Source organism: Enterobacter cloacae complex sp.6700776, from assembly GCF_048284255.1.
Lineage (GTDB): Bacteria > Pseudomonadota > Gammaproteobacteria > Enterobacterales > Enterobacteriaceae > Enterobacter > Enterobacter intestinihominis.
Map to the genome: position 1 here is coordinate 57672 of NZ_JBLVYK010000012.1, position 55588 is coordinate 113259.

Sequence of the window (55588 nt, forward strand, 5' to 3'; positions counted from 1 at the left end):
GCGCGGCCATACGGGATTCCATCTCGCGGACGTCTTTGCTGGAAACGCCCAGCTCGCGCGCCACCATTTCCACTTCATCCTGATTGAACCAGCCCAGACGCTGCTTGGTTTTACGCAGGTTGAAGAACAGTTTGCGCTGCGCTTTCGTCGTAGCGACTTTCACAATACGCCAGTTACGCAGGACGTATTCGTGAATTTCCGCTTTGATCCAGTGCACGGCGAAGGAGACGAGTCGCACACCCACTTCCGGGTTGAAGCGACGTACCGCCTTCATCAGGCCAATGTTACCTTCCTGAATCAGGTCCGCCTGCGGCAGGCCGTAGCCCGCATAATTACGAGCAACGTGAACAACAAAGCGCAGGTGAGACAGGATCAGCGTTTTAGCTGCTTCCAGATCGCCCTGGTAATGCAGCTTTTCAGCAAGCTCCTTTTCTTCCTCAGCCGTTAACATCGGCCAGGTGTTCGCAGCCCGGATGTAAGATTCCAGGTTACCAACAGGGGCTAAAGCTAAAGTTTGCATTTCTTTGGTCATTCATTCCTCTCAATGTTTCTTCTGGTCCAGGTTGTCCCCGTCAGGCAACAACCATGCCAAAGCGTTTGAGCAACGAGATTAGCATTCACTCTTTTATCAGACAGTGATTTTATCCACAAGTTCCAGGTGCAACAGTGAATAAATTACGCACAAAATGTGACATGAAGTTGATTACAGGGGAAGAGACAACAGGGACGCTTTCCCTGCAAGCGAACATCTCGGTGCAGGGAAAGATTATATCACGCTTTTATTAGTCGGGAGTAAAGTGGCGTAAATGTTGAACCGTTGCCAGCCATGCCGCCACCCAGCCGATCATGGAGCAGACCAGCAGCAACAGCAGGCACTCATCGAACCCTAAGCCACTGATATCAAACTTCGTTCCGAAAACCTGCGCCACCTCGGTGACGGCAGAGGACAGCCGCATCACCAAAATTTCTGACAAAATCAATGAAAGAAATGCACCAGAAAAACCTAATAACGCGCCGCCATAGAGGAACGGGCGGAGGATGAAACCATCCGTTGCGCCAATCAGTTTCTGCACGTTGATGGTATCGCGACGGGCGAAGATGCTCAGGCGCACGCTGTTACCGATGACGAGGAACACCGCCGCCACCATCAGCACGCCGATCATCGCCGATACGCGCCCCACCAGCCCGGTCAGGGCGGCAAGACGGGCAAACCAGCTGTCGTCCATGCGCACTTCATCAATCCCATTGATGCGGGTAATGCGGTCGCGCAGGGTGTTGAGCGAATCGGTGCCCTGGAAATCGAGCTTCGGGATCACCACCGCCACGGCGGGCAGCGGGTTCTCTTCCAGCATATCCAGCGCGCCGCCGAACCCGGACCAGTTGCGGAATTCGCCCAGCGCTTCATCGCGGGAAAGATAGTTCACCTTCTCCACGCCCTGCTCGGCCTGAATCTGCCCCACTACCTGAGCCGCCGCGTTATCGTCGAGGGCTTTATCCAGATAAACGGTAATCTGCGGCGACGGATAGTACTGGGACGCCGCCTGGTTCACGTTTTTGTAAACCATGTAGCAGACGCTCGGCAGCGTCAGGGAGATGGCAATCACCATCACCGTCAGGAACGTCGCCAGCGGTTTGCTTTTTAGATCCTGCAACGCGCCCTGGAAGGCGTAGCGCACCTGTTCGTTGAAGACGTTGGTTTTACGGGAGTTCGGTTTCGGTGTCGCTTTGGCACGCTTAGGCGCATGGCGATTGCCGTCTCCGCCGCCCTGAGGCTTGCGGAAACGGTCAAACCGGTTGCTGAACTGCCGTATCTGGTTCATTGCATCACGCTTATTCACCGTGGCCTCCGTGCAAATGCCCGTCGCTCAGGGTCAGCATGCGGTACGAACGGCGTGAGATAAGCCCCATGTCGTGCGTCGCCATCAGTACCGTGACCCCCACGCGGTTAAATTCCTCAAACAGACGCAGGATCCCTTCAGAGAGGGCATCGTCCAGGTTACCGGTCGGTTCATCCGCCAGCAAGACGGCAGGCTTGTTCACCACCGCACGGGCGATGCCCACGCGCTGCTGCTCACCGCCGGAGAGCTGGATCGGGAAGTTCTTCGCTTTGTCCAGCAGCCCGACCTTATCCAGCGCCGCCGAAACGCGACGGCGGATATCATCGTAACTGGCGCCGGCAATAATCAGCGGGATCGCGACGTTATCGAAAACCGTGCGATCCATCAGCAGGTGGTGATCCTGGAAAATCATGCCAATCTGACGACGCAGGAACGGCACTTCACGGTTCTTAAGACGGCTAATTTCATGGCCGCTGAACCAGATTTTCCCGGCACTTGGCCGCTCGATCCCACAGATCAGCTTGAGCAGGGTACTTTTCCCCGCGCCGGAATGGCCGGTCAGGAATGCCATCTCGCCTGGCTGGAGGTGGAATGTAACCCCCTGCAGCGCTTGTCTCCCGCCGAGATAGGCCTTGCTGACGTGTTCAAAGCGAATCATTGTTAGTCCTCTCGGGCAAATAGTGCCTCAATAAAGTCGTCCGCTTTAAACGGACGTAAATCCTCAATACGCTCGCCCACACCGATATAACGGATAGGAATGCCGAACTGGTCGGCCACGGAGAAGATCACCCCGCCTTTCGCGGTGCCGTCCAGCTTGGTCAGCGTGATCCCGGTCAGTCCTACCGCTTCATTGAACAGCTTCGCCTGGCTGATGGCGTTCTGTCCGGTGCTGGCGTCGATAGTCAGCATAATTTCATGCGGTGCATCTTCGTCCAGCTTCTTCATGACGCGAACGATTTTCTTCAGCTCTTCCATCAGGTGCGATTTGTTCTGCAAACGCCCTGCGGTATCTGCAATCAGCACGTCCACGTTACGCGACTTCGCCGCCTGGATGGCATCGAAAATCACGGACGCGGAATCCGCGCCGGTGTGCTGGGCAATGACCGGAATATTGTTGCGCTGGCCCCACACCTGGAGCTGTTCCACCGCTGCCGCACGGAAGGTATCGCCCGCCGCCAGCATCACCGATTTGCCCTGCTGCTCAAACTGGCGCGCCAGCTTGCCGATGGTGGTGGTTTTACCCACGCCGTTGACGCCAACCATCAGAATAACAAAGGGCATTTTGCCTTCAATATTAAGCGGTTCGTCAACTTTTGCGAGAATTTCACCCATCTCGTCTTTCAGCAGGCCGTACAGCGCCTCGGCGTCACGCAGCTGTTTGCGGTTCGCCCCTTCGGTCAGGTTGGCGATGATTTTCCGGGTGGTTTCCACGCCCACGTCCGCAATCAGCAGTTGCTCTTCCAGCTCCTCAAACAGATCGTCGTCGATCTTCTTGCCGCGGAACAGACTGATAAATCCGGAACCTAAGTTTTCTTTGGTTTTGAGCAGGCTGCGCTTCAGGCGCGCGAAGAAACCTTCTTTGGTCGGTTTTTCCTGCTCCTGAACGATCTCTTCTTCGGCCTGCTCTTCCACCGGCACGACGATGACCGCTTCTTCAGCCGCTTCCGCCGCCAGCGCCTGGGCCTCCAGCTCTTCGTCGGTCAGCTCAGGCTCAAGGGCCGCTTCTTCTTCCACCGCCTCAACAATTTCAACGGTTTCCGCTTCGGCCTGCCACTCTTCGGCAGAAACCTCTTCAGCTTTCACCTCTTCCGGCAGCGCTTCGTGTTCGATAGCGGCCTGCGGCGCTTCGGTAAGGGTTTCAACGATAACCGGCTCTGGTTTTTCGCTCTCCTGAACCTGTTCGGTAACCTCAACCACCTCTTCGGCAAAGGATTCAATCTCTTCTTTGCTGTGGGCTGGCTCTTCCGCTTCGACAACCGCAGCGGTTTCGACAGGCGTTTCAGGCTGTGACTGCTCTTCTACAACCTGCTGTTCTTCGGTTTTCTGTTCTGTTTCTTGCTCTTTTTCACCGAAACCCAACCAGGAAAAGAAGCCACGTTTTTTTTGTTTTGCCATCTGCGACTACACTCCTCGCGGCGCTATATACAGGGAAGCTAAAAAAATGATGAAATAGTCTAACACTTTACTTAATTGACATCACCGCCCGCAATCGCAGGGCATTGTTAACAGAGCTTTCCTGAGATGAAGAAACCCACCCGCGCCCCGGCCGGACAAATTCGCATTATCGGCGGTCAGTGGCGAGGCCGGAAATTACCGGTGCCGGACAGCCCCGGTTTACGCCCTACCACGGACCGCGTTCGCGAGACGCTGTTTAACTGGCTCGCCCCGTCAATGGTAGACGCCCATTGCCTGGACTGCTTCGCCGGAAGCGGTGCATTAGGGCTGGAAGCGCTGTCGCGCTATGCTGCGAGCGCCACGCTGCTGGAGATGGAGCGCGGCGTCGCGCAGACGTTGCAGCAAAATTTGGCTACGCTGAAAGCAACCAACGCCAAAGTGGTGAATACCAACACGCTGAGCTTCCTCGCGCAACAGGGGACGCCGTTCAACGTGGTGTTTGTTGACCCGCCGTTCCGTAAAGGGCTGCTGGAAGAGACACTATCCCTGCTGGAGCAAAATGGCTGGTTGGCGGACGACGCGCTGATTTACGTTGAAAGCGAAGTGGAAAATGGTCTGCCGCCCGTTCCCGTTCACTGGGATCTGCACCGCGAGAAGGTCGCCGGCCAGGTGGCTTATCGTCTATATCACCGTCAGGCACAAGGAGGATCCGATGCCAGTACTGATTAACGTAGGGCGCTTGCTGATGCTGGGCGTCTGGGCTTTTTTGATTTTGAATCTGGTGCACCCGTTCCCGCGTCCGCTGAATATCTTCATTAACGTGGCGCTGATTTTTACCGCGTTTATGCATGCCTTACAGATGGTGATGCTGAAAAACGGACTGCCGAAAGATAGCCCACCGATGACCGGCTGGCAGCAGCTGCGGGTGTTTATTTTCGGCGTATTTGAGCTGCTGGTGTGGATGAAGAAGTTTAAGGCGCAGGTGAAGAAGTAACCCCCTCACCCTAACCCTCTCCCCGAAGGGGAGAGGGGACGCTTACACCCTCTCCCCTTCGGGGAGAGGGCCGGGGTGAGGGGAAAATTACTGCTCCGGTTCAAACCCTTCAAACCGCGACCCTTTGTAGCTCAGCGTGCCTTTCTCCCCCACCGTCAGCTGGTGGTACTGCTGCGCCTCCAGTCGGAAGGTCATCTCCAGCCCGCCGGTTTCCGGCTTAAAGCTCGCTTCATAGCGCATCGTTGTGCCCGCAGGCGTCACCTGCTGCTGGCGGGATCGGCGGTCATTAAGCGGTTTCTCGCGCTTGTTCGTCACCACCACGCGCTTTTGCATCAGCGGTGCGGCATCGTTGTCGGCCTTCTCACGGCGCTGCTGCACGAAGCGAAACGAGGCGGCAATGACGATAATCGCCAGCACGACAATAAAAAACAGCGGCATCTTGCTCATTGAAAAATCCCATCAGATTATGCGGAATTCAGGATACCTCGCCTGCCCCGGCATTGCCAAACGCCCGCTCGCGTCACTACACTGGATCAGAAACTGATCATTCAGCCTCAACAGTTACAGGGAGTTAATATGCTTTGGTCATTTATCGCTGTCTGTTTTTCCGCATGGCTTTACGTCGATGCGTCTTACCGTGGCCCAGCCTGGCAGCGCTGGTTGTTTAAACCCGTCACGCTATTGCTCCTGCTGTTGCTTGCCTGGCAGGCACCGATGTTTAACGCCATCAGCTATCTTGTCCTCGCGGGGCTGTGTGCGTCCCTGATTGGCGATGCCTTAACCCTGCTGCCGCGCCAGCGTCTGCTGTACGCCGTGGGGGCATTCTTCCTGTCGCATCTGCTCTATACCATCTACTTTGCCAGCCAGATGACGCTCTCCATCTTCTGGCCGCTGCCGCTGGTGCTGCTGGTGATTGGCGCCCTGCTGATCGCGGTGATCTGGTCGCGTCTGGAAGAGATGCGTCTGCCGGTGTGTACGTTTATCGCCATGACGCTGGTGATGGTGTGGCTGGCGGGCGAGCTGTGGTTCTTCCGTCCGACAGCGCCTGCGATGTCCGCGTTCTTCGGTGCCGTACTGTTGCTGTTGGGTAACATCGTCTGGCTGGGCAGCCACTATCGCCGCCGCTTCCGTGCGGATAATGCGATTTCTGCCGCCTGTTACTTTGCCGGACACTTCCTGATTGTGCGTTCACTGTATATCTAAATAACGCTTGACTCTGGAGTCGACTCCAGAGTGTATGCTGCGGTTAATGAGAAAATTATCATTACCGGAGACTGCCATGTCGACTCCAGAAATACCTAAAAAAGTTCCCAAATTCTCGGCACTTAAGCTCAGCCCGGTTCCGCCAAAAGAGGACTGCTGCTGCGAGGGCGCATGCGAAACGCAAACTCAAACGCTGCCTGAAAGCGGCAATCACTACAGCTGGGTCGTCAACGGCATGGACTGCGCGGCCTGCGCCCGCAAAGTGAAAAACGCGGTGAAGCAGGTGCCGGGCGTGAGCCACGTTCAGGTGCTGTTCGCTACCGAAAAGCTGCTGGTCAGCGCCGAAAACGACGTCAGCAGACAGGTTGAAGCCGCCGTCAGCAAAGCGGGTTATACCCTGCGCAGCGAAACGGCGCCCGCAGAAAAAACGTCCCCGCTAAAAGAAAACCTGCCCCTTATCACCCTCATCATGATGATGGCCCTGAGCTGGGGGCTGGAGCAGATCAACCACCCGTTCGGCAACCTGGCGTTTATCGCCACCACGCTGGTTGGCCTGTTCCCGATTGCCCGTCAGGCGCTGCGTCTGATGAGAAGCGGCAGCTGGTTTGCCATCGAAACGCTGATGAGCGTGGCGGCTATCGGGGCGCTGTTTATTGGCGCGACGGCGGAAGCGGCGATGGTGCTGCTGCTGTTCTTAATTGGCGAACGCCTTGAGGGCTGGGCGGCGAGCCGGGCGCGTAAAGGGGTGAGCGCGCTGATGGCGCTAAAGCCGGAAACCGCCACGCGGGTTATTGATGGTCAGCGTGAAACGGTCGCCATCAACACCCTGCGACCGGGTGACGTGATTGAAGTGCCCGCAGGCGGACGTCTGCCAGCCGATGGGGCCCTCGTTACCGCCACCGCAAGTTTTGACGAAAGTGCCCTGACCGGGGAATCCATCCCGGTAGCGCGCGCGGCGGGTGAAAAGGTGCCTGCGGGCGCCACCAGCGTCGACCGACTGGTGCAGTTGACGGTCCTTTCCGAACCGGGCGACAGCGCCATCGACCGCATCCTCAGACTGATTGAAGAGGCCGAGGAGCGCCGCGCGCCGGTAGAACGCTTTATCGATCGCTTCAGCCGGATTTACACCCCCGCCATCATGCTGGTGGCGCTGCTGGTCACCGTCGTCCCGCCGCTGTTCTTCGGCGCACCGTGGGAGGGCTGGATTTACAAAGGGCTGACGCTGCTGCTGATCGGCTGTCCGTGTGCGCTGGTGATCTCCACCCCGGCGGCGATTACCTCCGGGCTGGCGGCGGCGGCACGTCGCGGGGCGCTGATTAAGGGCGGCGCGGCGCTGGAGCAACTGAGTCAGGTCCAGCACATCGCCTTCGATAAAACCGGCACGCTGACCGTCGGCAAGCCGCAGGTGACCGGCGTGTATCCGCAGGACATCAGTGAAGACGCCCTGCTGACGCTGGCCGCTGCCGTGGAGCAGGGCTCCACCCACCCTCTGGCGCAGGCGATTGTGCGTGAAGCGAAGGGCCGCGGGCTGAACATCCCTCCGGCAACGGCCCAGCGAGCGCTGGTCGGGTCAGGGATTGAAGCTGTGGTCGAAGGCAAAAAAGTGCTGATCGCCGCGGCGGACGCGCGCTCTACTCCACAGGTTGAGGCGCTGGAGCAGGCCGGGCAGACGGTCGTTACCGTGATGCAGGACGGTGTGTCGATGGGCATGCTGGCGCTGCGCGACACCCTGCGTGACGATGCGAAAGAGGCCGTCGACGCACTGCACAGGCTGGGAGTACAGGGCGTGATCCTGACCGGCGATAATCCGCGCGCGGCGGCGGCGATTGCAGGCGAGCTGGGGCTGGAGTTTAAGGCCGGATTGTTGCCTGCGGATAAAGTCAGCGCGGTAACCGGGCTGAACAGCAACGCCCCGCTGGCGATGGTCGGGGACGGAATAAACGATGCCCCGGCAATGAAAGCTTCCAGCATCGGCATTGCGATGGGCAGCGGCACCGACGTGGCACTGGAGACCGCCGACGCGGCGCTGACGCACAACCGCCTGACCGGGCTGGCGCAGATGATAGAACTTGCGCGGGCAACGCGCGCCAATATTCGGCAGAACATCGCCATTGCGCTGGGTCTGAAGGGGATTTTCCTGGTCACCACGCTGCTCGGCATGACCGGACTGTGGCTGGCGGTACTGGCGGATACGGGGGCGACGGTGCTGGTTACGGCGAACGCGTTGCGGCTGTTGCGTCAAAGGTAAAAGTGAAACGGCAACCGGGTTGCCGTTTCTCGTGTTTGCCCCCTCTCCCCGCGGGAGAGGGCCGGGGTGAGGGCATCAGGCCGCACGCGTCACTGCATCCCTAACAGCCCCGGCAACCACAATGAAATCGCCGGAATGTACGTCACCATCCCCAGCACGACCAGCAACATACCGTAAAACGGCAGCATCGCCCGCACCACGTGTTCGATCTTCTGCTTACTCACCGCGCTCGCCACGAACAGCACCGACCCGACCGGCGGCGTGATCAGCCCAATCCCCAGGTTAACCATCATGATCATCCCAAAATGCACCGGGTCGATACCCAGTGCATTGGTCACCGGCAGCAGCACCGGCGTCAGGATCAGGATGATAGGCGCCATGTCCATCAGCGTGCCAATCAGCAGCAGCATGATGTTGAGGTACATGAGGATCACGTACTTGTTATCGGAGAGCGATGTGAAGAATTCGGTGATGCGCATCGGCAGTTGCATGTAGGTCATCACCGCCCCAAACGCCGCGGCAAAGCCGATTAAAATCATCACGATGGTGACGGTTTTCACCGTGCGGCACATCAGCTTCGGCAGTTCGCTCCACTTGTAGTCGCGGTAGATAAACATGGTGACGAAGAACGCCCACAAGCAGGCCACGGCGGCAGATTCGGTGGCGGTAAAAATCCCGGACAAGATCCCGCCGAGGATAATCACCACCGTCATCAGCCCCCACAGGGCATCGAGCATAATTTTCAGCGCCTGCCTGAACGGGATTTTGTCCCCCTTCGGGTAGCCGCGCTTGCGGGCGAAGCACAGGCAGAGCACCATCAGGCTCACGCCCAGCAGCAGGCCCGGCAGCACGCCCGCGATAAACAGCGTGGCGATGGAGACCGTTCCCCCCGCCGCCAGGGAGTAAATCACCGAGTTGTGGCTGGGCGGGATCAGAATCGCCTGCACCGACCCGCTGGCCGTCACCGCCGCCGCGTATTCGCGCGGATAACCCTTCTTCTCCATCTCCGGGATCATCACGCTGCCGATAGACGCCGTATCCGCCACCGACGAGCCGGAAATCGCGCCGAAGAACGTCGAGGCGACAATGTTCACCAGCGACAGCCCACCGCGGATAAAGCCGACGAACACGTAGGCGAAATTCACCAGCCGTCGGGCAATGCCCCCTTCCGCCATGATCGCCCCGGCAAGAATGAAGAACGGGATTGCCAGCAGGGTAAATTTATTGACCCCGCTGGTGATCTGGATCATCAGCGCCTCCAGCGGCAGGTCAATCCACAGCGCGCCCGCCACGGCGCTTAAGCCGACGGCGAAGGCCACAGGCATCCCCAGCGCCAGCAAAATGGCGAGGGTGAATAACAAAACAAAAGCATCCATTGTTCACCCCTTAACTGTGATTGCCGATCAGCACGACCGGACGGTTTTCCTGCGAGCCAAACAGCAGGCGTTCAAGCACAAACAGGATCAATATGGCCGACCCGACAGGCAGAGGCAGATAGCTTTCGCCGGAGGTCAGGAGCGGAAACTCCGCCACCGGCTGCTCCCACAGCTCGACGCACAGCCAGTAGCTGTACCAGCACATCAGGCCAGAAATCAGCAGCATCAGCAGATCCACTACCCGCGCGCACAGCCTTTGCAGCGACGCGGGCAGGCGGTCGGTAAGCATGTTGACCGCTATATGCGACCCGGCGCGGTAGCTCACCGCCGCGCCGATGAAGGTAAACGTCACCATGCAGATAATGGCGATCGGTTCCGGCCAGGATTCGCCGCGATTGAGCACGTAGCGTGAGAAGATGCCGATGGGGATGACAATCGTCATCACCAGCAGCGAGAGACCCGCCACCGCCATGGCGAGCAGGTACAGACGATCCATCCACTTCAGGTAGAGTTCGGACATACGTACTCCGGATTACTGAACGTCAGCGATGGCTTTCATCAGATCCTGATGCTTGTCGCCATACTGCGCGCGCACCGGCTCAGTGGCTTTGATGAACACCGTTTTGTCGATATCGTGGAACTTCACGCCGCCGGCCTTCATTTTCGCCAGCGCCTGGTCGTTATACGCATTCCACAGCTTGCGCTGCTCGAACTGCGCTTCGCGGGCCAGCGTCAGGATCTTTTGCTGTTCGTCAGCGCTGAGCTTGTCCCATTTCACTTTGGAGTAGAGCAGCATTTCCGGAGTGATAAAGTGGCCGCTCAGCGTGTAGTTTTTGGCGATCGGCATGTAGTTGTGGGCGATAAAGGTTGGCGGGTTGTTCTCCGCGCCATCGATCACCCCGGTCTGCATGCCGCTGTAAACCTCGCTGACGCCCATCGCCACCGAGTTCGCCCCCATCGCTTTCAGCGTGGCCAGCGCCACCGGGCTACCCTGAACGCGGATCTTCTTCCCTTTCAGGTCTTCCGGTTTAACGATTGGCTCTTTGGTGATCAGGTTGCGGGTGCCGGAATCCATCCAGCCGAGGAAGACCAGGCGCGATTTCGGGTTGGCGGTCAGCTTGTCGCCAATCTGCTTGCCGATATCCCCGTCGATCACCTTGTGCATGTGGTCTTCATCGCGGAATACGTAGGGCAGCGTAAACACTTCGATATCCGGCAGGATGGCGGCAACCGGCGCCATAGAGACGCGGATCATGTCTATCGCCCCCATCTGCGCCTGCTCAATCATCTGCTTTTCATCCCCCAGCACGCCGCCGGGGAAGACCTTAATCTCCAGCTTGCCATCGGTTTGTTGTTTGAGTTTTTCACCCATCTGCTGAACCGCCACCACGTTCGGGTAGCCTTCAGGATGCACATCGGCGGCTTTGATGGTCTGGGCAGAAACGGTGCAGGCAAAAGCAGACAGGCACAGAGCAGCCAGTAACGGCTTGAGGGTCGTTTTCATTGAGTCAACTCCAGGGTAGTGAAATAAGCGTTAAAACGATGTTTTAGTTTTTGACGTTTAAAAATTAGACTACGGCTGGAAAAAGGAGGGTGAAGCGCCTCACAAAAAGCGCGAAATTTTGAAACGATGGTTCGAAATTGTGATGAGTACTTGTCGGGTGGCGGCTGCGCCTTACCCGACCTACTACACCCGTAGGCCCGTGCAAGCGAAGCGCCGCCGGGCGTCAGGCCGCACTTACCCCTTACGAATCAAATACCGGTACGGCAAGGTCTCGGTTTGCTGCGCCACCAGCTCATGTTCCATAAAGGTACAAAAGCCGGGGATATCACGGGTGGTAGCCGGGTCATCGGCGACGATCAGCAGCGTTTCGCCGCTCTGCATGTTACGGACGGTCTTACGCACCATCATTACCGGCTCCGGGCAACGGAGGCCCTGAGCATCAAGCGTGTGGTCTGGGCTGGAAAACAGGTCGGTCATGTTCTTCTCGTTCAGGTAAAAACGGCTGTAGTTTACGCCCCGCTATCGCCAATGCAAACCAGGTTAACGATTGCGTGAAAATTAGCCATTGCAAAGTGTCGTCAAAGCAGTATCATGCGGCGGCTTTATTGGGTTCCCTCACCCCAAATATTAATCAAAAAGGTACAATATGAACTCCTTTACACAATCGCAGCGCGTCAAGGCGTTGTTCTGGCTTTCGCTATTTCATCTGCTGGTGATCATCTCCAGTAACTATCTGGTACAGCTCCCCATCTCCATTTTTGGTTTCCATACCACCTGGGGCGCGTTCAGTTTCCCGTTTATTTTCCTTGCGACGGATTTAACCGTGCGTATTTTTGGCGCACCGCTGGCGCGGCGGATTATTTTTGCGGTGATGATCCCGGCACTGTTTGTCTCCTACGCCATCTCCTCGCTGTTTTACATGGGCAGCTGGCAGGGCTTCGAAGCGCTGACGCACTTCAACCTGTTCGTCGCGCGTATTGCCGCCGCCAGCTTTATGGCCTATGCCCTGGGGCAGATCCTCGATGTCCACGTGTTTAACCGCCTGCGTCAGAACCATCGCTGGTGGATGGCACCAACGGCTTCCACGCTGTTCGGTAACGTGAGCGATACGCTGGCCTTCTTCTTCATTGCCTTCTGGCGCAGCCCGGACGCCTTCATGGCAGAACACTGGATGGAAATCGCTCTGGTGGACTACGCCTTTAAGGTGCTTATCAGCCTGGTCTTCTTCCTGCCGATGTACGGCGTGCTGTTGAATATGCTGCTGAAAAGACTGGCAGATAAATCTGAAATCTCCGCATTGCAGGCAGGTTAAGGGTTCGCTTTATCAGTTGTGATAAGATGAACGAATGAGCCGCTATGGCCGTTTATCGAAAGGAAGAAGTCAATGCGCAATCTGGTTAAATATGTCGGGATTGGCCTGCTGGTTGTTGGCCTTGCAGCCTGTGATAACAGCGACACCAAAACGCCTGCTCAGGGCGCGTCAGCAGAAAGCAACGCCACCGGTCAGCCGGTGAGCCTGATGGATGGCAAACTCAGTTTCTCTCTGCCCGCGGACATGACCGATCAGAGCGGTAAGCTGGGCACCCAGGCGAACAACATGCACGTCTACTCCGATGCCACCGGGCAAAAAGCAGTCATTGTGATTGTCGGTGACGATACCAGCGAAGATCTGGGTGTGCTGTCCAAACGTCTGGAAGATCAGCAGCGCAGCCGCGACCCGCAGCTTCAGGTGGTGACCAATAAGTCTATCGAGCTGAAAGGCCACACGCTGCAACAGCTGGACAGCATCATCTCCGCCAAAGGCCAGACCGCTTACTCCTCCGTGGTTCTCGGCAAGGTAGATAATAAACTGCTGACCATGCAGATCACTCTGCCTGCAGATAATCAGCAAAAAGCGCAGGCAACCGCTGAAAACATCATTAACACCCTCGTGATCCAGTAATCGTTCACCAGGATGACGTGGCCTCCGTCGCTTGCGCCGGGGGCCATTTTTTTTCCATGACTTTAAGACTAACGCTCCAGACGAAGCGAATCCGGCGCACTACAATTAGCAAGCCCCCCGGAAAAAGGAATTCTTATGACTGCCAGCCCGCCCGACAAAGCCGGACTTCATATTTTATTAAAACTCGCCTGCCTGGTGGTTATCCTTGCGGGTATCCATGCGGCGGCGGATATCATTGTTCAGCTTCTGCTGGCGCTGTTTTTCGCCATCGTCCTCAACCCGCTGGTGACGTGGTTTTTACGCCGGGGCATCAGCCGCCCGGTCGCGATTACCATTGTGGTGATGGTGATGCTGGTTGTCCTGACGGCGCTGTTCGGCGTGCTCGCCGCCTCGCTGAGCGAATTTTCCACCATGCTGCCGCAGTACAATAAAGAGCTGACGCGCAAGCTGGTCGATCTCCAGCGCATGTTGCCGTTCGTTAATCTGCATATCTCACCGGAACGGATGCTGCGCCGGATGGATTCCGAGAAGGTGATGACCTACGCCACCACGTTGATGACCGGGCTTTCCGGGGCAATGGCCAGCATTCTGCTGCTGGTGATGACGGTGGTGTTTATGCTGTTCGAAGTGCGCCACGTGCCGTATAAGCTGCGTTTTGCCCTGAACAATCCGCAGATCCACATTGCCGGCTTGCATCGCGCGCTGAAGGGTGTGTCCAAATATCTGGCGCTGAAAACGCTGTTAAGCCTGTGGACCGGCGTGATCGTCTGGCTGGGGCTGGTGCTGCTGGACGTGCAGTTCGCGCTGATGTGGGGCGTGCTGGCGTTTTTACTGAACTACGTGCCCAATATCGGCGCGGTGCTTTCTGCCGTTCCGCCGATGATCCAGGCGTTCCTGTTTAACGGTTTTTATGAGTGCATGCTGGTAGGAGCGCTGTTCCTCGTCGTGCATATGGTGCTGGGCAATATTCTCGAACCGCGCATGATGGGTCACCGTCTGGGCATGTCGACGATGGTGGTGTTTTTATCGTTACTGATCTGGGGATGGCTGCTGGGACCGGTGGGCATGCTGCTCTCCGTGCCGCTCACCAGCGTCTGTAAAATCTGGATGGAAACCACGAAAGGAGGCAGTAAACTCGCCATTCTGCTGGGTCCGGGTCGGCCAAAAAGCCGTTTGCCGGGATAACCGGGTGGAAAGGGTTAAAAGTGACGTTTATTCGCCAGCGCGACGACAACATTGTACGATGTGCGCAGCAAATCGCGCTGGCGAAGAAAAAGTCACAGAAACAGGTTTATCGCGGACGCGCGTAGATGAAATTTACACTTACCCTTATCGACTGGCAGGCAAGAGCGCCAGGACTCAGCGATGCCGACGAATGGCAGGCATGGTCACGCCGGTCTGACGCCATCGATCCTGATGCACCGCTGGCGAAACTGACCGATCTGCCGATGATGACCGCCCGCCGCCTGAATTCAGGCAGCAAGCTGGCCGTTGATCTTGGCCTGATGATGCTGCGCAAACACCGCATCGACGCCGTCGTCTACAGCAGCCGTCACGGGGAGCTGGAACGCAATTTTCGTATTCTCCAGGCCCTGGCGGCAGATCAGCCCGTTTCCCCCACCGATTTTGCCATGTCGGTACACAACTCGGCGGTCGGCAATCTCACTATCGCCGCGCGTCAGCCGGTTGTCTCTTCGTCGGTTTCCGCCGGTATGGATACCTTCCAGCAGAGCTTATGCGAGGTGCTGAGCCTGCTGCATGCGGGCTACTCACGCGTGTTATTGGTAGATTTCGACGGTCTGCTGCCGGAGTTTTATCACGCCGGGCTGCCGCCGCAGATGCCCGTCTGGCCCTACGCGCTGGCGCTGGTAATTGAGGCCGGAAATACGCTCAGCTGTGAAACGCACGCCAACCGCAGGCCTGAAGAGCCGGCGCTGCCGCAAAGCCTGCAGTTCCTGCGCCATTACCTGCGGGACGAGCGCCAGTTTACCCTGCCGGGCGAGCGCCTGCTGTGGCAATGGACGCGCCAATGAGAGGGTTACGTTCCCGCCTCGATCGGGTATGGCGCATGCTGATGACCGGATTGTGCTTCGCCCTGTTCGGCCTCGGCGGGCTGACGCTGTCGCTGGTGTGGTTTAACCTGCTGCTGATTTTCCAGCGCGACCGCACCCAACGTCGCCGCCTGGCACGCCGCACTATTTCTGCCAGTTTTCGCCTGTTCCTCGCGGTGGTACGCGGTGCAGGGGTACTGGATTACCGTTTCAACAACCTGGACGTTTTGCGCGCCGAGCGGGGCTGTCTGGTGATTGCGAACCATCCCTCGCTGCTGGACTACGTTCTGCTGGCGTCGGTGATGAACGAAACCGACTGTCTGGTGAAAAGCGCGTTGCTGCGTAACCCGTTCGTCAGCGGCGTGATCCGCGCGGCGGACTATCTGATTAACAGCGAAGCCGACACGCTGCTTGCCGCAAGCCAGCAGCGTCTGGCCCAGGGCGACACCCTGCTTATCTTCCCTGAAGGCACCCGCACCCGGGTGGGGGAAGCCATTACCCTGCAACGTGGGGCGGCGAATATCGCCGTTCGCTGCAACAGCGCCGTGCGCGTGGTGGTGATCCACTGTAGCGAACGGATGCTGGATAAACAGAGCAGCTGGTATAACGTGCCCCCCAACAAACCTGTTTTCACCGTGGATGTTCGCGAACGCATCAACATTCATGATTTTTATGATGCGAGTCAGCACGAACCCGCGCTGGCAGCAAGGCAGTTAAACCGGCATATGCAGCATCAGTTAACAACCGGTCTTCAATCTTTGTCAGGAACGAAAGATGCAAGCTCTCTATCTTGAAATTAAGAATCTCATTATCTCTACGCTGAATCTGGAAGAACTTACCCCAGAGGATATTGATACAGACGCCGCGCTCTTTGGCGACGGCCTCGGTCTGGACTCAATCGACGCCCTTGAGCTGGGGCTGGCGGTAAAAAATCAGTACGGCGTAGTGCTTTCTGCCGAAAGTGACGAGATGCGTCAGCACTTCTATTCCGTTGCCACGCTCGCGGCTTTTATTCATCAACAACGCGCCTGAGAATGACCGCTATGACAGAACAACAAACGATTTATCAGGAAGTCTCTGCGCTTCTTATTACGCTGTTTGAAGTCGCCCCGGAGGATATTACCCCTGAGGCACGGCTTTACGAGGATCTGGATCTCGACAGCATTGATGCCGTCGATATGGTAGTGCACCTGCAAAAGAAAACGGGCCATAAAATCAAGCCCGAAACCTTCAAAGCGGTGCGCACGGTGCAGGACGTCGTGGACGTTGTGGAACAGCTTCAGCGCGACGCGTAACGTGCGTTCGATTCCAGTTCTTCCCGCCCTGACGGGGCTGATGCTGCTGGCATGGCCGTTTTTGATCGGCTTTGGGCTGGCAAATAATAGCCTGCACGGGATACTGCCCGTGATGGCGCTGGTGCTGCTGTTACGCGTCTGCCAGGCCCGTCGGCAGGGCGGTCCCCTGCGTTATCTTTTCGTGAGCGTGGCGCTGGCTGGCATAGCGCTTTGCGCGGCGAGCTACGTCCTGCACGCGCACCAGTGGGTGCTGTTTTATCCGGTGGTGGTGAATCTGGTGATGCTGGCGGTGTTTGGCGGTTCGCTGTGGACGGCAATGCCTGTCGTTGAACGGCTGGCGCGCCTGCGTGAACCGGATCTCTCCCCCGTCGGGGTACGTTACACGCGCCGGGTTACCCAGGTCTGGTGCGGCTTTTTTATTATTAACGGGGCGATCGCGCTGTTTACCGTATTACACGCCGATATCCGTCTGTGGACGCTGTGGAACGGGATGATTGCCTATCTCCTGATGGGCACGCTGATGGCCGGCGAGTGGCTGGTGCGACAACGGGTGATGAAAAACGATGCTTAACCCTCTCCCGCTTAGCCAGTGGCTCAGTGCCCCCCGCCCTGACGACACCCCTGTCGCCTGGCAGGACAACCATCTCTGGACGCTTGGCGATCTGCGCCACGATGTCACTCAGCTGGTCGACACGCTGCGTGATGAAGAAGGCGAGCGCTGGGCGCTGTGCATCGAAAACGGCTATCTGTTTATTGTCGCGCTGCTGGCGACGCTGCATGCGGGTAAAACGCCGGTCCTCCCCGGGCACAGCCGGGCGGCACAGCTTAACGAACAGCGGGCGCTGTTCAGCGGCGTCCTGAGCGACACCACGCTCGATTTTCAGGGGCGACAGCTGCGGGTGGCTTCCCTTCAGCGGGCAGGCCATCCCTTTTCACCGCTGCCTGCCATCGATGAGATGCGCACGATCGAGCTTTACACCTCCGGCTCGACCGGCACGCCGCAGCGGGTGAGTAAGCCGGTGGTCAGCCTGGATCGTGAGGCTCGTCTGCTGGCGGAACATTTTGGCGATCGTCTGGCAGGCTGTCACGTCGTCGCTTCCGTGGTGCTGCACCACCTGTATGGCCTGACGTTTCGTGTCGTCTTACCCATGGCGCTCGGCCTGCCGCTGCACGCCAGCCTGCTCAACTATGCCGAGCAGCTCTCTGCCCTTCCCGACAATAAACGCTATCTTTTCATCAGCAGTCCGGCGTTTCTCAAGCGGCTGGACGCGTCACTGACGCCGCCCCCCGTCAGCCTGCTCTTCTCCGCTGGCGGCGCGCTGCCCTGGCAGGAGGTCGCCGCGGTTCAGGCCTGGCTCAACGTCTGGCCGGATGAAATATATGGCAGCACAGAAACGGGGGTTATGGCCTGGCGCTACCGTCAGGAGGAAAGCATCCGCTGGCAGCCTTTCCCCGGCGTGACGTTTCACGGCGATCGCGTGACGTCTCCGCTGATCCCCGAGGCGGAGGGGGTCCTGCTGGATGATATCCTGCACTTCACGGCTGACGGGCAGTTCAGCCTCGTCGGGCGCCGCGGTCGGGTGGTCAAAATTGAAGATAAGCGCATTTCGCTCGATGACATTGAGCGCCGCCTGCTGGCGCTGGACGGCATCCGCGAAGCCGCCGCGCTGACGGTGACGCGCGGCGGGCGCCAGGGTATTGGCGTATTGCTGGTGCTGAATGAAGCGGTGCGTCAGCAACACGAACAGAGCAAAAAAGCGCAGGAGCTCGCCTGGCGTCGCGCCCTTCGCCCCTGGCTTGAACCGGTTGCCGTGCCGCGCTACTGGCGGATCGTTGATGAAATTCCGGTCAACAGCATGAACAAGCGCGTAACTGCGCAGCTACAGGAGTTGTTTCATGAAAATCCCTGAAATCGAACGCCGCGAGCCTGGACCCGGGTATCTGGAGATAACCCTTTATCTTGATCCTGACCTGCTCTGGTTTAAGGGACATTTCGCCGTACAGCCGCTGCTGCCGGGCGTAGCCCAGCTCGACCGGGTGATGCATTACGCCGCCGCGCTGGCGCCGGGCTACCGTTTTCACAGTATTCAGAACGTAAAGTTCGCCGCCCCGCTGTTGCCGGAGAACACGGTCACGCTGCTCCTTGCCTGGCAGCCCGAACGCCAGATGCTGACCTTTAGCTACCAGCGCCATGCGGGTAACGAGCGTCACACCGCCAGCAGCGGGAAGATTCGCTTATGTCAGTAACCTTCCGTCCCTGCGTCCTGATCCCGTGCTACAACCACGGGGCGATGATGGCTTCGGTGCTGGCGCGCCTGGCGCCTTTCGATCTGCCCTGTCTGGTGGTGGACGACGGCAGCGATGAAACCACGCGCCGCACGCTTGAAGCGCTGGCGGCGGATCGTCCGCAGGTCACGCTGCTGCGCCTCGCCGAAAACAGCGGCAAAGGCGCGGCGGTGATGCAGGGGCTGAAAGCCTGTGCCGATCGCGGCTTCACCCACGCCGTTCAGGTGGACGCTGACGGCCAGCACGCTATTGAAGACATCCCCAAACTGCTGGCGCTGGCCGAACGCCATCCCGATGCGCTCATTTCCGGTCAGCCCGTTTATGATGACTCGATCCCCCGTTCGCGCCTGTACGGGCGCTGGATAACACACGTCTGGGTCTGGATTGAAACCCTCTCCCTGCAACTGAAAGACAGCATGTGCGGGTTTCGCGTTTACCCGATAGCGCCGGTAATGCGCCTGGCGGCGGGCACGCCGCTCGGCAGGCGGATGGATTTTGATACTGAAGTGATGGTGCGCCTCTACTGGCAGGGCAACACCAGCTATTTTCTGCCCACCCGCGTGACCTATCCGCCGGACGGGGTATCCCATTTCGATGCCCTGAAAGACAACGTGCGCATCTCGTTGATGCATACCCGTCTGTTTCTCGGCATGCTGCCGCGCATTCCTTCCCTGCTGATGCGTCGCCGCTCGCAGCACTGGGCGCAGCAGCAGGAGGTGAAAGGATTATGGGGCATGCGCCTGATGCTGCGCGTCTGGCAGTTGCTGGGGCGAAAGGCGTTTACCATCCTGCTGTGGCCGGTTACGGCCGTCTACTGGCTGACCGCCCGCGCTGCGCGTCAGGCGTCGCAGCAGTGGCTGACGCGGGTTAAAACGGTGATGGCACAGCGGCAAATGCCGCAACCCGCACGGCTTAACAGTTTTTCCCACTTCCTGCGCTTCGGTCATGCCATGCTGAACAAAGTGGCCAGCTGGCGCGGCGAAATGAAGCTTCATCGCGATCTGGTCTTTGCGCCAGGCGCGCAGGAGGCGCTGGGTCTTGACGATCCTCAGGGCAAACTGCTGCTCGCGTCGCATCTTGGCGATGTGGAAGCCTGCCGGGCGCTGGCCCAGCGCGAAGGGGCGAAAACCATCAACGCGCTGGTCTTTAGCGACAATGCTCAGCGTTTTAAACAGGTGATGGAGGAGATGGCGCCGCAGGCGGGCATTCACCTGATGCCGGTCACCGACATTGGCCCGGAGACCGCCATCCTCATTAAAGAGAAGCTGGATCGCGGCGAATGGGTGGCGATCGTGGGCGATCGGATCTCCGTCACCCCGCAGCGCGGCGGCAGCTGGCGGGTGATATGGAGCGAATTTATGGGCCAGCCCGCGCCGTTCCCGCAGGGACCGTTTATCCTGGCGTCCCTATTGCGCTGCCCGGTGGTGCTGATTTTTGCCCTCTGCCAGCAGGGAAAGCTGACCCTGCACTGCGAGCCGTTTGCCGACCCGCTGCTGCTGCCGCGCGGCGAACGCCAGCAGGCGCTACAGCAGACCGTCGATCGCTATGCGCAGCGGCTGGAGCATTACGCGCTCTTGTCGCCTCTCGACTGGTTTAATTTTTTCGATTTCTGGCAGCTGCCAGAGGTCAACGAGAAGGAGTAAAGGGTGCTGACCGATCCCCGCTTTACGGCTGAAGTTGAAATCACCGTTCCGTTCCACGACGTCGATATGATGGGCGTGGTGTGGCACGGCAACTATTTCCGCTATTTTGAGATTGCCCGCGAAGCGCTGCTCAACCAGTTTGATTACGGCTATCGCCAGATGAAAGCGTCCGGCTACGTCTGGCCGGTGGTGGATACCCGGGTGAAATACCGCGACGCGGTGACCTTCGAGCAGCGCATTCGCGTCCGCGCCCATATTGAAGAGGTTGAAAACCGTCTGCGCATCGCCTATCAAATCTTCGACGCGCAAACCGGGAAACGCACCACCACCGGCTACACCATTCAGGTGGCCGTGGAGGAAGCAAGCCGGGAGATGTGCTTTGTCAGCCCGGCCATTCTGTTCGAACGCATGGGGATCGCGCCATGAAGTGGATAACGCTACTCGCGCTGCTGGTAAGCCCGCTGGTGAACGCGGTCACGCTGGATGAACTGCAACAGCGGTTTGCAGAGCAACCGGTGGTGCGCGCACACTTCGAACAGATCCGCACGATCAAGGACATGCCTCAGCCCCTGCGCTCGCAGGGGGAGATGCTGATCGCCCGTGACAATGGCCTGCTGTGGGATCAAAAAGCGCCGTTCCCGATGACGCTGCTGCTGGATGACAAACGGATGGTGCAAATCGTCAACGGTCAGCCGCCGCAGACCATTACCGCCGACACTAACCCGCAGATGTTCCAGTTCAACCATCTGCTGCGGGCGCTGTTCCAGGCCGACCGCAAGGTGCTGGAAGAGAACTTCCGCATCGATTTCAAAGACCTGGGCGAAGGCCGCTGGTCGCTGGTGCTGACGCCCGTTACCACGCCGCTGGACAAGATTTTCTCCACCCTTGATTTGAAGGGCGCGATCTATCTGGAATCCATTCGCCTGAACGATAAGCAAGGCGACACGACGGATATCGCCCTCTCCCGCCACCAACTGACGCCCGCCCGCCTGACCGATGCAGAACGCCAGCGCTTTGCCGCACCGTAACGCCCTGCGCCCGGCGCTGCTGTGGGCCGCGGTATGCCTGATCCTGCTGGGCGTGCTGCTGTCGCTGCTGCCCGGCGCGCGGCTGAACAGCAGCGTGCTCGCCATGCTGCCGAAACAAACGCTCGGCGCGATCCCTCCCGCCCTCAACGACGGATTTATGCAGCGCCTCGACCGCCAGCTCATCTGGCTGGTCAGCCCCGGTAAACAGCCGGACCCGCGCGTGGCGCAGCAGTGGTTAACCCTGCTGCAACGCAGCCAGGCGCTGAGTGTCGTAAAAGGTCCGCTGGACGCCGCCGGGCAACAGGCCTGGGGAGATTTCTTCTGGCAGCACCGCAATGGCCTGGTCGATCCGGCCACCCGCGCCCGCCTGCAAAACGGCGGTGAAGCGCAGGCTCAGTGGATCCTGTCCCAACTTTACTCCGCCTTTTCCGGCGTGAGCGGCAAGGAGCTGCAAAACGATCCGCTGATGCTGATGCGCGGCGCGCAGCTCGCGCTGGCGAAGAACAGCCAGAAGATGCAGCTGATGGACGGCTGGCTGGTGACAAAAGATGCGGCCGGGAACTACTGGTATCTGCTGCACGGCGAGCTGGCGGGCTCGTCGTTTGACATGCAGCAAACCCACCAGCTGGTGACCACCCTCAACGCGTTGCAGCAGACGCTGAAAAGCCAGTATCCACAGGCGCAGCTGCTCTCGCGCGGGACGGTGTTCTACAGCGATTACGCCAGCCAGCAGGCTAAAAAAGATATTTCCACGCTCGGCGTCGCCACGGTGCTCGGGGTGATCCTGCTGATTGTGTCGGTGTTTCGCTCCGTGCGTCCGCTGCTGCTGAGCCTGCTCTCCATTGCCATCGGCGCACTGGCGGGGACGGTCGTGACGCTCCTGCTGTTCGGTGAGCTGCACCTGATGACGCTGGTGATGAGCATGAGCATCATCGGCATCTCGGCGGACTATACGATTTACTACCTCACGGAGCGGATGGTGCACGGCGCGGAACACTCACCCTGGCAAAGCCTGGCAAAAGTGCGTAACGCGCTGCTGCTGGCGCTGCTGACTACCGTCGTGGCGTATCTCTTCATGATGCTGGCCCCCTTCCCCGGCATTCGTCAGATGGCGGTGTTCGCCGCCGCAGGGCTGAGCGCCTCGTGCCTGACGGTAATTTTCTGGCACCCGTGGTTGTGCCGTGGCATGCCGGTTCGCCCGATCCCCCTGAGAGGGATGATGCAGCGCTGGCTGAACGCCTGGCGCGACAGCAAAGCCCTCTCCGTCGGGCTGCCGGTAGCACTGGCGCTGCTCTCCGCCATCGGGATCGCCAGCCTGCGGGTGGATGACGATATCGCCCGACTTCAGGCGCTGCCGCAGGACATTCTGGCGCAGGAAAAAACCATCACCGCCCTGACCGGGCAAAATGTCGATCAGAAGTGGTTCGTGGTGTATGGCGCGTCGGCTCAGGAAACGCTGGAGCGGCTGGAGGCGTTTGCCCCGGCGCTGGCGCTGGCGCAAAAAGCCGGAGAATTAACCCGCTGGCGCACCCTGCCGCTGAACTCGCTGGCGCGGCAGAACAGCGATCTGCAACTTCTGCGTAACGCCGCGCCGACGGTGACGAAAATGCTGCAAAGCACGGGGCTGAATGCCGTCGCCCCGAATCTGAACGCCATGCCTGTCAGCGTGGAGGCGTGGCTCGCCAGTCCGGCCAGCGAGGGCTGGCGTTTGCTGTGGCTGACGCTGCCGGATGGCAAAAGCGGTGTGCTGGTCCCGGTCGATGGCGTCAGAAACAGCGCTGCGCTCGGTGAGCTGGCCGCCCGCCATCCCGGAGTCGTCTGGGTTGACCGTAAGGCCAGCTTCGACAGCCTGTTTGCACTCTACCGCGCGCTGCTGACGGGGCTGCTGGGCGTGGCGCTGGCGGTGATAGCCTGCGGCGCGGTGGTGCGCCTCGGCTGGCGAAAAGGGCTGGTGGCGCTGGTGCCGTCCGTGCTGTCGCTGGGCGGCGGGCTGGCGGCGCTGGCCGTGACGGGCCATCCGGTGAACCTGTTTTCCCTGCTGGCGCTGGTGCTGGTCCTCGGCATTGGCATCAACTACACGCTGTTTTTCAGCAACCCGCGCGGCACGCCGCTGACCTCCATGCTGGCGATTACCCTCGCCATGATGACCACCCTACTGACGCTGGGGATGCTGGTGTTCAGCACCACTCAGGCCATCAGCAGCTTTGGCATTGTGCTGGTGAGCGGTATCTTCACCGCGTTCCTGCTCGCCCCGCTGGCGATGCCGACTAACAAAGAGAACTTACCATGACCCGTTTCATTCGCCTGGCGGCAGTGATGATGGCCCTGTTGCTGGCGGGGTGTAGCCATACGACGAACCGCGATGACGCGCGCCCTCAGGCCTGGCTCCAGCCCGGCACCCGCGTCACGCTGCCACCGCCGGGCATCACGCCTGCCATCCGCGCGCAGCAGTTGCTTACCGGCAGTTTTAAAGGCCAGACCCAGTCGCTGCTGGTGATGCTGAACGCCGATGGCGATAAAGTGACGCTTGCCGGCCTCTCCTCCGTCGGGATCCGCCTGTTCCTCGCCACCTACGACGACACCGGGATCCACACCGAGCAGTCGGTTGTGATGCCGCAGCTGCCGCCCGCCAGCCAGGTGCTGGCCGACGTGATGCTCAGCCACTGGCCGCTCAGCGCCTGGCAGCCGCAGTTGCCGAAAGGCTGGACGCTGAACGATACTGACACCAGACGCGAACTGCGCAACCCCGATGGCAAACTGGTCACGGAAATTGCCTACCTGAACCGTAACGGCAGGCGCGAACCGATTAGCATTGTGCAGCACGCTTTTCACTACCACATCACCATTCAATATCTGGGTGACTGAGATGATTTACCTTTCTGCCGTTGGCATGGTCAACGCGCTCGGCAACTCGGCTGATGAAATAGCGGTAAACCTGAACGCTGGCGTGGCCCCCGGGATGCGCCAGCGTGCGGGCTGGCTACAGGGCTTACCCGAGGCCGTGCTGGGCGGGGTGGAGGGTGATCTTCCCCCTGTTCCCGGGTCTTTTTCTGCGCATCGAAGTCGCAACAACCAGCTGCTGCTGGCGGCGCTGGCGCAAATCCGGCCCGCCGTCGATGCGGCCATTGCGCGCGTGGGGCGCGACCGCGTGGCGGTGGTGCTGGGCACCAGCACCTCCGGACTGGACGAGGGTGATGAGTACGTGCGCCGCGCGCAGAACGGCGAGCGCAGTCCGCAGTGGCAATATCCGCAGCAGGAGCTGGGCGATCCGTCGCGCTTTCTCGCCAGTTGGCTTGCGCTGGACGGCCCGGCGTATACCATCTCGACCGCCTGCTCCTCCAGCGCACGGGCGATCATCAGCGGTCGACGCCTGATCGACGCCGGTCTGGTGGACGTCGCCATCGTCGGCGGGGCCGACAGCCTGAGCCGAATGCCGGTCAACGGCTTCAACAGCCTGGAATCCTTCTCCCCCACCCTGTGCGAACCGTTTGGCCGCAACCGTCGGGGGATCACCATTGGCGAAGCGGCAGCACTGATGGTACTGACCCGCGAGCCGGGCGAGATTGCGCTCCTGGGCGCGGGGGAATCCAGCGATGCGTACCATATTTCCGCCCCACATCCGCAGGGCGAAGGGGCGATCCGCGCCATCACCCAGGCGCTGAACGAGGCGGGCATGACGGCGGCGGACGTCGGTTATATCAACCTGCACGGCACCGCCACGCCGCTGAACGATCGCATTGAGGCGCAGGTGATCCACGATCTCTTTGGCGACCGCGTGCCGTGCAGCTCCACGAAACATCTTACCGGCCACACGCTGGGCGCCGCCGGGATCACCGAGGCCGCCCTGAGCTGGCTGATCCTGACCCGAGACCTGCCGCTGCCGCCGCAGGATTTTTCCCGCTACGCGCCGGACGACACCCTGCCCGCCTTCGGCCTACTGCACCAGAGCGCACCGCTGAATAAACCAGTGATCCTGTCAAACTCCTTCGCGTTTGGCGGCAACAACGCCAGCCTTCTGCTGGGGAGAGTATGATGCGCTACTTACCACCCGGGGATTATCTTCCTCACGACACGCCGATGCTGCTGCTTGAGAGCGTGGAAAGCGTCACCGATGACCGCGCCGTTTGCAACGTGACGGTGAACGATCGGGGCGTTCTGGCGCCGTTTCTGGACGCAGGCGGCAACCTGCCCGGCTGGTTTGCGCTGGAGCTGATGGCTCAGACCGTGGGCGTCTGGTCTGAATGGCACCGGATGCAAAAAGGGCTGCCGCACTGTGCGCTGGGTATGGTGCTGGGCGCGCGCGAGCTGGTGTGCGACGCAGGGCATTTTGCCGCAGGCAGCACGCTGATCATCACCATCGAACGTCTGATGCAGGATGAGCGCTTTGGCAGCTTCGAGTGCACCATTCATGCGGATAATATTTCCCTCGCCACGGGCCGCGTGAATACCTTCCAGCCGAGCGAGGAAGAATTAACCACACTTTTCAACCAGGGAACACCATCATGAGATCCGTACTGGTCACCGGCGCCAGCAAAGGCATTGGCCGCGCTATCGCCCTTCAGCTTGCGGCGGACGGTTTCACCGTCGGCGTGCATTACCATCGTGATGAAGCGGGCGCGCAGGAGACGCTGGAGGCGATTGTTCAGGCAGGCGGCGCGGGCCGTTTACTCACCTTTGACGTGGGCAACCGCGAGCAGTGCCGTACGGTGCTGGAACAGGCGATCGCTGACCACGGCGCGTGGTATGGCGTGGTCAGTAACGCCGGTATTACCCGCGACGGCGCATTTCCGGCGCTCAGCGACGATGACTGGGACAGCGTGATCCACACCAATCTCGACAGTTTTTATAACGTCATTCATCCCTGCATTATGCCGATGATCGGCACCCGCAAGGGCGGGCGGATCATCACCCTGTCGTCGGTGTCAGGCATTATGGGCAACCGTGGGCAGGTGAACTACAGCGCGGCGAAAGCCGGGATCATCGGCGCCACCAAAGCGCTCGCCACCGAGCTGGCAAAACGCAAAATCACCGTCAACTGCATCGCGCCGGGGCTGATTGATACCGGTATGATCGAGATGGATGAAGCCGCGCTGAACGCGGCGATGTCGATGATCCCGATGCAGCGTATGGGCCAGGCCGAGGAAGTGGCCGGGCTGGCGAGCTACCTGATGTCGGATAAAGCAGGCTATGTGACGCGACAGGTGATATCGATCAACGGAGGCATGCTATGACCCGCCGGGTAGTGATTACGGGCATGGGCGGCATCACCGCATTCGGCGAGGACTGGCCGACCATCTCGCGCCGTCTGCGCGAGTATGAAAATGCGGTGCGTACCATGACGGAGTGGCAGGCGTATGACGGCCTGCAAACCCTGCTCGCCGCGCCGATTGAAGATTTCACCCTCCCCGCTCACTATACCCGTAAGCGCATTCGCGCCATGGGCCGCGTGTCGCTGCTCTCAACCCGCGCCACCGAGCTGGCGCTGGAGCAGGCGGGACTGATCGACAACGCGGTGCTGACCAACGGTCAGACCGGCATCGCCTACGGCTCGTCGACGGGCAGCACCGGGCCGGTCAGCGAGTTTGCCTCCATGCTCACCGAAAAGCACACCCACAACATCACCGGCACCACCTACGTGCAGATGATGCCGCACACCACGGCGGTGAATACCGGACTGTTCTTTGGCCTGCGCGGACGGGTGATCCCCACCTCAAGCGCCTGTACCTCTGGCAGCCAGGCGATTGGCTACGCCTGGGAAGCGATTCGTCACGGCTACCAGACCGTGATGGTGGCAGGCGGCGCGGAAGAGCTGTGCCCGTCGGAAGCGGCGGTTTTCGATACCCTGTTTGCCACCAGCCAGCGTAACGACGCGCCCAAAACCACGCCGTCGCCGTTTGACGTTCAGCGCGATGGCCTGGTGATTGGCGAAGGGGCGGGCACGCTGGTGCTGGAAGCGCTGGATCACGCCAGAGCACGCGGGGCGACAATCTATGGCGAGATCGTGGGCTTTGCCACCAACTGCGATGCGGCGCACATCACCCAGCCCCAGCGTGAAACCATGCAGGTGTGTATGGAGCAGTCGCTGGCGATGGCGGGTCTTAGCCCGCAGGACATTGGCTACATTTCTGCCCACGGCACGGCAACCGATCGCGGGGATATAGCCGAGAGTCAGGCGACCGCCGCTATTTTCGGCGACAGCGTGCCCATCTCATCCTTAAAGAGCTATTTCGGCCATACCCTGGGTGCCTGCGGCGCGCTGGAAGCCTTGCTGAGTCTGCATATGATGCGGGAGGGCTGGTTCACGCCGACGCTCAATTTAAGACAACCGGATGAGCAATGCGGCGCTTTAGATTATATTATGGGGGAAACCCGCCCGATTGATTGCGAATTTATTCAGAGCAATAACTTTGCCTTTGGCGGCATTAATACCTCGATAATCATTAAACGCTGGGCGTAACTATGTACCAGTTTGTACTGGGAAAGATCTCCACCCTTAGCGCGGACCCGCTGGCGTCAACGCTCGCAGACATGGCACCTCAGGGTGCGCGATACGCTTCCTGGCTTGCAGGCCGGACGCTGCTCGCCAGAACTTTATCCCCCTCACCGCTTCCCGAGATAATCTACGGCGAGCAGGGAAAACCGGCCTTCGCTAACGGCCATCCGCTGTGGTTTAACCTGAGCCACAGCGGGGACGACATTGCCATGCTGATAAGCGATGAAGGCGAGGTTGGCTGCGATATCGAAGTGATCCGCCCGCGGGAGAACTGGCAGGCGCTGGCGAATGCCGTTTTCAGCCTCACCGAGCATGACGAGCTGGAGCGTGAAGCGCCGGAAGAACAGCTTTCCGCATTCTGGCGCATCTGGACGCGCAAAGAGGCGATCGTCAAACAGCGTGGCGGCAGCGCGTGGCAGATTGTCAGCATTGACAGCACCGCCCAGTCGCTCCCGGTCAGCCAGCTTCGCTTCGGCTCGCTGAGCCTGGCGGTCTGTACTCCTACGCCTTTCACCTTAACGGCAGAATCGGTGACTTACTCCGGTATTTCTGCGGCATAAAAAACGGCCATTCCGGTTAAAACCGAAATGGCCGATGCGCATTTAACGCGTTGCTAAGCTTATTTTAAATTATCAGGAAAGTTTTTTGGCAACTCGCTGGCAGCACACGCAATAACGCTATCGTCATTCGCACCGCAGTCGCGAACAAAAGTAATCGTCGCAAATTCATCAATCACTTCGGTTGGATACGCTGGCCCGGCATCACGGTAGCTGTTCATCAGCGGAATGTGATCGTTCTGGAAGCAGACGGTTTTTTCCGGATTATTCATGACCCAGCGTGGGAAGAAGATGGTGCCGTGGAACAGGCGGTCGCCCAGGTTCACAATCAGGCTCACGTCGGTACCGGTTGGCTCCGTCCAGGAAATTTTATAGATGCTTTCCCCGACGCGGACAATGTAGGCCTGCTGATCTTTCACCCAACGATTGCCCACCAGACCACTGTGAATACGGTAGTCGAGCGTGTTCTCGTTTTTAACGTAAATTTCGTAGTTCCAGCCATTGTCGTAGGTATATACCAGATGTTTGCCGACGAAGCCGCTTAAATCATGTTTATCGAAGGTGCTCATAAGATGTCTCCTTTGTTTTGATGAGACGATCGTACCCCTTCAAAAAATGAATGAATAACGCTATGTTTGAATCAAATTCATCCAAAATTTAGATTAATCATGCACAAGACGACGCTCGAACAGTGGGCCTTGCTGGAAAGAGTCATCGAGGCTGGCAGCTTCGCTAAGGCGGCGGAAGAGACCCATCGCAGCCAGTCCTCGGTCAGCTATAACCTGTCGCTTTTGCAGGAGCGGCTGGGCGTAGCGCTCCTGATGACAGAGGGACGCCGTGCCGTGCTGACCCCGGCGGGTGAGCTGTTGCTGAACCAGGTTAAACCGCTGCTGAAAGCCTTCGCCTATGTTGAAACGCGCGCTGCGACCCTGCGCAGCGGGATGCGAACCCGTATCGACCTGATGGTAGACAGTATTTTTCCGCGCAGCCGGCTGTTCGCGATTTTGCGCCAGTTTCAGCAGCTGTACCCGCAAACGCAGGTGCGGCTTACCGAGGTGCTGGAAAACAGCCGCGCAGATGCGCTCAATGATGAGGCCGACGTGATGGTCTTAACCCGCCGCCAGGACATTACCGGCCTGGGCGAATGGCTGATGAATATCGATTTTGTTGCCGTCGCGCATCACGCGCACCCGCTGTTTGCGCTGGATACACCGCTTAACGACGAGATGCTTCGACCGTGGCCGCGCATTCAGATCGCAGACAGCCAGCCCACCGTTCGCCCCACCGGGGAGTCGTGGACATTCTCCACCATCGATGCCGCGATCGAAGCAGTGATGTATCAGGTTGGATATGGCTGGTTACCGGAAGAACGCATTCAGACCCCGCTCCAGCAGGGCATCCTCAAAATCCTGCCCCTCAGCCACGGCGTTCGACGCGCCACGCCGCTGCACCTCATCGTTAAACGCTCCCTCAGCCCGCTGGACGAGCAGGTTGAGACGCTGTTGCGCCTTTTTAAACAGGAGCCGTCATCGTCAACTGCTACGCTTTAAGTTTTGAACCATAAAACGACAAGGAGTGAACGATGAAAATCGATTTAACGGGGAAAGTAGCGCTGGTGACCGCGTCCACCGGCGGTATTGGGTTTGCCATCGCCCGCGGACTGGCGGAGAGCGGTGCGGAAGTGATCGTCAACGGGCGCAGCATCGACTCGGTGAACAAAGGCATTCAGGCGCTCCAGCAGGTGGTGCCAGGCGTACAGGTCCGTGCCGCCATCGCCGACCTGAGCTCGCAGGAGGGCGTTGACGAACTGCTCAGGGTCGCCACGCACGTCGATATTCTGGTGAATAACGCCGGGATCTATGGCCAGCAGGATTTTTATTCCACCGACGACGAGACCTGGGAACGCTACTGGCAAACCAACGTGATGTCCGGCGTGCGCCTCTCCCGTGCCCTGCTTCCCGGTATGGTACAAAAAGGCTGGGGTCGGGTAGTGTTTATCTCGTCAGAATCGGCCTGCAATATTCCTGCGGATATGATCCACTATGGCGTGACAAAAACCGCCCAGCTTTCGCTGGCGCGCGGTCTGGCGAAGTTCGTGGCAGGCAGCGGCGTCACGGTGAACAGCGTGCTGCCGGGCCCGACAATGTCGGACGGTTTTGCCGCAATGATGAAAGACGAGATGGAGAGAACCGGCAAATCGCTGGAGCAGCTGGCGAAAGCGTTCGTGATGGAGAATCGCCCCAGCTCGGTTATTCAGCGCGCCGCAACGGTAGAAGAAGTGGCGAATATGGTGGTGTATGTCTGTTCCATGCAGGCCTCCGCGACTTCCGGCGCGGCGCTGCGCGTTGACGGTGGCGTGGTGGATGACATAGTTTGACCCGTCAGCCCACAGGTTCGAGAAAAAATGAGATCGGATAGAAGGACTGTGAAGATAAAGCAGGTAAACTAGTGAACAGAATGTGTATTTCAGCTAAGACGTATTTATGACCAATATGATTGCCGACGAAGCCGTGGCAAAGTCCAGCGTGCTCTCTGTCTTTGACTTTGATGGTACGTTGACGCACCACGACAGTTTTATTCCGTTCCTGCGCTTTGCCTTTGGCAAGCGCTACTTTGCGGGTCGCCTGGTGCGCATGGCCCTGCCTACGCTGCACTGCGTGCGTCGCAAGCTGACGCGTGATGAGCTGAAAGAGGTGTTGATCAAAACCTTCCTGACGGGGGTGGATGAGCACTGGTTACGTCAGCAGGCAGAGGCCTTCTGTGAAAAATACTGGAACAAGCTGATGCGCCCGGAAGGGGTCATGGCTGTCGCCAACGAAGTTAATTCCGGTGCGGAAGTGACGATTTGCTCCGCCTCCCCGGCGCTGGTATTGCAGCCGTGGGCCGATAAGCTCGGCATTAAGCTGATTGGCACGCAGCTGGAAGTGAAAGACGGCAAGCTGACCGGGCGGATCACCGGCAACAACTGCCGCTGCGCGCAGAAAGTGGCGAGGCTGGAAAAGGTGTATGGCGATCTGAACGCATATCACCTGCGCGCCTGGGGCGACACGCGTGGCGACCACGAGCTGCTGGCGGCGGCGCAGGATCCGCACTGGCGCCATTTCCATCATCCGCGCAAGCGCCGAAACTCACCGATAATAAAGTAGCCTTTTGCCGGGTGGCGGTTGCGCCTTACCCGGCCTACATCCCAGTCGTAGGCCCGGTAAGCGAAGCGCCACCGGGCGATACATCAGGCCTCACGTTTCCCCGGGAACATCACGCTCGCAATAATCCCCAGCGCCAGTACCCCCAGCACCACAAACAGGCTTGCCGTGGCACCGATGTTATAACCGTGATGCCAGAAGTGATCGGTCGCATTCAGCCCCAGCTTGAACGCCACGAAGAACAGCAGTAACACTACCGCTTTCTCAAGATGCACCAGATACTGCTTCAGCGCTTCCAGCACGAAGTAGAGGGTACGCAGGCCGAGGATTGCGAACATCATGGCGCTGTAGATAATCAGCGGCTCGCGGCTGACGGCAATGATCGCGGGAACGGAGTCGAAGGCGAACATCACGTCGGACAGCTCTACCACCGCCACGCAGAGCAGCAGCGGCGTCGCGTAGCGCTTCGCCTTCTTCACACGACCTACCATCACATCCTTGTTTTCAGGCTTCTCCAGCTCGGCGTCCACCTCTTTTTGGGTCAGGATAAACGCGTGGCTGCTGATTTTTGGCCAGACCGGATAGAAGCGTTTTACCAGGCGGTACGCCAGATGGTTGGAGTAATCCTCGACTTCATCACTCTCTTCATTGCGTTTCAGCATCATCACCGCGGTCCAGCCGACGACCAGCGCAAAAATCACCTCAACGTATGGCCCCAGGCTTAGCAGGCTGGTGCCGATGGCAACAAAAATACCGCGGAACACAATCGCCCCCAGCACGCCCCAGTAGAGCACGCGGTGACGATACTTATCCGGCACGCCGAACCAGGCGAAGATCGCCATCATCACAAACAGGTTGTCGACGGAGAGCACCTCTTCCAGTGCATAGCCGGTGAGGAACAGACTGGCCATCTCCGCGCCGTGGTGCACGTATAAGAAGCCAGCAAACGCCATCGCCATCATGACCCAGAAGATGGACCACATGGCCGCGCTTTTCAGCGAGATCGGTTTATCGTGACGGTGCATGAAGAGGTCGATAAACATCGCCCCAACGGCCATCACCACAAAGACAACAACGGTTTCCGTCGGGAAACCGAGATGAGCAGCAGACATAGACAACCCTTTTAAGAAGACAAAACACAACACCATGCAGGCTGGCGTAAACCAGAAGTGAGAATGGGGGAGCGTGTTATTCGCCTATACCCCACAAAACCGCAGCGCTTTGGCTGCGCAAGGTGTGTACTTTACCTCACAACGGGGGGTGGCGCATCTGTCGTTTAGGCTCACGAGGTAAAGCCCGTTAACTGTGAGTCACGTCTTATTTACATCATTTAAACCTTCCATTAACTGGATAAAAAGAAGGCGCCGACGCTATAGTGGTTTTGTTTAATAAAACCGAGTTGTACCTGATAAAACCAAGAACAGACCCTGCGAGGAACACATGACAGAACATATTCGTAATGGCATTGCCGCCACTGAGGACATAGAAAGAGAGACTATGCGCAAGGTGATCTGGCGTATCCTCCCGTTTCTGATAGTCAGTTATCTGGTCTCCATTATCGATCGCGGCAATATCGGCATGGCTTCGCTACAGATGAATGAGGATCTCGGTCTCAGCAAAGCGGCGTTTGGCTTCGCCAGTAGCCTCTATTTCGTGGCGTATTTTCTGTTTGAAGTTCCAAGCAATCTGGCAATGCAGAAAGTTGGCGCACGTCTGTGGATCCCCCGCATTATGATCAGCTGGGGGGTGGTATCCATGTGTATGGCACTGGTACAAAACACGACGTCGCTTTATATCGTGCGTTTTCTGCTGGGTGCCGCGGAGGCGGGCTTCTTCCCCGGCGTCGTACTCTTTCTGACCTGGTGGATCCCTTCCCGCTACCGTGCGCGAATTATCGCGTCCTTTATGGTCGCGATCCCGCTGGCCAATTTTATTGGCTCGCCGCTGTCCGGGTTGATTCTGTCGCTGGATGGATGGCTGGGTCTGCGCGGCTGGCATCTGCTGTTTATCATTGAAGGTTTACCCGCCGTCCTGCTGGGTATTGCCGCCTGGTTTGTTCTTCGCGATCGTCCGCACCAGGCTAACTGGCTTAACGCGGAACAGAAAAAATGGCTGGAAACGACGCTTGAAACCGAGCGTCAACAGCAAAAAAATATCGGACACCAGACGACATGGCAGCTGCTCAGGCATCGTCAAATCTGGCTGCTGGCGCTGATTTACGCAGGCGCGTCATCAGCGGGCACCACCATCAGCGTCTGGTCACCGCAGCTGCTGAAATCGTTCCACCTGGATAATCTGGAGACGGGTCTGTTCAACGCCATTCCTTACGGTCTGGCATCCGTACTGATGATTGTGTGGGGACGCAGTTCGGACCGAACCAACGAACGCCGCTGGCATACCGCTCTGACCCTTTTCATTATTGCCGCAGGCGTATTTGCCGCCTTTGTCAGCGTCTCTCTTTCCGCCACCATTGTTATCCTGAGCATCATGCTGATAGGGGCGTATTCAATGAAGGGGCCTTTCTGGGCGCTGGCGTCAGGCTGGATGAGCAGCACGTCGGCGGCTGCGGGCCTGGCTGCAATTGGCGCCATCGCTAACCTTATCGGCGGTGCGGTGATGGTCAACGCTTACGGTATTATCAACGAACGGACGGGTAGCCACACGCTGGCCATGCTTCCTCTGGCGGCGTTATGCGTCACGGGGGGTATCGCGGTATTGGTGATGGGACGCCAGGCCAGCAATGCTCAGTTGCATGAAAAGCAGGTCACCCATTAGACATAACAAAAGCGGGACGCACGTCCCGCTTTATGCTTAGAGACTCTCTTCCGCAGTATCCTGCGTTTCCCCATAAAACTGCTGGCAAAAAGGCTTACTGGCCCCCATTTTCTGTGACAGGCGGCTGGCGGTGGCATGCATTAGCTGGCTGATCCCCTGTTCACGGCGATCTTCAGTCAGTCTGGAGATGGGCCCGGTCAACGCCAGCGCCGCAATCAGCTTGTCATTGACGCCGAAGACGGGCATTGCGAACGCCGCAGTATGCGGGTCACGGGCGCCTGCGGTATAGAGCGGAACAGCGGGCTCCCCCTCTGGCAGCGCGTCATTAAGGCCCCAGTGGCGAAGCACTTTACTGATGGCAGAATCGTCCAGCGGAAACTGAGTACCCGGCAGATTGCTGTGACGCAACCCGTGCGATGCTTCTGCCCGGAACAGGCACAGACGTTGCCCGCCTTCTAACACATACCAGCTGGCGCTCTCCTGAGAGGCCTGTGATAACGCCTGAAGCTCAGGCTGCACCACCCGGGAAAGATGGAAAGATTGTTCATAAAGTTTGCCAAGGTAAAGCAGACGTGGGCCAAGCGCATAATTGCCGTCATCATGCCTGACGACATAGTTCATTCGCTCAAGCGAATTCATTAACCGGTAAACCGTGGTTTTGTGATAACCCGATAGCTGCGCCAGCGCGGTCAGCGTCAGGCTCTCATCGCCGGGACGGAAGCAATCCAGTAAAGCCAGCGCCTTTTCGACCGCTACAACGCCTTCGTTACCCATCATCATCTCCTTTTCTGCTCGGCAGTGAGTGTACCTCAATTTTTGTGAGTCACTTCGTGTTTACATCACAAACGCCATCGCAGATCTGGCTAATGGGAAAGTAACACCGCTATAGTTGTTTTGTATTGTACACCTGCATTGTACACAGTAAAACAATATGGAGGCATATATGTCCGTTTCTGAAAAATCATTGATTAATCGTCAGGTCGAACGCGTATCGGCTGAACAGGTTCACCAGGCTGCCGAGTATCAGGCCGCCATTCTGGCGGATGTTGCCGGTCGCCGCGGTACACTCCATGGTCGTATCAAACCGCTCGCGCCTCACATGGCCGTTGCGGGCCCGGCAGTCACCGTGGAGGTGCGCCCGGGAGATAATCTGGCCATCCATGCCGCAATGGCCGTAGCACAGCCTGGCGATGTGTTGGTTGTTGACGGGAAAGGCGACCTGACCTGTGCGCTGCTCGGTGAGATTATGGCGACGCAGGCCCAGGCAAGCGGTATTGCGGGCATCATCATTGACGGGGCGGTACGTGATGCCGATACCCTGAGTAAAGGGCACTACCCCGTCTTCGCCGCCGGTCTTAACCCCTGTGGCCCGACAAAATCCATTCCTGGCCGGGTTAATCACCCCATCTCTATCGCTGGTGCAACGGTACGAGCCGGGGATCTGGTGGTCGCGGATATCGACGGCGTGGTGGTGATCCCGCGTGATGAAGTGCAGGCCGTTATCGCCATGGCCAAAGGGAAACTCGAAACAGAGACCCGACGTCTTGCTGCTATTCGTGAGGGCGATTTACGTCCACACTGGCTTAACGACGCGCTGCGTAAGGCAGGCATGTTATCTGACGGGGAGACGCTGTAATGGAAGACAAACGCGTTGTACTGGTCACGGGATGCGACCTGGCGGACCAGGCTGTCAACATGCTGCGAGACTTTGACGTGGTGTATGCCGGTCACCAGCCTACAGAAGATCAGCTGGTTACGCTGTGCGAACGGCACAATCCTGTGGCCATCCTGGTGCGTTACGGCAAAATAACCGCAAGGATCATGGATGCAGCCCCTGCATTACAGGTTATATCGAAACACGGAAGCGGCATTGACGTGATAGACCAGCCAGCGGCAGCGGCGCGTAATATCGCCGTTCGTTCCGCCCCCGGCGCCAATGCGGCAGCGGTTGCAGAACATACCTGGGCATTGATTCTTGCCTGTGCCAAATCGGTGGTCACCCTTGATAAACGCCTGCGCGACGGGCACTGGGATAAAGCCACGCACAAATCGATCGAGCTGGAAGGCATGACGCTGGGGCTTATCGGTCTGGGGGCGATTGGCTCGCGGGTTGCGCTGGTGGGGCAGGCATTCGGCATGCAGATTGTGGCGTATGATCCTTACGCTAAAACGATGCCATCTGGTTGTGAACGGGCAAACACCTTACCCGACCTTTTATCCCGTGCCGATGTTATCTCATTGCATTGTCCGCTCACTGACGACAACAGAGGAATGATCAACGCAGACACGCTCGCGCACTGTAAACGTAACGCGATTCTGGTGAACACAGCGCGCGGCGGGTTAATTAACGATGAAGCCCTGTTACACGCGCTGAAGGATGGAACCTTGCACAGCGCAGCACTCGACAGCTTTAACAGCGAGCCACTGACCGCCCCGAACCTGTGGCAGACCGTCGATAACGTCATCATTTCGCCGCATATTGGCGGCGTCAGCGCAGCGTCATACATCAAGATGGGAACCGTGGCCGCCAGCAATATTCTGGACGTTGTACACCTGGCTGACGTCGCCGTCAGCCCCTGAAATGCAATGATGAATGACCGCGCCCGCTTGTCATTTACCCTCAGCCAGCGCCTGCGCGCATGCCCAGGCACTGGCCCACGCCCACTGGAAGTTATACCCGCCGAGCCAGCCGGTCACGTCCATCACTTCACCAATGAAATAAAGACCCGGCACGTTGCGGGCTTCCATCGTGCGGGATGAGAGTTCGTTTGTATCCACGCCGCCCAGCGTCACTTCCGCCGTGCGGTAGCCTTCGGTGCCGTTTGGCTGCACGCGCCAGTTCGTCAGCGTCTCCACCAGCGTGTCCTGCTCGCGGCTGTTGAGCTGCTTAAGCGCAACATCCGGAATTTGCTCTAACACCTGCAAGCACTCCACGAGACGCTTCGGCAGCTGCATCGCCAGGGTATTTTTCAGGCTTTGATTCGGGTGCGCGGCGCGTTGCTCATTGAGGAAGGCGTCCAGATCGCAGTCCGGCACCAGGTTTACGGAGACAAACTCCCCCGGCTGCCAGTAGCTGGAGATCTGCAATACCGCTGGCCCCGAGAGACCGCGATGGGTAAAGAGCAGGTTTTCGCGGAACACCGTGCCGTCTTCGGCCGTAATGACCGACGGCACAGACACGCCGGAGAGCGTCTGAAGCTGTTCCAGCAGCGGCTTATGCAGCGTGAACGGCACCAGCCCGGCGCGCGTGGGTAATACTTTCAGGCCAAACTGCTCGGCGATTTTGTAGCCGAACGGTGAGGCACCCAGCCCCGGCATCGAGAGGCCGCCGCTGGCGATCACCAGGTTATCGGCGCTGACGGTTTCGCCGTTGAGTTGCAGCGTGTACCCTTGCTCGTTACGGGCGACGTCCAGCACTTCAGTGCGCAGGCGCATGACTACGCCGCCTTTCTCGCACTCGGCCACCAGCATATCCACGATTTGCTGGGCGGAGTCGTCGCAGAACAGCTGTCCCAGCGTCTTCTCATGCCACGCGATACCGTGTTTACCCACCAGTTCGATGAAATCCCACTGCGTGTAGCGCGCCAGCGCAGATTTACAAAAATGACGGTTCTGGCTCAAATAGGCCGCAGGCTCGACATAAAGATTAGTGAAATTGCAGCGCCCGCCACCGGACATCAGGATCTTGCGGCCAGGCTTTTTTCCGTTATCCAGCAGCAGCACACGACGACCCGCTTGTCCGGCCATTGCCGCACAAAACATACCCGCCGCACCGGCGCCAATTACTACGGCATCAAACCTTTCCACGTCAAAATCCTCTTCGTTAACTGCCGCGGATTGTAAAGTTTCCTCAGTGGTCGCACCAGCGTAAAAAGATATTACAAAGCCATTTCATTGATATTTAAAGATTATCTATTCAGGCACATTTCTCAAATCAGGTGGTATGTCAAAAAAAGTCTATATTTCACTTTGCCCGTTGCGCATTTGTCCTGGATAATGCGCCGCGTTCATGTCCTCAAAATGGCGTAACGTCCTATGCTACATTTGTTTGCCGGCCTGGATTTACATACCGGGCTTTTATTATTGCTTGCTCTGGTTTTTGTGCTGTTTTACGAAGCGATCAATGGCTTCCACGACACTGCAAACGCAGTTGCAACGGTTATCTACACTCGCGCAATGCGATCGCAGCTTGCGGTCGTTATGGCGGCGGTATTTAACTTTTTTGGTGTCCTCCTGGGCGGACTGAGCGTTGCCTATGCCATTGTGCATATGCTGCCAACGGATCTGCTGCTTAACGTGAGTTCCGGTCATGGCCTGGCCATGGTGTTCTCAATGCTGCTTGCTGCGATTATCTGGAACCTCGGTACCTGGTATTTCGGCCTGCCGGCATCCAGCTCTCACACCCTTATCGGCGCGATTATCGGTATCGGTTTAACTAACGCCCTGATGACCGGTACATCGGTTGTTGATGCGCTGAACCTTCCTAAAGTACTGGGTATTTTCGGCTCTCTGATCATCTCCCCTATCGTCGGTCTGGTGGTAGCAGGTGGATTGATTTTCATCCTGCGTCGCTACTGGAGCAACACGAAGAAACGTGCACGTATCCACCTGACGCCAGCAGAGCGTGAGAAGAAAGACGGCAAGAAAAAGCCGCCGTTCTGGACGCGTATCGCGCTGATCATTTCCGCTATCGGCGTCGCCTTCTCTCATGGCGCGAACGATGGTCAGAAAGGTATCGGTCTGGTGATGCTGGTTCTGATTGGCGTCGCACCGGCAGGCTTCGTGGTTAACATGAACGCCTCTGGCTATGAGATCACCCGTACCCGTGATGCGGTAAACAACGTTGAGACTTACTTCCAGCAGCATCCTGATTTGCTGAAGAAAGCGACCGGCGTAGACCAGCTGATCCCTTCTCCTGACTCTGGCGCACTGACTGCACCGGGCGAGTTCCATTGCCACCCGGCAAACGCGATTAACGCGCTGGAACGAGCGAAAGGCATGCTGGCCGATATCGAAAGCTATGACAAACTGGCTGTAGAACAGCGTGGTCAGCTGCGTCGTATCATGCTCTGCATCTCCGACGTGACCGATAAAGTCGCGAAGCTGCCAGAGGTCAATGCTGACGATAAGCGTCTGCTGAAGAAACTGAAAGGCGATATGCTCAACACCATTGAGTACGCGCCAATCTGGATCATCATGGCGGTCGCGTTGGCGCTGGGTATCGGTACGATGATTGGCTGGCGTCGTGTGGCGACCACCATCGGTGAGAAGATCGGTAAGAAAGGCATGACCTATGCTCAGGGCATGTCCGCGCAGATGACGGCGGCAGTGTCTATCGGTCTGGCGAGCTACACCGGTATGCCAGTCTCCACTACCCACGTACTCTCTTCGTCCGTGGCAGGTACCATGATTGTTGACGGCGGCGGTTTGCAGCGTAAAACCGTGACCAACATTCTGATGGCCTGGGTGTTCACCCTCCCGGCGTCCATCCTGCTGTCTGGCGGTCTGTACTGGATTTCGCTGAAGCTAATTTAATCGGCTGAAGGCGACAAAAAAGCGGGTCAGGAAACTGGCCCGCTTTTTTTATGCTCAGTGCCATATCATCAGCGCAATCATACTCACCACAACCAGACCACACAGGGCGCTGGTCAAAATGAACTGACGACGCAGGCGCTCGCAGCGACGGATAAACTCTTCATCGTGGTGATCGCGGTAGCGCTGGTAGTAGATATACCCCACCAGACGCATCTGCTTGCTGGGCTGTCCGTGCGAGGTGAAGAACCCTCCACCGTCCACATATTGATAAAGCAACGGATCGCAACCACGAAGTACCACTAACAGCGCACGTAACGATGAGAAGTAGCGCGCCATATTCACTATGCAAACCACGCATAACGCCCAAAACAATGCGACGGTGCTAATCATACATCCTCCCCGGCGTCCACCCACGAAGCAAGGCTCCTGAGCTACCGCACCCCAATGCCCTGACAGACAGTTCAGTGAAAGAATGACTAAAAGTCGATCCGGTTCGCGTTTTAATATCCGAACGGCTCATTAAATAGTGTAGGAGATCCGTTAATTTTTTTGCCACAAGGTTAATCGTTATCAACACCAAAGCTTGAAAAATATGTTTAACTGGGCCGTAATGAAAGCATCAGACGACGGCTTTCCCATTTAGTCATCGATAACTTAAGGAAGGAGTAACACTATGGCTTACAAACACATTCTTATCGCGGTAGACCTCTCCCCGGAGAGTAAAGTGCTGGTTGATAAAGCAGTATCCATGGCACGTCCCTACAACGCGAAAGTTTCGCTGATTCATGTTGATGTGAATTACTCCGACCTCTACACCGGTCTGATCGACGTGAATCTCGGCGATATGCAGAAACGCATCTCCGAAGAGACTCACCACGCGCTGAGCGAGCTTTCTACCAACGCGGGCTATCCAATTACTGAAACCTTAAGCGGTAGCGGCGATCTGGGCCAGGTGCTGGTTGATGCGATTAAGAAATACGATATGGACCTGGTGGTATGTGGTCACCATCAGGACTTCTGGAGCAAACTGATGTCTTCCGCACGTCAGCTGATTAACACCGTACACGTGGATATGCTGATTGTTCCACTGCGTGACGAAGAAGACGAGTAAGTGCAAAAAAGCCCGGTGGCGCTAACGCATACCGGGCCTACAAGCGGCACTGAATGTAGGCCGGGTAAGGCGAAGCCGCCACCCGGCTTTTTTTATTCCGGTGTACCTGAGTAGATATCAAAGCGATGCCCTTTGGTGGTCACCGCGTTAGTGGTCGCAACGTCCGCCAGCGGCGGCGCATAGTCAGGACGTTTCACCACCACCCGCTTCGTCGCCAGTTGACGAGCCGGCTCCAGCAGGCCATCGGCATCTAAATCTGGCCCCACCAGCGACTGAAACACCCGCATCTCTTTCTTCACCAGCGCGCTTTTCTGCTTATGCGGGAACATGGGGTCGAGATAGACCACCTGCGGGCGCGGGGTGATATCGGTCAGCGCCGTCAGGCTGGAGGCATGAATAAGTTGCAAACGTTCCTGTAACCACGAGCCGATTTCCGGGTCCGCATAGCCTCGCGTCAGCCCGTCGTCGAGCAGCGCGGCGACAACCGGATTACGCTCCAGCATCCGCACACGGCAGCCCACCGAGGCCAGCACAAACGCATCGCGCCCCAGCCCCGCCGTGGCGTCCACCACGTCCGGAAGATAGCTCCCTTTAATGCCAACCGCCTTGGCCACCGCTTCGCCGCGACCGCCGCCGAACTTACGCCGGTGCGCCATCGCGCCGCCGACAAAATCGACAAAAATCCCGCCAAGCTTTGGCTCATCGCGCTTGCGCAGCTCCAGATGTTCCGGCGTCATCACCAGCGCCATCAGGTTCTCTTCATCATGTTCCAGCTCCCAGCGGGCCGCCAGAACAGATAAGGCGCCGTCACCGGCGCCTGTTTCATCTACTAAGCAGATCTTCACGTAGCAATCAGCCTTTGATTCCGTAATGCTCCAGCATCGCATCCAGCTGCGGCTCGCGGCCACGGAAGCGTTTGAACAGCTCCATAGGCTCTTCTGAACCGCCGCGGGTCAGGATGTTGTCGAGGAACGACTGACCTGTTTCGCGGTTGAAAATCCCCTCTTCTTCGAAGCGCGAGAAGGCATCCGCCGCCAGCACGTCGGCCCACAGGTAGCTGTAGTAGCCTGCGGCGTACCCGCCTGCAAAGATATGGCTGAACGCGTGCGGGAAGCGTCCCCAGGTCGGGCCTGGAATGACGGCAACCTGCTTTTTAATCTCAGCCAGGGTTTCGAGGATTTTCGCCCCCTGCTCCGGGCTGAACTCGGCGTGCAGGCGGAAGTCGAACAGGCCGAACTCCAGCTGACGCAGGATAAACATCGCCGCCTGGTAGTTTTTCGCCGCCAGCATTTTATCCAGCAGTTCTTTCGGCAGCGGTTCGCCCGTTTCGTAATGACCGGAAATAAACGCCAGCGCGTCCGGCTCCCAGCACCAGTTCTCCATAAACTGGCTTGGCAGCTCGACCGCATCCCATGGCACACCGCTGATACCAGCGACACCAGCGGTTTCGATGCGGGTCAGCATATGGTGCAGGCCGTGACCGAACTCGTGGAACAGGGTGATCACTTCATCGTGGGTAAACAGCGCAGGTTTGCCGCTCACCGGACGGTTGAAGTTACAGGTCAGGTAGGCAACAGGTTTTTGCAGGGAACCATCCGCTTTACGCATCTGGCCCACGCAGTCGTCCATCCACGCCCCGCCGCGCTTGTTCTCACGCGCGTAGAGATCGAGATAGAAGCTGCCGCGCAGCTCGTTGTTCTCGTCATACAGCTCGAAGAAGCGCACGTCCGGATGCCAGACGTCGATGTCGGTACGCTCTTTCGCGGTAATGCCGTAGATGCGCTTCACTACCTCGAACAGACCGTTGACGGCTTTGTTTTCCGGGAAGTACGGACGCAGTTGTTCGTCGCTGATGCTGTAGAGGTGCTGTTTCTGTTTTTCGCTGTAGTATGCGATATCCCACGGCTGAAGCTCGTCCACGCCGAACTCCGCTTTCGCAAAGGCGCGCAGCTGAGCTAACTCTTTTTCACCCTGAGGACGGGCGCGTTTCGCCAGATCGGTCAGGAAGTCGAGCACCTGCTGTGGGTTCTCGGCCATTTTGGTGGCGAGGGATTTATCCGCGTAGCTGTCGAAGCCCAGCAGCTGTGCCAGCTCGTGGCGCAGGGAGAGGATTTCCGCCATCACCGGGCTGTTATCCCATTTGCCCGCATTCGGTCCCTGATCGGAGGCGCGGGTGCTGTAGGCCCGATACATCTCTTCGCGCAGGGCCTGGTTGTCGCAGTAGGTCATCACTGGCAGATAGCTTGGGATATCCAGCGTTAACAGGAAGCCTTCCTGCTCTTTCGCTTCGGCCTGGGCTTTTGCCGCCGCCAGCGCACTTTCCGGCATACCGGCCAGTTCGGATTCATCGGTAATCAGCTTCGTCCAGCCCATGGTGGCGTCGAGGACGTTGTTGCTGTACTGGTTGCCCAGCTCGGACAGGCGCGCAGCGATTTCGCCGTAGCGAACCTGTTTTTCTTTTGGCAGGCCAATCCCGGACAGTTCGAAATCACGCAGCGCGTTATCGACCGATTTTTTCTGGGCGGTATTCAGCTCGGCGTAGTGATCGCCGTCGCGCAGGTCGCGGTAGGCTTTGTAGAGCCCCTCGTGCTGGCCGACCCAGGTGCTGTACTCGGAGAGCAGCGGCAGGGTCTGTTCGTAGGCTTCGCGCAGCTCCGGGCTGTTTTTCACCGAGTTCAGGTGGCTCACCGGGGAGAAAATGCGCCCCAGCACGTCGTCCACTTCGGCCAGCGGCTGACACAGATTTTCCCAGGTGTACGGCGCGCCCTGCGCGACCACGTTCTCTACCGCCGCGCGGCAGTTTTCCAGCGACTGGGTAACGGCTGGAACCACATGCTCAGGGAGGATTTTAGAAAACGGTGGCAACGAAAAAGGCGTCAGTAATGGATTGGTCATAAACGCTGTCCTGTTGAAATAGATGAATGAAGCGCGCATCCGGCGCTGTGCATATTGTTTTCTGTAATGGGGTTAAGTGTAGAGGATTTCAATGCCGGAGGTTGTCGAAAAACGCCCTGTGGCGCTGCGCTTACCGGGCCTACGGGTAATCTGTGCCGTTCTGCTGTAAACTGTGGAAAATCGTCAATTCAGCGGAAAATCATTACCCATGCTCAGTTATCGCCACAGCTTCCACGCTGGCAACCACGCCGACGTCCTTAAACACACCGTTCAGAGCCTGATCATTGAAGCGCTTAAAGAGAAAGACAAGCCGTTTCTCTACCTGGACACCCACGCGGGGGCGGGCCGTTATCAGCTGAGCGGCGAACATGCCGAGCGTACCGGTGAATATCTGGAAGGCATCGCCCGTATCTGGCAGCAGGACGATCTGCCTGCCGAACTGGAGCCGTACATCGGCGTGGTGAATCATTTCAACCGCAACGGCCAGCTGCGCTATTACCCTGGCTCTCCGCTGATTGCCCGCCAGCTGCTGCGCGAGCAGGACAGCCTCCAGTTGACCGAGCTGCACCCAAGCGACTTCCCGCTGCTGCGCGCTGAGTTTCAGAAAGATAACCGCGCCCGCGTGGACAAAGCCGATGGCTACCAGCAGCTAAAAGCCAAACTACCGCCGGTTTCGCGTCGCGGCCTGGTGCTGATCGACCCGCCGTACGAAATCAAAACCGACTATCAGGCGGTGGTGACCGGTATCAACGAAGGTTACAAACGCTTTGCGACCGGAACCTATGCCCTGTGGTATCCGGTAGTGCTACGCGCGCAAATTAAACGGATGATCAAGGATCTGGAGGCGACCGGCATCCGCAAAATCCTGCAGATTGAGCTGGCGGTGCGCCCCGACAGCGACCAGCGCGGCATGACCGCGTCCGGCATGATTGTGATTAACCCGCCGTGGAAGCTCGAAGCGCAGATGAACAACGTGCTGCCGTGGCTGCACAAAACGCTGGTGCCAGCCGGTACGGGCCACGCCACCGTAAGCTGGATCGTGCCGGAGTAATCGCAGCCATCGGTGGAACCTATTGATTTCAGGTATACAATCGCGGCAATTCACGATTAAGGACAAAAGCTATGACTAAGCATTATGACTACATCGCAATCGGCGGCGGCAGCGGCGGCATCGCCTCCATCAACCGTGCGGCCATGTACGGCCAGAAGTGTGCGCTGATTGAAGCCAAAGAACTCGGCGGCACCTGCGTAAACGTGGGTTGTGTACCGAAGAAAGTGATGTGGCATGCCGCGCAAATCCGTGAAGCTATCCATATGTATGGCCCGGACTACGGCTTTGACACCACCATCAACCACTTCGACTGGGATAAGCTGATCGCCAGCCGTACCGCCTATATCGACCGTATTCACACCTCGTACGATAACGTGCTGGGCAAGAATAACGTCGACGTGATCCGCGGCTTCGCCCGTTTCGTGGATGCGAAGACGATCGAAGTGAACGGCGAGACGATCACTGCCGATCACATCCTGATCGCCACCGGTGGCCGTCCGAGCCATCCGAACATTCCGGGCGCGGAATACGGTATCGACTCCGACGGGTTCTTCGAGCTGCCTGCTCTGCCAGAGCGCGTTGCTATTGTAGGCGCGGGTTACATCGCGGTTGAGCTGGCCGGCGTGATTAACGGCCTTGGGGCGGAAGCGCACCTGTTTGTGCGTAAACACGCGCCGCTGCGTAGCTTTGATCCGCTAATCGTCGACACGCTGGTCGAGGTGATGAACGCCGAAGGCCCAACCCTGCACACCAACGCCGTGCCAAAAGCGGTGGTTAAAAATGCGGACGGTAGCCTGACCCTGGAGCTGGAAGATGGCCGCAGCCAGACCGTTGATTGCCTGATCTGGGCGATTGGTCGTGAACCGGCCACCGACAACTTCAACCTGGCCGCAACCGGGGTGAAAACCAATGAAAAAGGCTACATCGTCGTTGATAAGTTCCAGAACACCAGTGTACCGGGCATTTATGCCGTTGGTGATAACACAGGTGCCGTAGAACTGACGCCGGTTGCCGTGGCCGCGGGGCGTCGTCTTTCCGAGCGTCTGTTTAACAACAAGCCGGACGAACATCTGGATTACAGCAACATCCCGACCGTGGTCTTCAGCCACCCGCCAATCGGCACCGTCGGCTTAACCGAGCCGCAGGCGCGTGAGCAGTACGGCGACGATCAGGTGAAAGTGTATAAATCGGCGTTTACCGCGATGTATACCGCGGTCACCTCGCACCGTCAGCCGTGCCGCATGAAGCTGGTCTGTGTGGGCCCGGACGAGAAGATCGTCGGCATCCACGGCATAGGCTTTGGCATGGACGAGATCCTGCAGGGCTTTGCGGTGGCGCTGAAGATGGGCGCAACGAAAAAAGACTTCGATAACACCGTGGCGATCCACCCCACTGCGGCAGAAGAGTTTGTAACAATGCGTTGATATTGATGCCCCTCTTCAAAGGGGCATTTTTTTAACATTCATAAATCGTTGCAAAACGAATGCTCCGAAAATCGTGATCTACCGCACATATCCCTCCACATCCACCGAAGCGAATGTCTACGCTTATAAGACGCCCGGAAAAACCTGTCTTTTAGAACACACAACCGGAGGTCCTTATCACCATGTTCAACCAGAAACTACAGGCTACCGAGAACATCGAGTTCGAGATTGCAGAAGAGCTGCGCTACGAGACCGATCCCTGCGAGTTGAAACTGGATGAAATGATTGAGGCGGAGCCGGAACCCGAAATGATCGAGGGGCTACCTGCCTCCGATGCCCTGACGCCTGCCGATCGTTATCTTGAACTGTTCGAACATGTGCAGTCGACACGGCTGTTTGCGGACAGCAAAACTTTCCCAGACTGCGCGCCGAAAATGGACCCGCTGGATATCCTGATCCGCTACCGCAAGGTGCGTCGTCACCGTGATTTCGACCTGGCGCGCTTTGTGGAGAATCACTTCTGGCTGCCGGAGGATTACAGCAAAGAGTACGTCTCCGATCCCGGCTTCTCCCTGAAAGAACACATTGATAACCTGTGGCCGGTGCTGACGCGCGAGCCGCAGGATCACATCCCGTGGTCGTCGCTGCTGGCTCTGCCGCAGGCCTATATTGTGCCCGGCGGGCGATTCAGCGAGACCTACTACTGGGATTCTTATTTCTCCATGCTGGGGCTGGCAGAAAGCGGTCGTAACGATCTGCTGAAATGCATGGCCGATAACTTCGCCTGGCTGATTGAGCGCTACGGACATATCCCGAACGGCAACCGCACCTACTACCTCAGCCGCTCCCAGCCGCCGGTTTTTGCCCTGATGGTGGAGCTGTTTGAAGAGGACGGCGTGCGCGGGGCGAAGCGCTATCTTGAGCATCTCAAGATGGAGTACGCCTTCTGGATGGACGGGGCGGAATCGCTGCTGCTCAACCAGGCCTATCGCAGTGCGGTGCGCATGCCGGATGGCTCATTGCTCAACCGCTACTGGGACGATCGTGATACGCCACGGGATGAATCCTGGATTGAGGACGTTGAAACCGCCCGTCATTCCGGTCGCCCGCCGAACGAGGTGTATCGCGACCTGCGCGCCGGGGCAGCCTCAGGATGGGATTACTCGTCCCGCTGGCTGCGCGATCCTGCGCGGCTGGCCAGTATCCGCACGACGCAATTTATCCCCATCGATTTGAACGCATTCCTGTTCAAACTGGAGAGCGCTATCGCCAATATCTCAGCGTCGAAAGGGGATAAAGAGACGGCTGAACTATTCCGCCAGAAAGCCAGCGACCGGCGCGCGGCGGTGAACCGCTATCTGTGGGACGAAGAGAACGGCTGTTATCGTGATTACGACTGGCGCCGTGAAGCCCTGGCGCTGTTCTCTGCGGCCAGCATTGTGCCGCTGTATGTGGGCATGGCGACGCATGAGCAGGCTGAACGGCTGTCCGATGCCGTTAAAGCCCGTCTGCTCACGCCGGGCGGTATTCTCGCCACCGAATATGAAACAGGTGAGCAATGGGATAAGCCGAACGGCTGGGCACCGCTACAATGGATGGCGATCCAGGGGTTCAAGCAGTACGGCAACGACTCGCTGGGGGATGAGATCGCCTGGAGCTGGCTGCACACGGTAAACCATTACTACAAAACCCATCATAAGCTGATTGAGAAGTACCATATCGCCAGCAGCACGCCACGCGAAGGTGGCGGGGGGGAGTATCCGTTGCAGGATGGCTTCGGCTGGACGAATGGGGTGGTGCGGCGGTTGATTGGGTTATATGGTGAACCTTGAGCCTTGCCCCTCACCCTAACCCTCTCCCCTGAGGGGAGAGGGAAAAGTTAACGAATCACCTCATAAATGGCAGTCTGGATGGACTGCCATTTTTTTGTACTGGCATCGGGCTGCGTCTTCGCGCGGCGCGTTGCCATATCGGCGTCGTGCTGCTGACGTTTCACTACCGCCGGGACGGTACAGAATGCTTTCAGGTACTGCTTACGCATAGACGTCAGCGATTCGCCGTTCGCCATCGCATGGCTAAGCGTATTAATAAAGCGTCGGCAGGGCTTTTGCTCTGTCATTTGCAGGCGGTAGCGCAACATCACTTCCAGCACGTCATCGTAGCCTGCCGACAATGCCTCCTCCGTCCATGACATTTTCCAGTCCATGCCACCCTGCAAGAACAGGAGCGCCACGCGGGTATCATTGCGGCTAATCGCTGAACGGAAGTTGTTTTCATCCCAGGTGACACCCATCCGCGTCAGCGTTTCTCGCGAGGAAGGCGTTTCGCGCATCTCCTGCACCGGCGCGGGAGATGCCGTGCTGGCCACAGTCGGCTGCGGTTTACTGCTGGTTACCAGCCAGGCTCCTCCCACGACAATCGCGATAACCATCATGCCAACCGCTCCCCACAGCACGCCGGAAATCAGCTGTTCGCGCTGCTCTGGCGTACGCGCGGCGCGCTGAGTCGGTTTCTCTATGCTGTCACGCACTTCAAACAGATCGCCGCCTGTTGTGCGGTCTATTTTTTGCGCCTTTTCCCAGAATGCATGCAGCTCGCTTTCATCCACCGCCATCAGCGCCGCCGGGTTAACGCGTGTCCGCCCTTCCTCAAACGCGCGCTGAACGGAGCGGGTGATCTGCATGTAATAGCTGTCGAGCAGCTGGATTTGCGCCCCGCTCAACGGCTGCTGCACGGTGATGCTGTTGCGGATTTGACGGATATCTTCGAGGAAGGTTTGCAGGGTTTTGCGGGGTTCTACCAGCAGCGTCAGCATGTCCGGGGCGTTAAACAGCGACGTGTAGTAGCGGCTAAATTCTTTCTTATCCACCAGCAGCTGGGCCAGCTCACTAAATAACATGCCGCTCAGAACATCATTAATTTCACCGTTTTTCAGCCAGCGACGCACACGTTCAGCATTAAACAAGGTCTTAAGATGATTATTCAGCCGCACCGGATCGGGCCATGCCTGCTGTATCAATCCTTTTATCATCAGCTCAATGGCACGCACCTGTTTCTGCGCCTGGAGCTGGCTCGCCTTGTCTGGCACCCTCCCGGTATCGTAGGTCAGAAGGGGCTGTTGCAGACGCAGATATTCAAGGGATGTGACGAAGCGCATCGCCGCAATCAGCTGGTTTTCGCTGACATCCTGCCCGCTTTCATACTGGGGAACGCGCTGCTGAAGCAAGCGTAATTGCAGCGTAAAGGCTGTCATTTCCGCATCATTCAGGTTCAGCTTTCTGGCTACGGCGCCCCACCCGCCCAGCCCCAGGCGGGCGCTATCCAGTTGTTCCAGAAACCAGCGTGGATCTTTTCCTTCAGAAACATGTACATTCAACAGAAGTAAGATTTCAACAGACGCCTGGCGGATCGCCGCCAGACAGTGTTCAAACTGTTCGCGGGTATGATGCGATGAGCTAATCATCATTGTTTTCCTTGAGAGACAATGAGTACCGCCAAAGCGGCATTAAAAGTCGTTTTTCTTTTTATTTATAGGAGGTTAAACATACCTGACTTTCTGTTGAAATAAAGTGACAACCCTATAATCATTTGCAATGTCTCCGGAGGATCGTCATGCCCGCCTTAACCACCGCGCGTCTCACCTGCTTGCCGCTGCAAGAGCAAGACTGGCCCTTTTTTCTGTCGCTACAGCAAAATCCTGACGTGATGCGTTTTGTCGCCCCTGAGCGTAGCGAGGCTGACATTCGGGAGGCCTTTGAGTCTCGTCTGTTGCCGTGGGCACCGGGCAGCTCGCACTGGCTCTGCCTTGTGGTGCGTGAGACGGCCAGCCAGACGCCGCTGGGCGTAACCGGCTATGTGCACCGGGAAGCAGATTGTGCCGAAGTCGGTTTTCTCTTTGCGCCCTCTGCGCAGGGGAAAGGTTACGGCTTTGAATCTCTGCGGGCGGTGTGTGATTTCGCGCTGACCCAGGGCAATATCCGTCGGCTCACCGCGACCGTGACGGCGGGAAATATCGCCTCAAGGCGACTGCTGGAAAAAACAGGTTTTCAGCTGGAAGGTGAGTTGCGCGAGAGTTATTTCCTTTCAGGGCAATGGCATAACGACTGGCTATTCGGTTTACTGAAAAAGGAATATCCGTTCAGTAAAACCTGATCAACGGCCATTTGGCGGATATTCCCCGGGCTGTTTTCCCTTTATAGTTCCGCCATAAAGAGGAAACGCTTATGACGGGTTATGCAATGCAGATATCTTCTGCTGCAATCGCATTAATTAAAAAACAGCAGGGTCTTTCCCTGGAGAAATACCGTGACGAAAAGGGAATATGGGTTATAGGTTACGGTCACGTGATTCGCCAGTGGGAAAAATTTAACGGCCTCATCACGCCGACTGAGGCGGAGAATTTGCTTTTCAATGATATTCATTTATGTGAGTCGCTGCTGCGGGAAATGAACAAACGCCCATTAACCCAACAGCAGCATGATGCACTGGTATTAACGCTCTTCAGTTTTGGGGAAGATTCCCCTCTGCCAGAGAAGATCCTTCAGGCCGTCGCCCGGGTATAGTACATCGCGGCCTGCGTCCGGTTTTTGACATCAAGACGACGGAAAAGCGTCTCAAGATGGGCTTTTACCGTTGCCGCACTGATATTGAGATTACGACCTATCTCTTTATTTGACTCTCCGGCCGCCAGTAATTTCAATACCTCACGCTGGCGCTCACTTAACAATGACAGCTCATCATGAGAGGAGTGCTGGTTCATCCACTCGCCGGGAAAACAGACCATCCCTCGCGATACAGAATCCAGCACGGCGGAAAGGCGTTCGGGATTCGCATTACGAGGGATTATTGCCACCACGTTGCGCTGTAGCATTTGCTCAACCCAGCGAGGCTCTTTTTTCGTTAACACCAACACCACGCGCGCTGTTGGAAAACGATTCATAATCTCTTCCGGTAAAGCCACACCGTTATCATGAATTAAATACCCATCTATCATGACGATAGCGGAAGGTGACGCGGATAAGTGTGCCCATAATTCATCAGTCTGACGAGTTCCTGTCAAATCTATTTCCGGAATTAATTTCTGCAAACTGCACTTCGCTCCATGAATAAATAATGACTGCCTGTCAAACATGATTACTCGCATCGTATTACTCCTCTGAGAATAGCGAAGGGGGATTCTACAGAGGCATTTTTTAAGAAAAAACTCAATGAATGGAGAGGTTACAATTCACCCAGCTCTCTTTATATCTTTCATCATTTAGACACACCTGCTTTAAGGATTTCCTTAAGAGGGTTCCCTCCCCCTTAAGTCTGAACATTACAGGAACATACCGCCTGAAACTTCAATACGTTGCGCATTCATCCAGCCCAGTTTGTCACTGAGCAACGCCGCAATGGCGTCACCGATATCATCGGGCAGGCCCACCCGTCCCAGCGCCGTCTGCGAGGCCAGCAGCTGGTTAAGCTCCGCATTATCCCTTACGCGTCCGCCTCCAAAGTCGGTTTCAATCGCGCCAGGCGCGATGATATTGACGGAAATTCCGCGCACGCCAAGCTCTTTTGCCTGATAGCGGGTCAGCACTTCCATCGCCCCTTTCATTGCCGCGTAAGTCCCTGAACCTGGCTGAGTAAAACGGGCCAGTCCGCTTGAGACGTTCAGGATCCGTCCTCCGTCTTTTATGAGCGGCAGCAGCTGTTGCGTGAGGAAAAACGGACCTTTGAAGTGAATATTCACCGCATCATCAAACTGCGCTTCTGTCGTCTCGGTATAGGGTGCGTATAACCCTGTACCTGCGTTGTTCACTAAATAGTCAAAGGTGTCACGTTGCCAGACGTGTGTAAGGGTTTCCTTCACCTGTTGAGCGAAGCGCGCAAAACTTGCCGTATCGCCGACGTTAAGCTGCAATGCTGCCGCTTTTCTACCTTTTCCCTCGATTTCGCGCACAACGTCCTGCGCCTCCTGCTGACTGCTGTTCCAGGTCAGGATGATATCTGTCCCTTCCGCAGCAAGCTTCAAAACCGCATTTTTACCCAGGCCGCGGCTACCGCCCGTCACTAATGCAATACGTTCACGCATAATTCACCTCGTTTCGACTGCGATGAAGATTGAGAATGAGCTTATTAGATGGTAGAAAATCAATAAATAGTGCCGCCAACGCTTCACTGTTTCATTTCAAACAACAATGACCCATATCTATGGATAAAATATACGCAATGCAGCTTTTCCTTCGCGTCGCGGAACTGGAGAGTTTTACCCGCGCGGCGGAGACGTTAAGCCTGCCGAAGGGGAGTGTCTCGCGGCAGATCCAGGCGCTGGAGAACGCGCTTGGCACTCAACTGCTGCACCGCACTACCCGCCGCGTCAGCCTGACGCAGGACGGCATGGTTTATTACGAACGCGCAAAAGATCTGCTGATGAATCTGGACGAACTGGACGGCATGTTTCTGCACGACCCTTCCACCATCAGCGGTCGGCTACGTGTGGATATGCCCGTTGCCATTGCACGAAATGTCGTCATTCCGAAACTGCCTGCATTTTTACAACAGTTTCCCGGCATTGAGCTTGAGCTGAGCAGCAGCGATCGTCTGGTCGATGTCATCCGCGAAGGATTTGACTGCGTGGTTCGCGTGGGAAACTTGAAGGACTCCGGGCTTATCGCCCGCCCGCTTGGGAAGCTTTCAGTGATTAACTGCGCCAGCCCGGATTATCTCACGCGATTCGGCTACCCTGAGACGCTGGATGATTTGGGCTCACACGCCCTCATTCATTACTCCGCCACGCTGGGCACCCGTCCTCTGGGTTTTGAGTATTTCAACGGCAGCGCGACCCAGTGGATAAAAACGGGAGGCGTTTTGACGGTTAACAGCACGGAAACCTACCAGGCCGCCTGTATCGCCGGGCTTGGCATTATTCAGGTCCCGCGCGTCGGGGTGCGTGATGCCCTGCGCACGAAAAAACTCGTTGAGATCCTGCCGCAATATCGGGCTGAACCAATGCCCGTCTCCCTCATTTATCCCCACCGCCGTAACCTCTCCCGTCGGGTGCATGTGTTTATGGAGTGGCTTACCGAACTCACAAAAAGTTACGTGGACTAGTCGCAAGCTATAATTCAGTAACATCCAGCTCAACGAAAAGGAAAATGCGCGTGACGCCGGAAAATAACCCGCAACGACCGACTCAACATTTAGATTATGAACCCATCAAAAAGATGGATAACGAGCCTGAAGCGCCGAAGGAGCCTGGAACGACCAGCAAAGCGCTGGGCACCGTGACCGGCATAGCCGAAAAAATTCAGCAGATACCCGCGATTGCTCACCTGATCCGCGCCGCTGAGCGCTTTAACGACCGCATGGGAAATCAGTTTGGCGCGGCGATCACCTACTTCTCTTTCCTGTCGATGATCCCCATCCTGATGGTATCGTTTGCCGCCGCCGGTTTTGTTCTGGCGTCTCACCCGACGCTGTTGCAGGACATCTTCAATAAGATCCTGACCAACGTCAGCGACCAGACGCTCGCCACGACGCTCAAAAGCACCATCAATACCGCCGTGCAGCAGCGTACCACCGTGGGTATCGTCGGGTTGCTGATTGCGCTCTATTCCGGGGTTAACTGGATGGGCAACCTGCGTGAAGCCATTCGCGCCCAGTCGCGTGACGTCTGGGAGCGTACGCCGCAGGATCAGGAGAAGATATGGGTGAAGTATTTGCGCGACTTTATCTCGCTGATTGGTCTGCTGGTGGCGCTGGTCATCACGCTCTCTATCACCTCGGTCGCCGGTTCTGCGCAGCAGATGATTATCTCCGCGCTGTATCTGGACTACATTGAATGGCTGAAACCGGCCTGGCGCGGTATAGGGCTTGCTATCTCCATCTTTGCTAACTACCTGCTGTTCTTCTGGATCTTCTGGCGTTTGCCCCGCCATCGGCCGCGCAAGAAGGCGCTGATCCGTGGGACGTTGATTGCCGCCATTGGCTTTGAGGTGATCAAAATTGTGATGACCTATACGCTGCCATCGCTGGTGAAGTCCCCCTCCGGCGCGGCCTTTGGTTCGGTGCTGGGGCTGATGGCCTTCTTCTATTTCTTCGCACGCCTGACGCTGTTCTGTGCCGCGTGGATCGCCACCGCAGAGTATAAAGACGACCCGCGCATGCCGGGAAAAACCCACCACTGATGTCCTGTCGGGCTGATATTTCAGCCCGATTCATCATTTCAGCATATAAATCCAGACCGTAACTTTTATTTAACTCAAAACCAGTTTTAATGACTGATATTTAAAATGTGTGAAGCATTTCATGGAAGTGTTTTCGCTGGCCTGAAAATTATCCGCTTTTTGTTGCTTTTATGACCATGTCACGCCTTTGTTACAGATTGAAATGTCGCTTTTGCTGTGCCTAATATGGCCCTTCGTTCGTCCAAAAATAAGAAAATATTATGCAAGCAACAGCCACCACACTTAACGAAGGGGCGGAACACGTTCCGGTCAACTCCCGCAATAAAGTCGTCGTCGCATCGCTGATTGGCACCGCCATTGAGTTCTTCGACTTTTATATTTACGCCACCGCTGCGGTCATTGTCTTTCCGCATATTTTCTTCCCACAGGGCGACCCGACGGCAGCCACGCTACAGTCTTTAGCTACCTTTGCTATCGCCTTCGTTGCGCGTCCTATAGGTTCAGCGGTCTTTGGCCACTTTGGCGATCGCGTCGGTCGTAAAGTGACGCTGGTTGCCTCGCTGCTGACGATGGGGATCTCCACCGTCGCCATCGGCCTGCTGCCGACCTATGAAACTATCGGCATTCTGGCGCCTGTGCTGCTGGCGCTGGCGCGCTTTGGTCAGGGCCTGGGGCTGGGCGGGGAATGGGGCGGCGCGGCGCTACTGGCGACCGAGAACGCCCCGGCGCGTAAGCGTGCCCTGTATGGCTCTTTCCCACAGCTGGGCGCGCCGATTGGCTTCTTCTTCGCGAACGGCACCTTCCTGCTCCTCTCCTGGCTGCTGACCGATGAACAGTTCATGAGCTGGGGCTGGCGTATTCCGTTCGTCTTCTCTGCCGTGCTGGTGCTGATTGGCCTGTACGTGCGCGT

The 55588-nt window shown here is 57.6% G+C and carries 59 protein-coding genes (2 of these 59 only partly in view); 40 read left to right on the forward strand and 19 right to left on the reverse strand.

Translation table 11 applies throughout. The annotated features are described in order from the left end of the window. From rpoH to ftsY, 4 genes are all read right to left on the reverse strand, one after another. Positions 1-532 carry the 5' portion of an RNA polymerase sigma factor RpoH gene (gene rpoH, locus ACNQ0T_RS16540; RefSeq protein ID WP_000159624.1) on the reverse strand. 326 nt of this gene lie to the left of the window's left edge, so the window shows 532 of its 858 coding nt (coding positions 1-532); the start codon lies at positions 530-532; its stop codon lies beyond the left edge, outside the window. A gap of 250 nt (positions 533-782) precedes the next feature. Next, positions 783-1838 carry a permease-like cell division protein FtsX gene (gene ftsX, locus ACNQ0T_RS16545; RefSeq protein ID WP_022649667.1) on the reverse strand — a complete coding sequence of 352 codons (1056 nt, stop codon included), beginning with the start codon at positions 1836-1838 and terminating at the stop codon, positions 783-785. Beyond that, positions 1831-2496, reverse strand: coding sequence for a cell division ATP-binding protein FtsE (gene ftsE, locus ACNQ0T_RS16550; protein WP_006812284.1), 666 nt, complete (start codon positions 2494-2496; stop codon positions 1831-1833). Before ftsE ends, ftsX begins: the two co-directional genes overlap by 8 nt. Positions 2497-2498: 2 nt before the next feature. Further along, on the reverse strand, positions 2499-3953 hold the full coding sequence (gene ftsY, locus ACNQ0T_RS16555; protein WP_241512297.1) for a signal recognition particle-docking protein FtsY: 1455 nt from the start codon (positions 3951-3953) through the stop codon (positions 2499-2501). A 126-nt stretch (positions 3954-4079) separates the two neighbouring features. Here ftsY and rsmD point away from each other — a divergent pair, with 126 nt between their 5' ends. Together rsmD and ACNQ0T_RS16565 are read left to right on the forward strand one after the other, a co-directional pair. Continuing rightward, on the forward strand, positions 4080-4682 hold the full coding sequence (rsmD, locus tag ACNQ0T_RS16560; RefSeq protein WP_063853835.1) for a 16S rRNA (guanine(966)-N(2))-methyltransferase: 603 nt from the start codon (positions 4080-4082) through the stop codon (positions 4680-4682). Next, positions 4666-4947: a DUF1145 family protein gene (locus ACNQ0T_RS16565; protein WP_022649670.1), complete on the forward strand. Its 282-nt coding sequence runs from the start codon at positions 4666-4668 to the stop codon at positions 4945-4947. Before rsmD ends, ACNQ0T_RS16565 begins: the two co-directional genes overlap by 17 nt. Before the next feature lie 87 nt (positions 4948-5034). On the opposite strand, the gene ACNQ0T_RS16570 is transcribed toward ACNQ0T_RS16565, so the two are convergent. Beyond that, complete coding sequence (locus ACNQ0T_RS16570; RefSeq protein ID WP_022649671.1) at positions 5035-5394, reverse strand: DUF2500 domain-containing protein; 360 nt, start codon at positions 5392-5394, stop codon at positions 5035-5037. 129 nt (positions 5395-5523) lie between these two features. Here ACNQ0T_RS16570 and ACNQ0T_RS16575 point away from each other — a divergent pair, with 129 nt between their 5' ends. After that, entirely contained in the window at positions 5524-6150 is a 627-nt protein-coding gene (locus ACNQ0T_RS16575; protein ID WP_163346983.1) for a lysoplasmalogenase, read from the forward strand. A 76-nt stretch (positions 6151-6226) separates the two neighbouring features. After that, a complete protein-coding gene (zntA, locus tag ACNQ0T_RS16580) occupies positions 6227-8398 on the forward strand; it encodes a Zn(II)/Cd(II)/Pb(II) translocating P-type ATPase ZntA (RefSeq protein WP_417930246.1) in 2172 nt (723 codons plus the stop codon). Between the two features lie 89 nt (positions 8399-8487). Here the strand turns inward: zntA and ACNQ0T_RS16585 are convergent, their stop codons facing one another. The 4 genes from ACNQ0T_RS16585 to tusA form a co-directional block, all read right to left on the reverse strand. After that, positions 8488-9774 carry a TRAP transporter large permease gene (locus tag ACNQ0T_RS16585; RefSeq protein WP_022649674.1) on the reverse strand — a complete coding sequence of 429 codons (1287 nt, stop codon included), beginning with the start codon at positions 9772-9774 and terminating at the stop codon, positions 8488-8490. A gap of 10 nt (positions 9775-9784) precedes the next feature. Continuing rightward, a complete protein-coding gene (locus tag ACNQ0T_RS16590) occupies positions 9785-10294 on the reverse strand; it encodes a TRAP transporter small permease (protein ID WP_023298808.1) in 510 nt (169 codons plus the stop codon). A gap of 12 nt (positions 10295-10306) precedes the next feature. Continuing rightward, complete coding sequence (locus ACNQ0T_RS16595; RefSeq protein ID WP_022649675.1) at positions 10307-11278, reverse strand: TRAP transporter substrate-binding protein; 972 nt, start codon at positions 11276-11278, stop codon at positions 10307-10309. 234 nt (positions 11279-11512) lie between these two features. Then, complete coding sequence (gene tusA, locus ACNQ0T_RS16600) at positions 11513-11755, reverse strand: sulfurtransferase TusA (RefSeq protein WP_000130627.1); 243 nt, start codon at positions 11753-11755, stop codon at positions 11513-11515. Positions 11756-11924: 169 nt separating this feature from the next. Between tusA and ACNQ0T_RS16605 the strand changes: the two genes are divergently transcribed. From ACNQ0T_RS16605 to acpT, 20 genes are all read left to right on the forward strand, one after another. Next, positions 11925-12590: a 7-cyano-7-deazaguanine/7-aminomethyl-7-deazaguanine transporter gene (locus tag ACNQ0T_RS16605; RefSeq protein ID WP_022649676.1), complete on the forward strand. Its 666-nt coding sequence runs from the start codon at positions 11925-11927 to the stop codon at positions 12588-12590. Between the two features lie 72 nt (positions 12591-12662). After that, positions 12663-13220 (forward strand): DcrB family lipoprotein, encoded by a 558-nt coding sequence (locus ACNQ0T_RS16610; protein ID WP_022649677.1) that lies wholly within the window; start codon positions 12663-12665, stop codon positions 13218-13220. A 135-nt stretch (positions 13221-13355) separates the two neighbouring features. Next, on the forward strand, positions 13356-14405 hold the full coding sequence (locus ACNQ0T_RS16615; protein WP_003861270.1) for an AI-2E family transporter: 1050 nt from the start codon (positions 13356-13358) through the stop codon (positions 14403-14405). 125 nt (positions 14406-14530) lie between these two features. Next, positions 14531-15253: a beta-ketoacyl synthase chain length factor gene (locus ACNQ0T_RS16620; RefSeq protein ID WP_023307137.1), complete on the forward strand. Its 723-nt coding sequence runs from the start codon at positions 14531-14533 to the stop codon at positions 15251-15253. Further along, on the forward strand, positions 15250-16065 hold the full coding sequence (locus tag ACNQ0T_RS16625) for a lysophospholipid acyltransferase family protein (protein ID WP_417930247.1): 816 nt from the start codon (positions 15250-15252) through the stop codon (positions 16063-16065). Before ACNQ0T_RS16620 ends, ACNQ0T_RS16625 begins: the two co-directional genes overlap by 4 nt. Then, positions 16046-16303, forward strand: coding sequence for a phosphopantetheine-binding protein (locus ACNQ0T_RS16630; protein ID WP_003861263.1), 258 nt, complete (start codon positions 16046-16048; stop codon positions 16301-16303). Before ACNQ0T_RS16625 ends, ACNQ0T_RS16630 begins: the two co-directional genes overlap by 20 nt. Before the next feature lie 11 nt (positions 16304-16314). Further along, the gene (locus tag ACNQ0T_RS16635; RefSeq protein WP_022649680.1) at positions 16315-16566 is read left to right on the forward strand and encodes an acyl carrier protein; all 252 of its coding nucleotides are present in this window, start codon (positions 16315-16317) and stop codon (positions 16564-16566) included. After that, complete coding sequence (locus ACNQ0T_RS16640) at positions 16538-17137, forward strand: hypothetical protein (protein ID WP_058645921.1); 600 nt, start codon at positions 16538-16540, stop codon at positions 17135-17137. The genes ACNQ0T_RS16635 and ACNQ0T_RS16640 overlap by 29 nt, the downstream gene beginning before the upstream one ends. Then, the gene (locus ACNQ0T_RS16645; protein ID WP_417930248.1) at positions 17130-18476 is read left to right on the forward strand and encodes an AMP-dependent synthetase; all 1347 of its coding nucleotides are present in this window, start codon (positions 17130-17132) and stop codon (positions 18474-18476) included. The genes ACNQ0T_RS16640 and ACNQ0T_RS16645 overlap by 8 nt, the downstream gene beginning before the upstream one ends. After that, a complete protein-coding gene (locus tag ACNQ0T_RS16650) occupies positions 18463-18813 on the forward strand; it encodes a (3R)-hydroxymyristoyl-ACP dehydratase (protein WP_022649683.1) in 351 nt (116 codons plus the stop codon). The genes ACNQ0T_RS16645 and ACNQ0T_RS16650 overlap by 14 nt, the downstream gene beginning before the upstream one ends. After that, positions 18804-20495, forward strand: coding sequence for a glycosyltransferase family 2 protein (locus ACNQ0T_RS16655; RefSeq protein WP_417930249.1), 1692 nt, complete (start codon positions 18804-18806; stop codon positions 20493-20495). The genes ACNQ0T_RS16650 and ACNQ0T_RS16655 overlap by 10 nt, the downstream gene beginning before the upstream one ends. A gap of 3 nt (positions 20496-20498) precedes the next feature. Then, complete coding sequence (locus tag ACNQ0T_RS16660) at positions 20499-20921, forward strand: acyl-CoA thioesterase (protein WP_006812302.1); 423 nt, start codon at positions 20499-20501, stop codon at positions 20919-20921. Next, positions 20918-21523 (forward strand): outer membrane lipoprotein carrier protein LolA, encoded by a 606-nt coding sequence (locus ACNQ0T_RS16665; RefSeq protein WP_108367959.1) that lies wholly within the window; start codon positions 20918-20920, stop codon positions 21521-21523. Before ACNQ0T_RS16660 ends, ACNQ0T_RS16665 begins: the two co-directional genes overlap by 4 nt. Beyond that, the gene (locus ACNQ0T_RS16670) at positions 21492-23813 is read left to right on the forward strand and encodes an MMPL family transporter (RefSeq protein ID WP_417930250.1); all 2322 of its coding nucleotides are present in this window, start codon (positions 21492-21494) and stop codon (positions 23811-23813) included. The genes ACNQ0T_RS16665 and ACNQ0T_RS16670 overlap by 32 nt, the downstream gene beginning before the upstream one ends. Beyond that, entirely contained in the window at positions 23810-24388 is a 579-nt protein-coding gene (locus ACNQ0T_RS16675; protein WP_023307143.1) for a DUF3261 domain-containing protein, read from the forward strand. The genes ACNQ0T_RS16670 and ACNQ0T_RS16675 overlap by 4 nt, the downstream gene beginning before the upstream one ends. 1 nt (position 24389) lies before the next feature. Continuing rightward, positions 24390-25556 carry a beta-ketoacyl-[acyl-carrier-protein] synthase family protein gene (locus tag ACNQ0T_RS16680; RefSeq protein WP_276170001.1) on the forward strand — a complete coding sequence of 389 codons (1167 nt, stop codon included), beginning with the start codon at positions 24390-24392 and terminating at the stop codon, positions 25554-25556. Further along, positions 25556-26029 (forward strand): dehydratase, encoded by a 474-nt coding sequence (locus tag ACNQ0T_RS16685; protein ID WP_023307145.1) that lies wholly within the window; start codon positions 25556-25558, stop codon positions 26027-26029. Before ACNQ0T_RS16680 ends, ACNQ0T_RS16685 begins: the two co-directional genes overlap by 1 nt. Further along, positions 26023-26754, forward strand: coding sequence for a 3-ketoacyl-ACP reductase FabG2 (locus tag ACNQ0T_RS16690; protein ID WP_032626847.1), 732 nt, complete (start codon positions 26023-26025; stop codon positions 26752-26754). The genes ACNQ0T_RS16685 and ACNQ0T_RS16690 overlap by 7 nt, the downstream gene beginning before the upstream one ends. After that, on the forward strand, positions 26751-27980 hold the full coding sequence (locus ACNQ0T_RS16695) for a beta-ketoacyl-ACP synthase (protein WP_045622198.1): 1230 nt from the start codon (positions 26751-26753) through the stop codon (positions 27978-27980). Before ACNQ0T_RS16690 ends, ACNQ0T_RS16695 begins: the two co-directional genes overlap by 4 nt. A 2-nt stretch (positions 27981-27982) precedes the next feature. Then, positions 27983-28576, forward strand: coding sequence for a 4'-phosphopantetheinyl transferase AcpT (acpT, locus tag ACNQ0T_RS16700; RefSeq protein ID WP_022649693.1), 594 nt, complete (start codon positions 27983-27985; stop codon positions 28574-28576). 59 nt (positions 28577-28635) lie between these two features. Here acpT and ACNQ0T_RS16705 read toward each other — a convergent pair whose 3' ends face one another. Further along, positions 28636-29142 (reverse strand): phenolic acid decarboxylase, encoded by a 507-nt coding sequence (locus ACNQ0T_RS16705; protein WP_022649694.1) that lies wholly within the window; start codon positions 29140-29142, stop codon positions 28636-28638. Positions 29143-29241: 99 nt separating this feature from the next. Between ACNQ0T_RS16705 and ACNQ0T_RS16710 the strand changes: the two genes are divergently transcribed. From ACNQ0T_RS16710 to ACNQ0T_RS16720, 3 genes are all read left to right on the forward strand, one after another. After that, positions 29242-30123, forward strand: a complete 882-nt coding sequence (locus tag ACNQ0T_RS16710) for a LysR family transcriptional regulator (protein WP_023298821.1) — start codon at positions 29242-29244, stop codon at positions 30121-30123. A 32-nt stretch (positions 30124-30155) separates the two neighbouring features. Beyond that, positions 30156-30950: an SDR family NAD(P)-dependent oxidoreductase gene (locus tag ACNQ0T_RS16715; protein ID WP_417930251.1), complete on the forward strand. Its 795-nt coding sequence runs from the start codon at positions 30156-30158 to the stop codon at positions 30948-30950. 106 nt (positions 30951-31056) lie between these two features. After that, positions 31057-31719 (forward strand): HAD family hydrolase, encoded by a 663-nt coding sequence (locus ACNQ0T_RS16720; protein WP_063201337.1) that lies wholly within the window; start codon positions 31057-31059, stop codon positions 31717-31719. An 83-nt stretch (positions 31720-31802) separates the two neighbouring features. Here the strand turns inward: ACNQ0T_RS16720 and ACNQ0T_RS16725 are convergent, their stop codons facing one another. After that, on the reverse strand, positions 31803-32828 hold the full coding sequence (locus ACNQ0T_RS16725) for a TerC/Alx family metal homeostasis membrane protein (RefSeq protein WP_023298822.1): 1026 nt from the start codon (positions 32826-32828) through the stop codon (positions 31803-31805). 328 nt (positions 32829-33156) lie between these two features. Between ACNQ0T_RS16725 and ACNQ0T_RS16730 the strand changes: the two genes are divergently transcribed. Continuing rightward, on the forward strand, positions 33157-34491 hold the full coding sequence (locus ACNQ0T_RS16730) for an MFS transporter (protein WP_023298823.1): 1335 nt from the start codon (positions 33157-33159) through the stop codon (positions 34489-34491). A 36-nt stretch (positions 34492-34527) separates the two neighbouring features. Here ACNQ0T_RS16730 and ACNQ0T_RS16735 read toward each other — a convergent pair whose 3' ends face one another. Beyond that, positions 34528-35265: an IclR family transcriptional regulator gene (locus ACNQ0T_RS16735; protein ID WP_032674096.1), complete on the reverse strand. Its 738-nt coding sequence runs from the start codon at positions 35263-35265 to the stop codon at positions 34528-34530. A 169-nt stretch (positions 35266-35434) separates the two neighbouring features. Between ACNQ0T_RS16735 and ACNQ0T_RS16740 the strand changes: the two genes are divergently transcribed. Both ACNQ0T_RS16740 and ACNQ0T_RS16745 read left to right on the forward strand, forming a co-directional pair. After that, complete coding sequence (locus ACNQ0T_RS16740; protein ID WP_022649701.1) at positions 35435-36127, forward strand: RraA family protein; 693 nt, start codon at positions 35435-35437, stop codon at positions 36125-36127. Beyond that, complete coding sequence (locus ACNQ0T_RS16745; protein ID WP_063201287.1) at positions 36127-37071, forward strand: hydroxyacid dehydrogenase; 945 nt, start codon at positions 36127-36129, stop codon at positions 37069-37071. Before ACNQ0T_RS16740 ends, ACNQ0T_RS16745 begins: the two co-directional genes overlap by 1 nt. Positions 37072-37101: 30 nt before the next feature. On the opposite strand, the gene ACNQ0T_RS16750 is transcribed toward ACNQ0T_RS16745, so the two are convergent. Continuing rightward, positions 37102-38298, reverse strand: coding sequence for an NAD(P)/FAD-dependent oxidoreductase (locus tag ACNQ0T_RS16750; RefSeq protein ID WP_063853843.1), 1197 nt, complete (start codon positions 38296-38298; stop codon positions 37102-37104). Between the two features lie 228 nt (positions 38299-38526). On the opposite strand from ACNQ0T_RS16750, the gene pitA reads away from it, so the two are divergent. Continuing rightward, positions 38527-40026: an inorganic phosphate transporter PitA gene (pitA, locus tag ACNQ0T_RS16755; protein WP_022649706.1), complete on the forward strand. Its 1500-nt coding sequence runs from the start codon at positions 38527-38529 to the stop codon at positions 40024-40026. 54 nt (positions 40027-40080) lie between these two features. On the opposite strand, the gene uspB is transcribed toward pitA, so the two are convergent. Beyond that, positions 40081-40416 carry a universal stress protein UspB gene (uspB, locus tag ACNQ0T_RS16760; protein ID WP_003861224.1) on the reverse strand — a complete coding sequence of 112 codons (336 nt, stop codon included), beginning with the start codon at positions 40414-40416 and terminating at the stop codon, positions 40081-40083. Positions 40417-40699: 283 nt separating this feature from the next. Here uspB and uspA point away from each other — a divergent pair, with 283 nt between their 5' ends. Continuing rightward, positions 40700-41137 (forward strand): universal stress protein UspA, encoded by a 438-nt coding sequence (gene uspA / locus ACNQ0T_RS16765; RefSeq protein ID WP_003861223.1) that lies wholly within the window; start codon positions 40700-40702, stop codon positions 41135-41137. Positions 41138-41229: 92 nt separating this feature from the next. On the opposite strand, the gene rsmJ is transcribed toward uspA, so the two are convergent. Both rsmJ and prlC read right to left on the reverse strand, forming a co-directional pair. Continuing rightward, on the reverse strand, positions 41230-41982 hold the full coding sequence (gene rsmJ, locus ACNQ0T_RS16770) for a 16S rRNA (guanine(1516)-N(2))-methyltransferase RsmJ (RefSeq protein WP_032671543.1): 753 nt from the start codon (positions 41980-41982) through the stop codon (positions 41230-41232). Between the two features lie 7 nt (positions 41983-41989). After that, on the reverse strand, positions 41990-44032 hold the full coding sequence (gene prlC / locus ACNQ0T_RS16775) for an oligopeptidase A (protein WP_048966515.1): 2043 nt from the start codon (positions 44030-44032) through the stop codon (positions 41990-41992). Between the two features lie 208 nt (positions 44033-44240). On the opposite strand from prlC, the gene ACNQ0T_RS16780 reads away from it, so the two are divergent. The 3 genes from ACNQ0T_RS16780 to ACNQ0T_RS16790 all read left to right on the forward strand — a co-directional run bounded on the left by ACNQ0T_RS16780 (position 44241) and on the right by ACNQ0T_RS16790 (position 48339). Continuing rightward, on the forward strand, positions 44241-45083 hold the full coding sequence (locus ACNQ0T_RS16780; protein ID WP_045622206.1) for a 23S rRNA (adenine(2030)-N(6))-methyltransferase RlmJ: 843 nt from the start codon (positions 44241-44243) through the stop codon (positions 45081-45083). Between the two features lie 71 nt (positions 45084-45154). Then, positions 45155-46507 (forward strand): glutathione-disulfide reductase, encoded by a 1353-nt coding sequence (gorA, locus tag ACNQ0T_RS16785; RefSeq protein ID WP_022649710.1) that lies wholly within the window; start codon positions 45155-45157, stop codon positions 46505-46507. Positions 46508-46689: 182 nt separating this feature from the next. Further along, a complete protein-coding gene (locus ACNQ0T_RS16790; RefSeq protein WP_022649711.1) occupies positions 46690-48339 on the forward strand; it encodes an alpha,alpha-trehalase in 1650 nt (549 codons plus the stop codon). 47 nt (positions 48340-48386) lie between these two features. Here ACNQ0T_RS16790 and ACNQ0T_RS16795 read toward each other — a convergent pair whose 3' ends face one another. Further along, on the reverse strand, positions 48387-49973 hold the full coding sequence (locus tag ACNQ0T_RS16795; RefSeq protein ID WP_417930252.1) for an STY4199 family HEPN domain-containing protein: 1587 nt from the start codon (positions 49971-49973) through the stop codon (positions 48387-48389). Positions 49974-50119: 146 nt separating this feature from the next. On the opposite strand from ACNQ0T_RS16795, the gene ACNQ0T_RS16800 reads away from it, so the two are divergent. Then, complete coding sequence (locus ACNQ0T_RS16800) at positions 50120-50659, forward strand: GNAT family N-acetyltransferase (protein WP_417930253.1); 540 nt, start codon at positions 50120-50122, stop codon at positions 50657-50659. 71 nt (positions 50660-50730) lie between these two features. Next, positions 50731-51069, forward strand: a complete 339-nt coding sequence (locus ACNQ0T_RS16805; protein WP_022649714.1) for a lysozyme — start codon at positions 50731-50733, stop codon at positions 51067-51069. Here ACNQ0T_RS16805 and ACNQ0T_RS16810 read toward each other — a convergent pair. Further along, positions 51048-51650 carry a response regulator transcription factor gene (locus tag ACNQ0T_RS16810; protein WP_417930254.1) on the reverse strand — a complete coding sequence of 201 codons (603 nt, stop codon included), beginning with the start codon at positions 51648-51650 and terminating at the stop codon, positions 51048-51050. The two genes, ACNQ0T_RS16805 and ACNQ0T_RS16810, sit on opposite strands and share 22 nt — an antisense overlap. A gap of 174 nt (positions 51651-51824) precedes the next feature. Further along, entirely contained in the window at positions 51825-52583 is a 759-nt protein-coding gene (locus ACNQ0T_RS16815) for an SDR family NAD(P)-dependent oxidoreductase (RefSeq protein ID WP_417930255.1), read from the reverse strand. Between the two features lie 119 nt (positions 52584-52702). Between ACNQ0T_RS16815 and ACNQ0T_RS16820 the strand changes: the two genes are divergently transcribed. The 3 genes from ACNQ0T_RS16820 to ACNQ0T_RS16830 all read left to right on the forward strand — a co-directional run. Then, the gene (locus tag ACNQ0T_RS16820; protein WP_032621978.1) at positions 52703-53602 is read left to right on the forward strand and encodes a LysR family transcriptional regulator; all 900 of its coding nucleotides are present in this window, start codon (positions 52703-52705) and stop codon (positions 53600-53602) included. A 50-nt stretch (positions 53603-53652) separates the two neighbouring features. Continuing rightward, positions 53653-54678, forward strand: coding sequence for an inner membrane protein YhjD (gene yhjD / locus ACNQ0T_RS16825; protein WP_022649719.1), 1026 nt, complete (start codon positions 53653-53655; stop codon positions 54676-54678). Positions 54679-54938: 260 nt separating this feature from the next. Continuing rightward, positions 54939-55588, forward strand: partial view of an MFS transporter gene (locus ACNQ0T_RS16830; protein WP_022649720.1) — the 5' portion only. Its footprint extends 673 nt past the window's final position; the window shows 650 of its 1323 coding nt (coding positions 1-650); the start codon lies at positions 54939-54941; its stop codon lies off the right edge, out of view.

Coding starts and splice junctions, on each gene's coding strand:
- ACNQ0T_RS16645 (WP_417930248.1), top strand. CDS start 17,130: ATGCTTAACCCTCTCCCGCTTAGCCAGTGGCTCAGTGCCCCCCGCCCT.
- ACNQ0T_RS16585 (WP_022649674.1), bottom strand. CDS start 9,774: ATGGATGCTTTTGTTTTGTTATTCACCCTCGCCATTTTGCTGGCGCTG.
- uspA (WP_003861223.1), top strand. CDS start 40,700: ATGGCTTACAAACACATTCTTATCGCGGTAGACCTCTCCCCGGAGAGT.
- ACNQ0T_RS16595 (WP_022649675.1), bottom strand. CDS start 11,278: ATGAAAACGACCCTCAAGCCGTTACTGGCTGCTCTGTGCCTGTCTGCT.
- ACNQ0T_RS16675 (WP_023307143.1), top strand. CDS start 23,810: ATGACCCGTTTCATTCGCCTGGCGGCAGTGATGATGGCCCTGTTGCTG.
- ACNQ0T_RS16590 (WP_023298808.1), bottom strand. CDS start 10,294: ATGTCCGAACTCTACCTGAAGTGGATGGATCGTCTGTACCTGCTCGCC.
- ACNQ0T_RS16735 (WP_032674096.1), bottom strand. CDS start 35,265: ATGGGTAACGAAGGCGTTGTAGCGGTCGAAAAGGCGCTGGCTTTACTG.
- ACNQ0T_RS16795 (WP_417930252.1), bottom strand. CDS start 49,973: ATGATGATTAGCTCATCGCATCATACCCGCGAACAGTTTGAACACTGT.
- ACNQ0T_RS16680 (WP_276170001.1), top strand. CDS start 24,390: ATGATTTACCTTTCTGCCGTTGGCATGGTCAACGCGCTCGGCAACTCG.
- ACNQ0T_RS16665 (WP_108367959.1), top strand. CDS start 20,918: ATGAAGTGGATAACGCTACTCGCGCTGCTGGTAAGCCCGCTGGTGAAC.
- ACNQ0T_RS16800 (WP_417930253.1), top strand. CDS start 50,120: ATGCCCGCCTTAACCACCGCGCGTCTCACCTGCTTGCCGCTGCAAGAG.
- ACNQ0T_RS16635 (WP_022649680.1), top strand. CDS start 16,315: ATGACAGAACAACAAACGATTTATCAGGAAGTCTCTGCGCTTCTTATT.
- ACNQ0T_RS16630 (WP_003861263.1), top strand. CDS start 16,046: ATGCAAGCTCTCTATCTTGAAATTAAGAATCTCATTATCTCTACGCTG.
- ACNQ0T_RS16685 (WP_023307145.1), top strand. CDS start 25,556: ATGCGCTACTTACCACCCGGGGATTATCTTCCTCACGACACGCCGATG.
- ftsE (WP_006812284.1), bottom strand. CDS start 2,496: ATGATTCGCTTTGAACACGTCAGCAAGGCCTATCTCGGCGGGAGACAA.
- ACNQ0T_RS16670 (WP_417930250.1), top strand. CDS start 21,492: ATGCAGAACGCCAGCGCTTTGCCGCACCGTAACGCCCTGCGCCCGGCG.
- ACNQ0T_RS16625 (WP_417930247.1), top strand. CDS start 15,250: ATGAGAGGGTTACGTTCCCGCCTCGATCGGGTATGGCGCATGCTGATG.
- ACNQ0T_RS16725 (WP_023298822.1), bottom strand. CDS start 32,828: ATGTCTGCTGCTCATCTCGGTTTCCCGACGGAAACCGTTGTTGTCTTT.
- tusA (WP_000130627.1), bottom strand. CDS start 11,755: ATGACCGACCTGTTTTCCAGCCCAGACCACACGCTTGATGCTCAGGGC.
- ACNQ0T_RS16655 (WP_417930249.1), top strand. CDS start 18,804: ATGTCAGTAACCTTCCGTCCCTGCGTCCTGATCCCGTGCTACAACCAC.
- pitA (WP_022649706.1), top strand. CDS start 38,527: ATGCTACATTTGTTTGCCGGCCTGGATTTACATACCGGGCTTTTATTA.
- ACNQ0T_RS16695 (WP_045622198.1), top strand. CDS start 26,751: ATGACCCGCCGGGTAGTGATTACGGGCATGGGCGGCATCACCGCATTC.
- gorA (WP_022649710.1), top strand. CDS start 45,155: ATGACTAAGCATTATGACTACATCGCAATCGGCGGCGGCAGCGGCGGC.
- ACNQ0T_RS16565 (WP_022649670.1), top strand. CDS start 4,666: ATGCCAGTACTGATTAACGTAGGGCGCTTGCTGATGCTGGGCGTCTGG.
- ACNQ0T_RS16815 (WP_417930255.1), bottom strand. CDS start 52,583: ATGCGTGAACGTATTGCATTAGTGACGGGCGGTAGCCGCGGCCTGGGT.
- ACNQ0T_RS16745 (WP_063201287.1), top strand. CDS start 36,127: ATGGAAGACAAACGCGTTGTACTGGTCACGGGATGCGACCTGGCGGAC.
- ACNQ0T_RS16805 (WP_022649714.1), top strand. CDS start 50,731: ATGACGGGTTATGCAATGCAGATATCTTCTGCTGCAATCGCATTAATT.
- ACNQ0T_RS16570 (WP_022649671.1), bottom strand. CDS start 5,394: ATGAGCAAGATGCCGCTGTTTTTTATTGTCGTGCTGGCGATTATCGTC.
- ACNQ0T_RS16605 (WP_022649676.1), top strand. CDS start 11,925: ATGAACTCCTTTACACAATCGCAGCGCGTCAAGGCGTTGTTCTGGCTT.
- rsmD (WP_063853835.1), top strand. CDS start 4,080: ATGAAGAAACCCACCCGCGCCCCGGCCGGACAAATTCGCATTATCGGC.
- uspB (WP_003861224.1), bottom strand. CDS start 40,416: ATGATTAGCACCGTCGCATTGTTTTGGGCGTTATGCGTGGTTTGCATA.
- ACNQ0T_RS16705 (WP_022649694.1), bottom strand. CDS start 29,142: ATGAGCACCTTCGATAAACATGATTTAAGCGGCTTCGTCGGCAAACAT.
- ACNQ0T_RS16720 (WP_063201337.1), top strand. CDS start 31,057: ATGACCAATATGATTGCCGACGAAGCCGTGGCAAAGTCCAGCGTGCTC.
- ACNQ0T_RS16820 (WP_032621978.1), top strand. CDS start 52,703: ATGGATAAAATATACGCAATGCAGCTTTTCCTTCGCGTCGCGGAACTG.
- prlC (WP_048966515.1), bottom strand. CDS start 44,032: ATGACCAATCCATTACTGACGCCTTTTTCGTTGCCACCGTTTTCTAAA.
- ACNQ0T_RS16610 (WP_022649677.1), top strand. CDS start 12,663: ATGCGCAATCTGGTTAAATATGTCGGGATTGGCCTGCTGGTTGTTGGC.
- ACNQ0T_RS16710 (WP_023298821.1), top strand. CDS start 29,242: ATGCACAAGACGACGCTCGAACAGTGGGCCTTGCTGGAAAGAGTCATC.
- ACNQ0T_RS16615 (WP_003861270.1), top strand. CDS start 13,356: ATGACTGCCAGCCCGCCCGACAAAGCCGGACTTCATATTTTATTAAAA.
- ACNQ0T_RS16715 (WP_417930251.1), top strand. CDS start 30,156: ATGAAAATCGATTTAACGGGGAAAGTAGCGCTGGTGACCGCGTCCACC.
- ACNQ0T_RS16730 (WP_023298823.1), top strand. CDS start 33,157: ATGACAGAACATATTCGTAATGGCATTGCCGCCACTGAGGACATAGAA.
- ACNQ0T_RS16620 (WP_023307137.1), top strand. CDS start 14,531: ATGAAATTTACACTTACCCTTATCGACTGGCAGGCAAGAGCGCCAGGA.
- ACNQ0T_RS16575 (WP_163346983.1), top strand. CDS start 5,524: ATGCTTTGGTCATTTATCGCTGTCTGTTTTTCCGCATGGCTTTACGTC.
- ACNQ0T_RS16790 (WP_022649711.1), top strand. CDS start 46,690: ATGTTCAACCAGAAACTACAGGCTACCGAGAACATCGAGTTCGAGATT.
- ACNQ0T_RS16650 (WP_022649683.1), top strand. CDS start 18,463: ATGAAAATCCCTGAAATCGAACGCCGCGAGCCTGGACCCGGGTATCTG.
- ftsY (WP_241512297.1), bottom strand. CDS start 3,953: ATGGCAAAACAAAAAAAACGTGGCTTCTTTTCCTGGTTGGGTTTCGGT.
- acpT (WP_022649693.1), top strand. CDS start 27,983: ATGTACCAGTTTGTACTGGGAAAGATCTCCACCCTTAGCGCGGACCCG.
- ACNQ0T_RS16810 (WP_417930254.1), bottom strand. CDS start 51,650: ATGCGAGTAATCATGTTTGACAGGCAGTCATTATTTATTCATGGAGCG.
- ACNQ0T_RS16740 (WP_022649701.1), top strand. CDS start 35,435: ATGTCCGTTTCTGAAAAATCATTGATTAATCGTCAGGTCGAACGCGTA.
- ACNQ0T_RS16780 (WP_045622206.1), top strand. CDS start 44,241: ATGCTCAGTTATCGCCACAGCTTCCACGCTGGCAACCACGCCGACGTC.
- zntA (WP_417930246.1), top strand. CDS start 6,227: ATGTCGACTCCAGAAATACCTAAAAAAGTTCCCAAATTCTCGGCACTT.